The organism is Salimicrobium album, from assembly GCF_900107115.1.
In the GTDB taxonomy this organism is placed as follows: Bacteria; Bacillota; Bacilli; order Bacillales; family Halobacillaceae; genus Salimicrobium; species Salimicrobium album.
The window spans coordinates 114,286-171,133 of the sequence record NZ_FNOS01000004.1 but is presented as its reverse complement, the minus strand read 5'-3'; the positions used below and the strand labels follow the sequence as shown (position 1 = coordinate 171,133).

Genomic DNA, 56,848 nt, shown 5'->3' with positions numbered 1-56,848 from the left:
TACCTTCTATGGCACCTTCGACGAGTGTACTCTTATCCACATCTTCCACGTAACGTTCGTTAATGAGAGTGTAAGCCTTTTCCACCTTTTTTAAATTCGAGGACCCCTGGGCATTCTCTATAAAAGCTTTCTGCTCCTCCTGCGTCATGTCCCCGAAGCTTTTTCCGGATGAAGAGTCCTCTGTGGACGTCGCTGTCTCTTCCGGAGCGAACCACTGCATACCGATATACGTTCCGGCAGCCCCGACGAGCAGCGCGACAACGGCCAGTATAATTATGTGACGATTTTTCCAATTCATAGTGAAGGCACCTTTCTCTGAAGAACTTAAATACTTTCCTAATCTTAACATAGAAAAAGAAACCCGCTCTATTGTTTTTTCACATTCAAAAACCCTGCTCCTCTCATTCAGAGAGAAGCAGGGCTTAATAATAACCGTTATCAGGACTTAAGAGTGGGAGAGTCGATGGTAACGGCGGGAATCATCATGTCTCGTCTTCATTAAAATCGGAGGGAGACCTCACCGGGAGCAGCGGAACTATTTCCCGGGAAATAGAGCGACGTTTATCCGGATCTCGACCGGGGAGTTGTCTCCTGACTCTTTCATGTGCTCACCGGTTTTAATAAAAGACCGGGCATTTTTTTATCATCCGTTGATCTATCATATTGAAGGGGGGAGTGTTCTTCGTTCCATACATAGAGTGGGTATTTATATATACTGCTTCAAGGTCTGTTTTTTGGGCAATGATTCAATCATTTCGTAATCACACGTATATGTTAAGGAGAATTCTGCATCGGATGCAGCTTCACCTCGTAACTGTGCGTATTCAACAAACAGCTATTCGTCACTGATCATCACCACCTTTTTTCGATAACCGGCTGTCTTAGGATGATTCTCCCTTAGACCCATGGCTTTGCGTCCCTTATTTTCATAAGGTTTGCCTTTTCGTTAAAGCAGGATTTATTTAAGGTTTCATTGCCCACGATGGGTAAAGCACTGTTTTAAGAGGAGTTCGACTATTCCTGTCGGGAATGTTATTCACCTCTTACTGTTCATTATAATGAATAAAACAGGTAAGTCAATATATTTATTTAAAAATTCAGATTTATTTTTACAAAAAAACTCCCCGGGTGATCGAACACCCGGGAAGTGGAAACTCTTATTAAAAGTTGACATATTTGCGCGGGTTGACGGCGTTCCGTTTATCCTGACTCCATCGACCTTCGTGCAATTCAAAGTGAAGGTGAGGACCGGTGGACCGTCCTGTGTTCCCCATAAGGCCGAGCTGCTGACCCTGGCTCACCCAGTCCCCCTCTGATACTTCTCTGTTCTGCATATGGGCGTACACTGTCGTATACACCTTCCCATTAATGGAATGCGTAAGCATAACGACATTCCCATAGGAGCCGGACTGGTACGAACGGAAGACCTGGCCGGAAGCGGAGGCTTTAATCGGGATTCCGTTTCCGCCGATGTCTATTCCCGTATGCATGCGACCCCAGCGAGGGCCCATCTCGGAAGTAACCGGACCCGGAGCCGGATTTATAAATCCTCCTGTAGCGGGTGCTGATGCTTCCGGTTCAGGTTCAGGTTCAGGTTCAGGTTCCGGCTCAGGTGCCGGACTTTCTGTTGCTGAGGATGTGGACGTTTCAGGCTTGGATGCTTCTTCCGGAGCGGCGGAAGAGCTGCTGTCTGAAGCACTCGCTGAGCTCACTTCCGGTGTTTCCTCAACCGGTTCTGCTTCTTCCTGTTCAGCGGCTTGTGCTTCAGCTTCAGCTTCAGCTTTTGCCTCTGCTTCGGCTTTAGCTGCTGCCGCTTCTTTTCTCTTCCGTTCCTCTTCTTTCCGTTTTCTTTCTTCTTCACGCTTCTGCTTTTCTATTTCGGCAGCGCGTTTTTCCGCTTCCTGAATAGCGGACTGGATGGAAGCTTCCTGTCTCTCGAGGATCTGCTGTTCTTCCTCAAGATTAAGTTTAGTATTGTGCAGCTCTCCATGTTCTATTTCAAGCTCTTCCATCAGCTTCTCTTTCTCTTTCAACTGACTGTCGAGATCGGCCTTCAGCTGCTTCAGATCCGCTCTCTGCTCTTCGAGTGAAGATTTTTTATCGACCAGTTCCTGTTTCTTATTCTCAAGCATTTTCTTCTCTTCCACGTGGGTATCGAAGATGTTCTTATCCTGGTCCATGATGGTCGTAACAGCGGAAGCACGTTCCAGAAAGTCCCCGAAACTCTGGGAATCAAGCAGCACTTCCAGGTACTTCACGTCTCCGCCGTTCTGCTGAAGTGAACGGAGGCGGTCCGTCAGGATCTCTTCCCTTTTGGCTATACTTTCTTCAAGGTCGGCGATTTCTTTCTTAAGTTCTTCGATCTCTTCTTTCGTTGCCGAGATTTCGTCTTCTTTCTCTCTCAGTTTCGCAAGCGTATCGGAAAGCTTCGAATCTATCTTTTTAATCGCTTCTTCCTCTTTCGCCTGTTTCTTTTCGTTTTCGGAGAGTTCCGTTTCTTTCTGGTTCTTCTCTTCGGATACGTCATTCTGCTTATCGTCGACGTTTTTCTTTTCTTCCTGTAAATTGCTGATCTTATTATTTACGCTGCCGAGATTCGCAAATGCGCTCCCCGGAAGGGCGGTGAATAGTAAAGCTGCAATTAGTGCTGTTATCAACAGCATGGATGGTCCCTTGTTCATTTCCCGTATTCCTCCCTAAGACTGTCTATACTTTCAAGAATTTACGCACGCTCATCACACTTCCCCAAATGCCGATGAACACGCCTATTGCCAGAATAAGTCCCGACAGCTGCCATATGAATGGATTAAAAGGCAGAAGCTGGACGAAATCGAAATTGATCGAATCTCTCAAATGATAATAAAGGTAATAATAACCTCCGGTTACAGCCGCAATCGGGATGATAGAGCCAAGCAGGCCGAGAAGCATCCCTTCAATGAAGAAAGGCCAGCGTATGAACGCATTGGTCGCCCCGACGAGCTTCATGATTCCGATTTCTTTTCTTCTTGCCACTATCGTTATACGTACCGTATTCGAAATAAGGAATATAGCCGTAAAAACGAGACCTATAATGAGCACAAGGCCTATGGTGCGTGCATATTCATTGAAAGTAAAAATTCTCTGCACGACTTCCTCTCCGTAATCCACTTCATCCACGAACTTCAGCTCCCTGACATCGGAGGCGATGGAATCTGCGGCGGAAGGGCTGGAGGGATCAATGACGAACACGTCATTGAGCGGATTCGTCTGATCGAACAGTTCGAACGCTTTCCCCTCATCTCCGAGACTGTCCACGAGCCCTTCAAGCTCTTCGTCTTTGGAGGAGTATTCCACCGAAGCCACCTCATTGATCGCTTCGATATCCTCACCGAGCTGTTCGACCTGGCTTTCATCTGCAGTACGTTCGATAAATACGCGGACTTCAATATCATTTTCGATGGAATTTGCGAACTGGTTCAGGTTCAGCATTACAGCGAGGAACACTCCGACCAGCAACAGCGTCGTCGTGGTCGCTCCTATGGCCGATACCGTCATCCACCCGTTACGGAAAACGCTCTTACGGCCTTCGCGGAGGTGACGGCCTATCGTTCTAATCTTCATAGCCGTAATCCCCCCGACGCTCATCCCGTACGATAACTCCGTCTTCAATAGCAATGACACGTTTACGTACCCGGTTTACCACTTCACGGTTATGGGTAGCCATAAGGATAGTCGTGCCGGTCTGATTTATTTCTTCGAGGATGTGCATAATTTCCCATGAGGTCTCGGGATCCAGATTCCCGGTCGGTTCATCCGCAATCAAAATACGCGGACGGTTGGCAATGGCTCTTGCGATCGATACACGCTGCTGCTCTCCCCCTGAGAGCTCGTCAGGTATGAATCTCGCTTTGTTCTTAAGCCGCACCTGTTCGAGAACGTCCATAACCCGGGTCTTGATCTCCGCCGGCCGCTGTTCGATCACTTCAAGAGCGAAAGCGACATTTTCGTAAACGGTAAGTCTCGGCAGCAGACGGAAGTCCTGATAAACGACTCCGATATTCCGCCGCAGCTTAGGGATCCGTCTTTCCTTCATCGCTGCCAGATCCAGATCGTTGATGTGGATACTCCCTTTCGAAGGTTTCTCCTCCCGGAAAATCAGTTTCGTGAACGTCGATTTCCCCGCGCCACTCGGTCCTACCACGTAAACGAATTCCCCCTGTTGAATCCTCACGTCGAGACCATTCAATGCAGTGACACCGTTAGGGTAAGTCTTGTAAACTCCCTGCATTTCAATCATAAGTTAACCACCTATACTTTTCTTTAAAATCGACTTTCCCGTATTTTTTTCTCTTTTTCTCTCTGCTGAAAGTCTGCACATAGTATATCATTCATTTTATATTATTTAGTTCAACAAATTGTTACATTTATATTTCAATAAAACTACAATTCGTTATCAATAATGAACAGTCGTCCAATCCTTCCCATAAAAAACTCCCCGGTGTAAAAGTCACACCGGGGAGATAAAGGTAAGTATTATTTTTTCTGAGCCAACCAGCCTGCAATCTGTGTAGCAGTTTCTTCGTCTACATCCTGAGCCGGCATGTCGCCTCTTCCGTTCTGTATGATAGTGACGATATCATCCTGGGACATGTCAGCTCCTACACTATCAAGAGCAGGTCCGACACCGCCGCCGAGGTCACCGCCGTGGCAGCTCGCGCAGTTAGCCTGGAACGCTTCTTCAGCAGCTGCAGAATCCACTTCACCGCCGCTGCTTTCACCGGAACTTTCCTGTTCTTCCGTACTTGTATCGCCGGAGTCACCGGAGGATCCTTCATCTCCGCCTCCGCCACAGGCTGCAAGTACGAGCATAGCAGCGAACAGGACCGTCAACAATTTCCACTTCATATAATACCTCCTTAAATTTTCATATATTGTCATTATAACCTATTCAGGAAGTTTTGAAACCCTCGCCGAGAACTTCCGTTGCGTTCATCGTTACAATGAAGGCTCCCGGATCGATTTCCTTAATGGTACGAGTCAGCTTCATGAACTCGTTCTGCTGCACGACGCACATGATGACCGGCCGGTCTTCTTCGGTATATCCGCCGGCTCCTTTCAGCACTGTTACCCCGCGGTCGATATCATTCAGGAGTGCACGTCTCACTTCCATTTCTTTTTTTGAAATGATCATGACGTTTTTCGACGTATTGAAACCGACCTGGACGAGATCGATCGTACGGCTCGTAATGAATAAAGAGATGAGAGCATAGAGACCTTCTTCCACCGAGAAAACGATAGCAGAAGTGAATACGATCGTTCCGTCGAGAATGGCGATACAAATACCGAGCGGCAGCTTCGTGAATTTATGGAGCACCTGTGCTCCAAGATCCACTCCGCCCGTCGACGCCCGCCCGCGGAAGACGATACCGAGGCCGAGACCGATCCCCATTCCGCCGAAAATGGCCCCGAGCAGCGGGTCTTCCGTCGGTGTTACAACGTCACTCGTAATCAGGACGAAAAATGGTAGAATGAGCGTCCCGACGAGAGATTTGATTCCGAAATTTTTCCCGAGGATGAACAGTCCCATCGAGAAAAACAGGATGTTCAACACCCACTGCACAATTCCGGGTTCCCAGCCGAACACATCTTTCGTAATCGTACTGATACCCGCCACACCGCCGGAGGCGATATTGTTCGGAAGCAGGAACAGGTTGAATGCAAGTGCTATGAATAAAGAACCGATAATGACGTAGGAGAATTCTATCGCCAGCCGCATCCGGCGCGGCATCGGTTCTCTCCGATATTTATCCAGTGTAACCACGGAACCCCTCCAATCTTTAACCGTTAAGGAGTATACCAGTACCGCATTTTTCTGTAAATGACAGCAAGATAACGTACTGCTACGTTAAAGGGATCCATACCGGAAGGCAGGTCCCGGGAACAAAAGAAAAGACACAGCGAAAGTGTTCACCGTGTCTTTTATAAGGATGGTGTCACCCGTCCATCCGGGAACGCAGGTAGGCATTGATGAACATGTTCAGCTGTCCGTCCATGACGCCCTGGGTATTCCCGCTTTCGGTATTCGTCCGGTGGTCTTTCACCATATTGTATGGATGGAAGACGTAGGAGCGGATCTGGCTTCCCCATCCGATTTCTTTCTGTTCTCCGCGGATTTCGTCCATCTCCTGCTGCTGCCGTTCAATTTCCAGCTGGTACAGCTTCGACTTCAGCATTTTCATGGCCTGCTCCCGGTTCTTGATCTGGGACCGCTCATTCTGGCACGTCACAATCGTGTTCGTCGGCAGGTGGGTGATACGGACGGCCGAGTCCGTCGTATTGACGTGCTGACCGCCGGCGCCGCTTGCCCGGTACGTATCGATTTTCAGATCTTCGTTCTTCACGTCGATCTCCACTTCATCGTTGAACTCCGGCATCACTTCGCAGGAAGCGAATGACGTGTGGCGGCGTCCGGAAGAATCGAAAGGTGAAATACGTACGAGACGGTGCACCCCTTTTTCCGCTTTCAGATAACCGTAGGCGTTGTGCCCTTTGATCATGAGCGTGACGCTCTTCACACCGGCTTCGTCCCCGGGAAGGTAATCGAGGGTTTCCACCTTGAACCCGCGGGATTCGGCCCAGCGCTTATACATACGAAGAAGCATGCTCGTCCAGTCCTGTGATTCCGTACCGCCCGCACCGGGATGCAGCTCGAGAATCGCATTGTTCTTGTCGTAAGGTTCGCTCAGAAGGATGTCGAGCTCGAATTGATCAAGGTCTTTATGAAGCTGCTCGGTCTCCGTCTCAAGATCCGCACGCAGTTCCTCATCCTCTTCCTCTTTCACCAGTTCATAGGAGACTTCCAGGTTTCCGAGGGTTTCTTCGTAATCCTCCAGTGTGTGCACGAGGCCTTTCAGTCCATTCACTTCCTGGATGACTTCCTGAGCCGTCTCCTGGTCGTTCCAGAAGTCGGGCTCGGTCATCTGCTCTTCAAGTTCGGCGATTCGGGTCTTTCGCTGATCGACGTCAAAGAGACCCCCTGAAGTTCTGTAGTTGCCGGCTCGCTTCGTCCAGCTTGTGCTTAATTTCTGACATTTCCATTTTTCTGATCACTCCTAAATAATGTGTACCTCCCCAAAATCAGGGGATGAATCAGCTGCCGTGGCAGTTTTTATATTTCTTGCCGCTTCCGCACGGACACGGGTCGTTACGTCCGACCGTATCCTGCTTCACGTACGGTTTCGCTTTTTTCTTCTCTTTGGATTCTCCGCCTCCGGAAACGGCGGTGGCTCCTTCGGCAACTTCCTGACGCTGCAGGTTGTTGCGGATCTCCGCTTTCATGACGTAGCGGCTCGACTCTTCATCGATCGCCTGCACCATTTCCTCGAACATGCGGAACCCTTCCATCTGATATTCCTGGAGAGGGTCATTCTGTCCGTAGGCACGCAGGTGGATTCCCTGACGAAGCTGGTCCATCTGGTCGATGTGGTCCATCCATTTCTGATCGACGGTACGAAGCAGAATCACTCTCTCGAACTCACGCATCTGTTCTTCGGTGAGCTCCGTTTCTTTCTCATCGTAACGCTCGAGAATTTTCTTCATGATAAGTTCTTCCATCTCTTCCGGTTCTTTCCCTTTGAGATCGTCTTCCGTGATGTCACCTTCCATCAGCAGATTCGACCGCAAATAGTTGGCGATGGCGTCGATTTCCCAGTTTTCGTCGACTTCATCAGCCGTATGGGACTGCACGGTACGTGCGACCGTACGCTCGATCATCTGCTCCACGATTTCCCGCAGGTTCTCGGCAGTAAGCACTTCAAAACGCTGCTTATAAATAACTTCCCGTTGCTGACGGAGGACGTCGTCGAAAGAAAGGATCGTCTTACGCGCATCGAAGTTGTTACCTTCCACGCGACGCTGGGCAGATTCCACGGCGCGGGAGATCATTTTACTCTCGATCGGCTGAGAATCATCCATGCCGAGACGCTCCATCATGCTGCGGACGTTATCGGAGGCGAACCGGCGCATCAGTTCATCGTCGGTCGAAAGGTAAAACCGTGACATACCGGGGTCTCCCTGACGACCGGAACGGCCACGGAGCTGGTTATCGATCCGTCGCGATTCGTGACGTTCGGTACCAATAACCGCAAGACCGCCGAGATCGACGACGCCTTCGCCGAGTTTGATGTCCGTACCACGGCCGGCCATGTTGGTCGCAATCGTGATAGCACCTTTCTGGCCGGCATTTTCGATGATTTCCGCTTCCCGGAAGTGGTTCTTCGCGTTCAGCACGTTGTGCGGCACGCCCGCTTTCTTCAAGTAACGGGAAATGATTTCACTCGTCTCGACCGCCACGGTACCGACAAGAACAGGCTGCCCTTTTTCGTACCGTTCCTTGATTTCTTCAACGACGGCACGGAACTTCCCGTCGGTCGTTTTATATACAAGATCGGCATGGTCCTCCCTGATAATCGGTTTATTCGTAGGAATCTGGACGACGTGCATATTGTAGATGCTCAGAAACTCTTCGGCTTCCGTCTTCGCCGTACCGGTCATACCGGCAATCTTATCGTACATACGGAAGAAGTTCTGGAACGTGATGGACGCAAGCGTCATACTTTCATTCTGAATCGGCAGTCCTTCCTTCGCTTCGATTGCCTGGTGCAGACCGTCACTGTAGCGGCGGCCCTGCATAAGGCGGCCCGTAAACTGGTCGACGATAACGACTTCCCCGTCCTGTACGACGTAGTCCGCATCGCGGTGCATCGTCTCCTGGGCTTTCAGACCCTGGTTAATGTGGTGGATGAGCGCCACGTTACCAAGATCGAACAGGTTCTCGATTTTGAAATAGCGCTCCGCTTTATCGATTCCGTCTTCGGTCAGCTGAACGTTTTTCGTCTTTTCATCGTACGTGAAGTCTTCATCGATTTTCAGCAGACGTACAAACGCATTGGCTGCGTTGTACATATCCGCCGACTTCTTCGCCGTCCCCGAAATGATAAGAGGCGTACGTGCTTCATCGATAAGGATCGAGTCGACTTCGTCAATGATCGCGAACGGAAGCGGACGCTGTACCATCTGTTCCTTGTACAGCACCATATTATCGCGCAGGTAGTCGAACCCGTACTCGTTGTTCGTTCCGTACGTAATATCCGCATTGTAGGCTTCGCGCTTCTCCTCTTTCGACAGACCGTTCGCGTTTAGCCCCGTAGTCAGTCCAAGGAAGTTGTAAAGCTCTCCCATATCCTCCGAGTCACGGCTCGCCAGATAATCGTTCACAGTGACGATGTGGACGCCCTCGCCGGACAGGGCATTTAAATAGGCAGGCATAGTGGACGCGAGTGTTTTCCCTTCCCCGGTCTTCATCTCGGCAATATTCCCCTCGTGCATGGAAATCGCCCCCATGATCTGTACCGGGAACGGACGCATACCTAATACGCGCTTCGCCCCTTCACGGACGACGGCGTAGGCTTCATTAAGCAGATCATCAAGCGTTTCCCCGTCTTCGTAGCGTTTTTTGAATTCATCTGTTTTCTGACGCAGTTCTTCATCTGTAAGCTTTTCTATTTCCGGTTCCAGGGCTTCAATCTTATCGACAATTTTCTGCAGACGTTTGATTTCACGCTGGTTCCCGTCTCCAAATATTTTTTTCAATGATCCAAGCATGTTGAACGCTCCTCTGTATCATAGCAATATCGTAACTGTATCCATTCTATATGATAACACTAGCCGAACAGGAGTGACAACTAATCACCGCCTCCCGGGGACTCCTTTTTCCTTCTCGTTCAATGACTGCATTTTTCCGTTTACAGAGGCTATCATTTCAATAAGCTGAGCCACCGTCTCCTCCTGCTGCCGGACTCTCACTTCCAGACGTTCGCATTTCCCGCACATGCCACATCGCTCCTTTTCTTTACCTTTTTATAGCACATCCGGCTTACGGATGACAAAGATGGAAGAAAGGCATTCAGGGCGCTTATATGAGGGAGAAAACCGATTTTGCACCTGTGAACTTTTCAATTTTTATGTAAAAAGTGAGTAAAAATTCGCCGTACGTTACAATCGTCATGAGAAAAGCGGACTGCACAGGGATTGTCCTCCCATGCAGCCCGCTATTTTAAATACCGTTATCCGGTGCTCCGTTCTTCATTTCCCCGTATCACTACAAGGGGGGATATCAGGTCTCGATCAGACCGTAGCGGCCGTCACGACGTTTATATACGATGTTCGTTTCATCCGTTTCCGCATTCGTAAATACGTAGAAACTGTGTCCAAGCATATCCATCTGAAGGGCAGCTTCCTCGGAAACCATCGGCTTCAGATCGAACCGTTTCGTACGGACGATCTTCACTTCCTCATCGTCCTCCTCCAGACGATTCTGGGCGTCTCTTTCCATTTCGGCAAATACGTGTTTAGGAGCACCTTCCTGGCGAGCCTTGCGGTTCACTTTCGTTTTATGTTTACGGATTTGACGTTCTAATTTATCTACAACGAGATCGACCGCAGCGTATAGATCCGCGTTATGCTCTTCCGCCCGAAGCAGAAGGTTTTTCATCGGAACTGTCACCTCAATCGTCTGCTCTTTGTTGTAGACACTTAAGTTTACGTGGACCTCAGAAGATGGGGGAGTGTCAAAGTAACGCTCAAGTTTCGTCACCTTTTTCTCCACATAATCTCTAATAGCATCTGTCACTTCTAGGTTTTCTCCACGAATATTAAATTGGAACATATAGAAGTGTCCTCCTTTCATCCTTATATACCTTACATTCTACCATACCCCTGGCGATTCCTGCATAAACTAGCGTGAATTATCTGAAAAATGATAAAAAGGTTGGAGAACTCCTCTTATTTTGAGGTTCCCGGTTTTCACTTAAATAATATTTATCGGTTTCGGGAAGCGATAAAGGAAGGGTTTTCCAGCTCTTCCTTATTATACGTAAGATTCTTATCCGTGTTCGCGACGTGCACCGTACCTCCGGCGATTTCCACTACGGCCTGGCCGGCGGCCGTGTCCCATTCCATCGTCGGTTTAAAGCGCGGGTAGAAGTCGGCCACGCCTTCTGCGACGAGGCACAGTTTCAGCGAACTTCCGGAAGTGAGGGTATTTACGGAACTGTAGTTCTCACTTATGCGGTTGATGAAGTTCTCTTCCTCTTCCGACTGATGGGAGCGGCTTACAATCACGGTAGCCGCGTCGTTGTTCGCTTCTATCGCAGGCAGACGGAGTGCATCGAGACCGTCTTTATAGTTATCGAGGACCGACGTGAATTTATAGGCGCCTTTTTCGGCGTCGGCGACGTACAGATCCTGCAATGCCGGAGCATAGATGACCCCGTACACCGGTTTCCCTTCACGGATGAGGGCAATATTCACAGTGAACTCCCCGTTACGCTTCACGAACTCTTTCGTGCCGTCGAGCGGATCGACGAGCCAGTATTCGTCCCAGTCCTGACGCTTCGAATAGGATACCTGCGCTCCTTCCTCACTGAGGACAGGAATAGACGGGTCGTATTCCTCGAGATGCTTCACAATGACGTCGTGTGCTTTCTCGTCCGCTTTCGTAATCGGGGAGTGATCCTGTTTCTCCTCTACGTCAAAATCCGTTTCATATACGTTCATAATTTCCTGGCCTGCCCGTAAGGCAGCCTGAATTACTTCCTTCATAACCGAAACCTCCATTCTGTATGCTACGGTATCTTGTACCCTTAAACGTTATGTCTCTAACGTAAAAAAATCCCCCAATCAGGAGGAGGCCTCCTTCTTAATCAAGTTATTGTTTCTCACGAATCGCTTATCGATGGATGCTTGCCGCGGGGGGAGGTTTCAGCAGATCTATACACAAAAAAACAACACATCGCGCCCGCAGGGTTCTGAGTGTTGTTCTTCATCTCCGCTCTATTTCCTCGAGTCGAGAAACATGCCGTCCGAACCGGCTACGTTCTGATACGGGTTCGTATACTGATTTTTCGTCGACTTCTGTTTCTTATTGTTCCGCATATCCTCTTTCACGCCGGCGAAAATCATTTCCAGACGCCGGTTGATCGTTTTGTCCCGTTCGAGGACGTCTCTTACGATATGTTTCTCCGTCTCCCCGGGCTCCGGTAGTGTCTGCATCATATTCCCGCGCTTGTCGATCAGCGCTTCGATTTCACCCACCTGTTCGGAGCGGTTCAACGTCTTTCTCTGAACCACTCCTTCGAGATGGCGCGTGATGGCCGAAAATTCTTCCCACGTCGCCACTACACGTTCCCGCCCTTACTGTATTCCGCTTTCCGCGTTTGTATAAGAACTTCCTTCCACGTATCGCGGAACTCCTCGGCCAGACCCTGCACTTCGTCAAGGATTTCCCGGTCATTTTTCGTATTCGCTTCCAGCAGCCGGCGGTTCATGTATTCATACAGCGGCAGAATCTGCTGGCTGATGTCGTACGACGGATCGGTCGTTATAATCAGTTCCTGAACGATACGCTGTGCTTTCTGGATATTCAGGTTCTTCTTCTCTATGTCGTTGTTCTCCATTGCTTTGCCGGATACTTTTATGAACTTGATGCATCCGTTGTACAGTTTCAGTACGAGCTCGCCCTGGGACGCTGTCTCCACTGTGTTGTTTTCGTACGCCTGGATGGACATGTAATTCCCCCTCTGTTAATAGCTGAAATTCTGCATAATGTAGGCCGACTGCTGATTCATCTTCTGAATCGCTTTCTCCATCGCCCCGAACTCTCTCCAGTATCTGTCTTCAATTTGATTCAGCCTGTTTTCAAAATCGCTCATTTCTTCCTTCAGCCCTTTAAGATCTTTCCCGATGGAATACTGGTTCTGCGACTGGAACTGGTTGCCGGCTTTATCGGTAATCTTCTCCATCGTCTGCAGCGTAGAGTCGTAGACGCGTTGAACGATCCCCTTCCTGCCGTAGTCCTCATCCGATGAGGTGAACAGCTTCTCCACCGACTCCGGGTCTTCCTGAATCGCTTTTTTCAGTTCGGCTTCATTTATTTTAAGTTTGCCACCCTCCAGGTAATTGGAGGTGGTCGTAATACCGATGCGCGAAAGCTGCTGGAACTCCGAACTGATCTCGGGATTACTAACAGGCGTATAGAATCCCTGACGCATCTCGCTTAAGGCACTCCGGATCGTCCGGTCATTCCGAAGCAGGCCGCTCTGGGCTTTCTCATCCCACAGCTCTCCCTGTTTATCCGTCATCGCTTCCCGTTCCTCGTCGCTCAGCGGCTTGTAGTCCCGGTAAAACTCTTCACTCACTTTATCGTTCAGAAATTCAATCGTTTCGTTATATTTATCGACGAAGTTCTTAATGTTTTCAAATACGGTTTCCGTATCGTTGCTGACGGATAAATTCACTCCGGACGTTCCCGGGTTGTTCGTCCCCGATGCCCCGAACGTGTCCTTCAGATTGAACGTAACGCCGTTCATGGAAAAATTGTTGGACGACCGCTCCGTCTGCAGGCCGTTCAGCTCCAGCTTCGCGTTATCCCCGCCTGTTTCTTCCACACCTTCGAACAACAGCCCGTTGTTTATAAATGAGCCGGACGTGAAAATTTCCTGATGATCGGCGCTCTGTCCATACCCCGCACTCCCTGACCCCTGGCCGTTGAAGTTACCGGTCTCGGTGCGACTGACACTCATCTGGCCGGTGAAGTCATCAAAAAACATGCGGACGCCGGTGTCGGCATCATTTACGTCTTTGACGAAGTCGTTCACCGAATCGGAGCCTTGAATGAAAAACAGTTCCTCTTTCGGTCTGTCCGACGTATGGGCGCCGAGGGAAGAGGTCGTATAGTTCTCCTGGTACGTGAACGTCACTTCCGCTTTTGCCTCCACTGCCTCATTGAACGTTATTTTCCCGCTTCCGGCATCGAGTTTTCCAAGGACCGCATCTTTCGCTTCGTTCCATATGTCTCCGTTCGCATCGGTCGTATAGGTCGCCGTTCCGGAAGCCCCGCCCACGGTTACCGTCAGACTATCCGGAACAATCGCCTCTTTTTTCAAGGTAAAGGAATCCGTATCGGCTCCTGTGACGGAACTCTCCACCGCCCGATCGGCTACGTAGGACACTTCAAGCCGGGCTTTCGACTCGAGCGGAGTGGCAAAACTCAGTTCTCCGGTGGAAGCGTCCACCATGACCGAATTCTCGTCAAGCTCCGCTTCCGTAGCTACGATATCGAACCGTTTCCCGTCCACTTTCACCATCATCTCGGACAGCGGATTCTGAATCGAAGCTCCTTCTTTCAGGGGAACAGTCGGAGTCGCCGTCGCTTCCCCGATCGAAGTCGAATACTTCTCGACGCTTCCCGTCTGCCACGTCCAGCTGCCACTCGTGGCAAGACTTCCGCTGGCTTCCAGTTCTGCAAATGACTGGGAGGCGCTGATCTGGTCTTTTGCATTGAACAGACTGCCACTGTTTACTTTCGTTGCAGAAGTCGCGAGCTGCGATACGGACTGGAGTGAGTAGCCCGTCTCGGAAGCGGCAGAAGTGGCAGTAATGCTGGCCAGATTCTCATGCGTAGAAGAAGTGGTGCGGGCCCGGTACGCTCCAGATAATTTCATGTTCACCAGTTCTTCACGGAAGCCGAGCAGTTTCGTGTTCACTTCCCGGTAGTCATCCCTTTTCCACTCGAGGGAGGTCTGTTCCTGTTCCATCTTCTTCAGCGGCATGCGCTCCGCTTTCATTAGATCACTGATGATTTTATCGGTATCCATTCCGGAGGCGAGTCCCCCGATTCTCATATCACTCATCATTTCACCTGCTTAGTTTTTAGGATTGGCGATGTCTTTCGTTATGGTATGTATCGGCTTAAAACAGGAAAAGTTAAGAGGAAAGGGGAGGGAGAGAATAATCAAAAAACAGGCTATCAAGAATAAGTTCTCAATAGCCTGCTTAATAAAACTAGAGGTTTAATATTTGTGTTCTAACATGTCAAACGTCATGGCATATACTTGATTTTACTGTTAGTTCAACTAATCGCCCTTTATTGTTTATTTCTCTCGATTATAATTAAAATACAAGTCAATTACTTCTGATTAACGTTAGTAACTCTTCTAAATTCATAACATTTGTAAACTTCCTGTTATTATAGTCTAACGTTAAGTCGTAATATTTTATTATTCCCCTTCTATCCAAATCATTTATGTAATTATTAGTTTCTTGAAGTGATTCACTTTCCTTGCTGGCTATTATTTTTAAAAAAGCACTTACACCATTACCTTGCCAAAGTTCCACTTCAAACCAATGATCTTTACTATCTATTGTTTCATTTAAAATTAATATCATCATATGCACACCCCTTGCACACCCCTCAAAATTAATTTGTAATATAAAAGAGACCCTAGTACAGCTAGAGTCTCTGATAAATGATTCAATATTAACGAAGAAGCTGCAGCACTCCTTGCGGCTGCTGGTTCGCTTTTGCAAGCATAGCCTGAGAGGCTTGAGAAAGGATACTTTGTTTCGTCTGATTCATCATTTCCTTCGCCATGTCCACATCACGGATACGGGATTCCGCCGCAGTCAGGTTCTCAGAAGATGTGTTCAGGTTGTTGATTGAGTGATCCAAACGGTTTTGAGTCGCACCCAGTTTAGAACGTTCTGCAGAAACTCCGTCAATAGCTTTCTGTATAGTTGTAATTGCCTGGGCTGCTCCTTCGTGTGAAGTCACGTCTAGAGCCTGTTCTTGGATTTCGTTATCTGTCCCATTAGTAACACCAAATTTCGTGTCAGCTCCCGTAGTTGTAAGGCCTAGTGCATTAGCTCTCATATCAGAAATTTCTAAAGTAAGACTTTGATTCTCATTAGCTCCAATCTGAAATTGAAGCGCTTCGCCATCTCCATCTTGTCCGCTACTCAAATTTGTTTCAGCTTGACCTGTATTAACAGTTGCAGATCCTTGACCCGAGGCAACACTAACACTCACTAATTTCGAGGCGTCAGCATCTGCATTAATAGCGTTAGCGATCTCATCGTTTGTGGCTGCTGTTACACTACCACCACTGTATGCTAGAGTAACGGTTATCTTATTGTTCGTCACAGATACTCCAAAATCACTGTCAGAAGTAGGCGTTATTATTTCAATACTAGCATCGTTTCCTGCTGCTCCTGGTTCTTTAGCAGTAACTGTGAGGTCACCTAAAGTCGCTGTAGCCTTTACAGCTCCATCTCCCCCACCTTCTACTTTACCGCCATTTAATAATTTTTGAGTATTAAATTCAGTAGTATTACCAATACGGTTGATTTCAGATGTTAACTGATTAACTTCTTTTTGAATTTCTTCACGGTCAGTCGTTGTATTAGTGTCATTTCCAGCTTGTACCGCTAATTCACGCATTCTTTGAAGAATATCTTGTGTTTCATTCAAAGCACCTTCCGCTGTTTGAATTAGCGAATTTGCATCTTGAGCATTTGCTGAAGATTGATCTAATCCACGCACTTGAGCTCTCATTTTCTCGGAGATCACAAGACCTGCTGCATCATCTTTCGCACTGTTAATACGGAGACCTGACGACAGTTTCTCCATGGAATTCTGTTGTGCATTGTTCGCACTGTTCAACTGACGGTGAGTGTTTAAAGCTGCAATGTTGTGATTAATACGCATAATTAGTATCCTCCCTGATTTTAGATTCCACGTCCTTGTGGAATAGTTAAGATGTGTTGCCAAAGGAAAAGCCGGCCGACTTAAGTGTTTGGCTTTACACTTATTATATCGGCCGGCTTTTTCGATTGTTTACTCTTTTTGACTTCTTTTTAACAGATTCATCAAATCATCCGAAGCCGCAGCTGCGGCTCTGTTCTCTTCCTGGATGGCTATGTAAATCTCTTTACGGTGAATGTCCAGATGTGACGGGGCGTCGATGCCGATGCGCACCTGGTTCCCTTCGACGGACACCACTTTGATTTCGATGTCATCCCCGATCGTGATCGACTCGCTTTCTTTCCGGTTAAGGATTAACATGCTCATCCCCCGCTTTCTGATCGGCGATTCCGTGTTTCGTATGATACCAACTGCTGTTTAAAATCAGCTGCTTCGCCTGATTCGTCCGCTTGTTGATGACGACGGGCGCCTGCAGGTTAATCGTCGACTCGCGGAAGGGGTCCCTCACCGTAAGGACGCAGTATAGCTCCACGTCCTCCGGCGTCTCCAGCTGCAGCTCCGCTTTCGAATTTTCGTCTATATCAAACTCGTAGTCTTTAAAAAATAAATACGGGTTCGCTGTGACGAAAGCCGTCTCTTTTTCCCCGACCGCCTGCAGAACCGAGTACATCGGCGCATCCGGCAGCGGTAACAGGATAAATTCGTTGATGTGCCTGAATCCCGGCAGTCCCTGAGAGAAATGCACGATTTCTTTCTCCTCCACTTCCACTTCTCCGAAATATTTCATTGCCACTTTCATAAAATCCTCACCTTTGTTTCTCATATTTTCCAATCAATCGTAACACGCGGGTACTGCGCCAGAGAAATGTCCACACGCCCGGGCTGATAGCTGAATTCAGGAGGTTTCGCAGTTGTGGTTATGACCGGGTCGTTCCGCTTCACGTCAATCTCCGCAGGACGCGCTTCATACGTCACGTTTACCAGGTCATGCACCGGCTTGCTCCCCGGGTTATAAGCGATTTCCCATACGGCGTTCTGTTTCGCATGAGCGGCTATCGGGTTCCCCTGATTCTCTATCCTCATCAGCTCGTCCCCTTCCCGGGCGACGCGACCGAGCCCCTTCATCCAGTCCTGCTGACCGAAGTCCGCAGCCAGATCCGTCCGCTCCGCTGACGAATAGAACTGCAGGTTATGCCAAGCGGTGGTCTGATCAATTGAAAGTTTTCCCGGCCGCTGCCTGATGGTCACGTCCGCCGGCGGCTGCGCGATGCGCTGTTCAGCTTTTGGCTGACGTATAGTCAGCTCCGCGTTATGCGTTCGTACCTCGAGTCTCGCCTGCTGCGTGTTCACTTCCATTCTCGGCATCATCATACCCGTACCCCTCTCTTTTGTTATAAAAAAGAGCGCCTGGCAATTTCAGGTGCTCCTTAACGCAGAAAGTCCATAAGTGTCGGCTGAATGATCCTTGCTCCCGCTCCCATGGCGGCTCTTAGTACGCTTTCTTCCGTTTTCAGGTTCGTAATCACTTTTTCCATTTCGGCATCTTCATTATTGGACAAAACCCGGGTAGCGATGATCTCCTGCGTGCCGAGCCGGTCTTTGACGAGATCTCTTCGGTTCATCCGGGCACCAAGGTCGGCCCGCTCGTCAATGATAGTATTCACGTGCTCGTCGATGCTTTCAAGATAGCTGTTTAACTCTTCCTCATGCGTCCCCGGATTCCTCAGGTCAGCCGAGAGCTGCTGTAACGTATCGAACAGCTGACGTCCATCCTCATCCGTGTTCCCGCCTCCGAACACCTTCGTGCCGTCGACGTTCGCCTGCAGAGGAATGCCTTTTGATACTTCAATCGTGACGGGCGTACTGTTCACCGGCAGTCGTACTTCCCCGGTTTCTCCGGTCGCGGGGTCCGTCGCCTGCCGCGCGTCCATCGGGGCGGTGAGCGTATCGGTTCCATTGAAAAGGTATTTGCCGTTCGCCTGCGTGTTGCCGATATCCCTGAGGTGGCCGGCCAGCTGTTCGATTTCCTTGGCGATACTCTCCCGGCTCTGCTCGCCGTTCGTATCGTTACTGGCCTGCACCGTCAGCTCGCGTACGCGCTGCATAGCTTTCGTCGCTTTATCGAGTGCCGCATCCGAGCTGTCCATCCAGTTGTACACTTCGCCGATGTTGCGCTGGAACTGGCCGATTTTCGTGAGCTCGGAGCGGTAGTTGATGCCCTGCATGGCCACTACCGGGTCATCCGACGGTCGGCTGATCTTTTTGCCGGTAGTCAGCTGATCCTGGTATTTGCCCATACTTTCGTAACTCTTACTCATATTGCGCAGCATGTTACTCGAAAGCATCCCCTGCGTAATTCTCATTCTTCATCCCTACCTTCCGACGACGCCCATCTGGTTAATGACGCGGTCCAGCATTTCATCAATAGCAGTTATATTCCTCGAAGAAGCATTGTAAGCGTGCTGAAACTTGATCATGTTCGTCATTTCTTCATCGAGGGAGACCTGACTGACCGAAAACCGCCGGTTCTGGACGGAATCCCGGAGCGTCTGTATATTGTCGCTCATCCGTCCCGCTTCCTGCGTCTCCACAGCCATTCCGCCGATCATCCCTTCGTAAAAGGTACTGACGGTCGCCCCTTCGCCGAGAAGTCCATCCACCTTGTCCCGGAGGGCAGCGAGGTCCCGGGCATTGTCCCCGTCTCCGACACTTGTCGAATTGGCCGCTGCGATCATTCCGGCGTTCTTCTTAATCACACCGGTTATATCAAGTGCAGAAGCGAGCCCTCTGTACACACCGCCTGTATCCGGGTAGGAGTTTCCGTAGGAGAAGAAATCCGTCGTCGCTGACGGTCCCCCTTCCAGTCCGGCACTCTCCGCGTCGTTATGTTCGGCGTTGAACTGCGTCGCAAACGAGGTGGCCAGCTTATCGAGATCATCAAGCATGGAAGCGTAACTTCCCTCCTGCTCGTTACTCCCTTCGACCGTCCCTTGTAATCCGGCACCTTCCGCTCCCTCACCCGTAACGGTTAGCGCCGCACTGCGGCCGGCCGCTTCCGAGCGGACGAGGAGCCGCTGCTCCCCGTCCTGGATAAGTACTTCCGCTTCGAGACCTTCCTCTTTGCTGATCCGAGCCGCTATTTCTTCCATCGTTTCTTTCCCCGAAGAAGCGATTTCCACCGTCTCTCCCTGGTCGACTTCTCCGTCTTCGTTCACAAAAGATCCGGTAAGGGTAAGCGTTCCTTCAGGGAATGGCGCTCCGCCTGTTTCCTTATTGACAGGGAAAGCGTCCGATACCATAACCGCGCTGCTCTGAGGCGTGGCCGTTACCGTACCCGCAAGATCGGCGAGACCTTTCAGTTTGCCGGGGGAAGGTAATGTATGGAAGTCGAGAGACGCGGTCTCCCCGTCCGAATGCAACACGCGGAGAGAGTCGAAAGCGATTCGGCCGTCCGTTTCCCGGTAGTCCACGGAAAGCGAGCTCGCCGGGGCGCCGCCTGCATCCACGAGCGCCGGCGCTCCATCAAGGGGACGCCCGAGAGCATCGGCAAGACGCACCGTTGCCAGGCCGTCCGCTATGTCTTTGGAGGAGGCGGCACTCTTTTCATACGACACGTCTATACTGACGATCTCCGACAGGTCGTCGATGAGACGGTCGCGCTGATCGTACAGATCGTTAGGAAGCTGACCGTGCGGCTCCACGTTGCCGATCTGCCGGTTGAGCTGATCGATCTGCTGGAGGATAGAGTTGGCATTCTTCACCGTAATGTCCGCTTCCCGTTTCGCGTCCCGCTGCAGCGTCTGTATCGAATTCGACAGGTAGTTGAACGTCTCGGCCACGGCTTTGCCGCGCTCTTTCACGACAGCACGGGCACCGGCGTCCTCCGGGTTCACCGCAAGATCCTGCAGCGACTGCCAGAACCGGTCCATCGTTTTTGCGAGACCCTGGTCCGTCGGTTCGTTCATAACGTCTTCCATTTTGCCGAGTCCGTTTTCAAGAGCGTCGTAATATCCGAGCTTCTTCGCCTCGGACCGGAACTGCTCATCAAGAAAAGCTTCACGTACGCGCTGGACGCTTCCGGCCTGTACGCCGCTTCCCATCTGTCCGGCGAATTCGAGACGGTTCCTGGATCCTGATGGGAAAGCGCCCGTCTGTTCCATATTGACGCGCTGCCGACTGTAGCCGTCGGTGTTGGCGTTCGATATATTATGACCGGTCGTATAAAGCGCGGATTGCTGGGTGAACAGTCCGCGCTTGGCTACTTCCAGTCCATGAAAGGTGGACATCATAGTTATTCCTCTTTTCCTTACGCCTTCGAATCGAAGATGGACCTGTTCGAGTGCGCCGGTTTCTCTTCGCTGCCGTAATTCAGATTCGCGAGTTCGGGCTTAAGAAGGTCGAGTGAGAGATTGATGAACTGCAGCGACTGTTTCGTCAGTTCCCCGTTCAGCCGCTCCTGATGTTTAAGGTCGGCCAGTACGAGGATCATCGCCTCATACTCTTCATTCAGCTGCTCGTGTTCCTCCCCTTCCAGGTGCGTCAGCATATCGCTGATCGTCTGCTGATCTTCCGTCCCCTGCCGGGCGTACCAGTCGTTTACGTGCTCCTGCCGCCCTTTTTCCACTTTCTGAACCGCCTGGATATGCTTCTTCTCCTCAAGGTCCAGCTGCCGGAGCTTCGGCGTATCGTTCGCCTTCAGCGCCTCCGTCTTTTCCTTCGAGACGTAAAGCAGACTTCTGTGCAGCTTTACGAGACGCTTCATGTCGGATATTATCGGTTCGATCATAACGTACGGCTCCTTTATTCTCCTTCAGAGAAGAAATTGATCATTTTTCTGGCAATGACAGAAGGGTCCGCTTTGTACGTACCGTTCTCCACCTGCAGCTTCAGTTCCTCAAGACGTTCCTTACGGGCTTCCGGAAGTTTCCCCGCCTCCTGCATCGACTTGGCGGCATCGGAGATTTCCAGCCTGTCCTGATTCGGCTGCGCCTGCACCTGTTTCTGCTGTTGCGCCTGTTTTTGATACGGGTTCCAATTCGTCTGATTCGTTCCGTTGATTCTCATCCGACTCACCTCTTTTCTGTTCATTCCGTAGCCTTCTTCTTTATTATATCGGCAAAATCATGAGAAAGTTAAGCGGAAATCACCGCTTTTTACGATCTATCGAGTAGTAGGAACTCCGGATGATCTCAGGCTCCTCTTCCCGGTGGTTCCGATTTTCGCGTGCTTTTTCATTTCTGTCGATCTTAGCAAGAGCCTCGTTCAGTTCCTTGCTGCACGAGGCGCACAGCCGTCCCTGCCGGATCGCTCCCCCGCACCGCTCGCACGCGTACGACAGACCGGGGAAGTTCATCGGGTGCAGCCGCCTGTCTTTTACGAACTTACGGATCTGCTTTTCTTCAACTCCTGTGGCCTCCGCGATCACATCGGCGGTCGCTGCTCTGTTTTCCCGCTCACGCAGAAATTTGTAAACGGCGCGGTAGTCCAGCTCTTCGCGGTTGCGGCACGTCTCACAGAACGTATGCGTTCGTTTCATAAAAAGTCCGCCGCATCGCGAACAATTCGCCGGTTCTGCCATATATTCCACTCCCTGTACGTCTTTCTTCTATTATCGTCAGGAATGGAAAAGCGTTAAGCCCCGGACGGAATCGGCTCCGTTTTCTTTCAGTACGGCTGCCGCCTGCTTCATCGTCGTGCCCGTCGTATAGATATCATCGATCAAAAGCAGATTCCCCCGCACTTGCTGTACGGGAAGAAAAGGATTGGCGCCTCTTTCCCGTTCCTGTTTCGATTTCTTCGCCTGTTTTTCGGAGTGGGACCGTTTCAGGTACGGCCGCGGTCTCTTCATCAGAAGTTCGGTGATCGCTTCTGCCTGATTGAAACCCCGTTCTTCGACACGTACATCACTGAGCGGCACCGGCACAGCTTTCCCTCTCACAAAGTAAGGAAGGAAGACGGACATCGAAGCAATCAGCTCATAGTCCCCGCGATATTTGAATCGGGCCATCCACTCTTTCGCAAAATCGTTGTAGAAAAGAAGGGAGGTGTTCGAGAGGAGCGCAGAGTCATGCCGGCAGTCGGGACACGTTTCGCTGTAGCGCGGGTTGCAGCAGCGCGGACACCCTTCCGTGATGACTTCAAAACCGTTCATACACTCCTCGCATAAACGTGACGGCCGACCGGGGAGGAAAGCATTTCGCCAGTCCGTTTTCGGATGAACCGGCTGAAAGCAGTAGACACACTTCATGTATTGTATCCCCTTTTATTCATCTTTTTAATCGCATCCCGTGCTGCTATAACAGCATCGGTCTTCCCTTCCATATAAAAGCGCACGTCTCCGTCCGGGTCATCGGAGCTTCTGCCCGCACGCCCCGCAATCTGTACGAGAGCCGCTTCGTCGAACACGTCATGACCGGCATCGATGACGTACACGTCCACCGACGGAAAAGTCACGCCGCGTTCGAGAATCGTCGTCGTCACAAGTGTGTGGATCTTACAGTTACGGAAGGCGTCGATCACCTCTTCGCGTTCCGGTGTGTCCGAGTGGACGTGAGGAACACAGAGTTCAGCCGCGATTTCCTCGGCCCTTGAAATCGTGGGAGCGAATATAAGCAGCTGACGGTCTCCTGCTTCGATGTGCGGAAGTTTCTTTCGGATGCGGGGAAATAAGTGGAACATGGGTACCGGCAGCGGGTGCCCGTGGTAGCGTACCGGCACGAATACTTTCGGAATATTTTTCTGTTTTCTCCCCGGCGTCGCTGTCAGGTGAATGATAGCGGCATCCGGTTTCGCTGCCTCCCGGGCAGCCCGTTGGAGGGAAGGGTCGTTGTGGTAGGGGAAAGCGTCCACTTCATCGATGAAAAGGACGTCGAAAGCCTGTTTGTAACGATAGAGCTGATGGGTCGTACTTAAAACGACAGGAGTGTAGGTGACCTGAGCGGAGTGGCCGCCATATAAAGCGGCGGCCGGTACGCCGGGGAACGCTTGCCGGAGGCGGGGGTACAGCTCCCGAACGACGTCAGCCCGCGGTGTGGCGATACATACCCGCTCTCCCCGGGCGAGTGCCGCTTCGATGCCGGGGAAGATCATTTCGGTTTTTCCGGCGCCGCAGACGGCGTGGACGAGCAGCTGCCCTCTTCTTATGACAGTATTCTTTATTTCGTCTGCCGCATGCTGCTGGTGACGGGTGAGGGCCCCTTCCCACTTCAGAGTATCCGGAATCGGCAGCTGCACCGAGGAAGGCATTTCGTACAGGACTTCGCAGGACGCAACACGTCCCATCAGGATGCAGTTGCGGCAATAGAGGCACTTCTTCCCGCACGCCGCATGCGGGAAACGCGCAAACTTGTACCGTGCTTTATTACCGCAGCGCTGGCACTGCCTGCGGATAATACCCGGGTGAGCCGGGAGTGTGGACGGATCGATATAATCCGGTAGTTCCTGTTTTAGGAGCCATTGGCCGCTGAACATGTAAATCCCCCTTTGTTTGTACGTAACGGTAGTAAAAAAGCGCCTTCGGGGGAAAGGCGCTGAAACAATCGTTTATGTCGTTTTATAAATACGGTTATTCTTTATACCAGCCGAGGCCGAGAGCTCCTTCTCCGAGGTGGGTGCCGATGACCGGGCCGAAATAACTGACGGACACCGCGACGTTGGGATACTGTTTCTCGATCTCCTCTTTCCACAGCTCCGCTTCCTCCGGACGGTTGGCATGGATGACGGCCGCACGGATTTTCTCTCCGCCGGAAGCATCTTCGTCAAAAAGCGTGAGCGTACGTTTCCGTGCTTTTTTATACGTACGGATCTTTTCGAACGGGACGATCTTCGTATCGACGAAGTGCAGAATCGGTTTCACCTGCAGCATGCTGCCGATGAATGCCTGGGAGCCGTGCAGCCTCCCGCCGCGGGCCAGGTGATTAAGGTCGTCTACGATGAAATACGCACGCATCGTTTCCTTCATCTCTTCCAGGCGGGCTATTATTTTCTCTGCATCCTCCCCGCCCGCTGCGAGTTTTGCCGCTTCAAGCGCATAATATCCCTGCATGAGGCAGCTTATTTCCGAATCGAACAGGTGAAGTTCGATTCCTTCAGCCATCTCCCCTGCCGAACGCATGGACTGGTAAGTCCCGCTGATTCCGCTTGAAAGCGTAATGGCGACGACTTCATCATACTCTTCCTTCAGTTCCTCCAGCTTCTCGAGTATCGTCCCGACGGAAGGCTGGGAGGTTTTCGGCAATTCTTTCGCCTCTTTCACTTTCGAATAGAACTCATCCGCCGTAAGGTCGATTTCCTCACGATACGCTTCTTCTCCGAAAATGACGTTCAGAGGTACCATATGAATATCGGATTCTTCTCTCATTTGTGCTGATATGTAAGCTGTGCTGTCAGTGAGAACCGCAGTTTTCATTGAATCTCCCTTTCCTGAATACCTTACGTTCATTCTACCGTACTTCGGGACGGATTTCAGCTTTAATTCCGACATTCGCGAACTTCTTTTCACATACAAAAAAAGGACGGAACCGGGTCCGCCCTTCTGCTTTTCATAAAAACTCCGGTACATATGCGGCTGTCAGAGATATATGACTATAAAACTTCCACCCAGCCGTTCTTGATGGCGGTAACAACCGCCTGCGTCCGGTCATTTACGTTCATCTTCGTCAATATGTTCGAAACGTGGTTCTTCACTGTCTTCTCACTGATATAAAGGGATTCCGCCACGCCTTTGTTCGAGTTCCCGTCGGCGAGCAGCTGCAGTACCTCACATTCCCTGCGGGTCAGAAGGTGCAGAGGTTTACGGTACTCGACGGCTTTATAGGCGAAATCACTCGTCCCGTCGGAAAGCCGGCGGTACTCTTTCACAAGATTGTGGGTGATTTTCGGGTGGAGGTAAGATCCGCCTCCCGACACGACCCGGATCGCTTCGATCAGAGATTCCGAATCCATCTCCTTAAGCAGGTACCCCTGAGCTCCTGTTTTCAGTGCGTGCGTCACGTAGTTCTCATCGTCATGTATGGAAAGGATGATGACTTTCAGTTCCGGAAAACGCTCCGTCACCTCCGCCGTCGTTTCGATTCCGTTTCTTTTCGGCATATTGATGTCCATCAGTACAACATCCGGCTGATGTTCCGTAATAAGATCGATCGCCACCGTGCCGTCGTCCCCTTCTCCGACCACCTCGAAGTCTTCTTCGAATTCGAGGATACGCCGGACACCTTCCCTGAACAATTTGTGGTCATCAACCAGTAAAATTTTTGTAGACATCTGTTTTCCTCCTGTGCTCTTCGTACTTGGTAATCACTTTTTAAGAATTATATTCCCTTTTTTGAAAATTTTATGCTATATATCTTTCTTTATCGGTAATTTAATCGTTACTTTCGTTCCGGCATCCGGGACAGAGGTGATGTTAAGCTCGCCGTCCAGCATATCGATTCGTTCACTCATACCCATCAGCCCGAAGGAAGTCTGCTTCTTCTCTTCCACGTCGAAACCGCTGCCGTCATCTTCCACGATGATCATAATCGTGCGCCAGGTGAGTTCGACTTTCACGTCCACCCGGCTCGCCCCTGCATGCTTCACCGCATTCTGCAGCGCTTCCTGGATGAGACGGAACATGGCGACTTCATACTGCGGATCGAGTCTCCGCTCTTTGCCGAAAGGCTGGAAACGTATGGCCAGTCCGTGATAATCGGCAGCTGTCGACAAATACTTCCGGAGGGCCGGCAGGATTCCGAGATCATCGAGTGCCATAGGACGGAGGTCATAGATGATGCGGCGCACTTCATAAAGGGACGAGCGCACCATTTTCTTCACGCTGCGCATCTCCAGAATAGCCTCCTCCGGAGAACGCTCCCGGAACGTGCGCTCCACGAGGTCGGACCGGAGCAGGACGTTGGCAAGCATTTGTGCCGGTCCGTCATGTATTTCCCGGGAAAGACGGCGGCGTTCTTCCTCCTGCGCTTCGATGATTCTGAGTCCGAACTCCTGCTTCTGCCTGGCATCCTGCAGCACTTCGCTCACTTCACGGAAATCTTCGTTCAGATAATTGAGGACGACCGATATTTTTCCGGCGAGATTCTCCGCTTTCTCGATCGTTTCCCCCAGGTCCCGGAGCCGACGTTCAATATCATCTCTCCGCTCCCTCAGCTGCTTCTCTTTCTCGCCCGTCACAGTGAGCTCCGTCTGCAGCCGGTGTGTCTCTTCGTACATTTCCCGTATTTCCGCTTCGGAGTAGTCATTGAACTGTTTACTCATCCGGGCGAGCCTCTTCCTTGATCCTTTCACTTTCTCCTCAAGCTTTTCCTCTTCTTCGATGAAGGAGGAAATGCGGGCTTTCAGGTCAACGAGCTCCTCTTCCAGACTTTCATGTTCTTTCCGGGATTTCTCGCTGATGGTGAACACTTCATCTTTACTGATCGAAACGTGATCGACCATTTCCTGTATGATCGAATCCAGAGACTTTTCAGCGGGCGAAACGTCTGTCATTCAAACGACCTCCATCCATGCCTGTTCATATCATTCGTTCTGCCTACGTCCTTCTATGGGGGTGAAAAGTCATTCCTTATCTATTTCCGTCATTTGCTGATATGGCTGTTCCTGTATATAATGAAAACCCAGGAGGCAGACATCGATATGTTAAATACTTATTATACGGTAAATTATGAAGGAGAAAAAGAACTAGTTATCCAGAAGTCCCGTTTTATCGCCCATATACGCAGGTGCGAAACGGAAGAGGAAGCACAGCAGTTCATTTCGGAAATCAAAAAGAAGCATAAGGACGCAACGCACAACTGTTCCGCCTACATGATCGGCGAGCACGACCTCCTCCAGAAAGCGAACGACGATGGAGAGCCGAGTGGTACAGCCGGCGTCCCGATGCTTGAAGTGTTGAAAAAACGGGGATTGAAAGATACGGCGACCGTCGTCACCCGGTATTTCGGAGGGATAAAACTCGGAGCCGGCGGCCTCATCCGCGCATACTCCGGTGCCGTTTCGGAAGCGATCGAGGAAACGGGCATCGTGGAACGCCGGCTGATGAGGGAGATGCACGTCACCATCGACTACTCTCTCCTCGGGAAGATGGAGAACCAGGTGCGACAGTCGGACTATCCTTTGAAAACCATCAACTATATGGAAAAAGCGGAACTCGTACTGTATGCCCCTCATGGAAAAGAGGAAGAATTCCACCAGTGGACAGCGGACGTCACGAACGCCCAGGCCACAGTAGCAGAGGGCGAACTTTCCTACATGGAGTCCGTACTCTCTAATGACGGATCGAAGGAGTAACTATATGAAAACATGGTTGAAACCGACCCTCTGGATCCTCGCGGCAGTCCTGCTGCTGGCCATCGGAGCCGCAGCGGGGTACGGCGCTTACCTGACGGATAAAGTCCGTGAGTCTGCGGAGGATTCCCACGAAGAACTCGGACGCGGCGGCAAGTCGGACAAACGGACCACCGCCGTCACCCCCGGAGAAGACAATCTCTCCGTCCTGTTCGTCGGAGTCGATGCTAGTGCAGCCCGGCTTGAGAAGAACGAGGACCGGAGCAGCCTCTCCGACGCCCTCATTCTCGCGACCTTCAACAACGACGAAAAATCCGTACGACTTCTCAGTATCCCGAGAGACACCTATACCTACATCCCGGAAGTGGACCGCAAAGATAAAATTACCCACGCGCACGCTTACGGCGGAATCGACTCCACGGTGGAAACGGTCGAAGGTCTTCTCGATATCCCGGTCGACTATTACGCCCGGTTCAATTTCAGCGCTTTTATAGAAGTAGTGAACGCCGTCGGCGGAATCAAATACGAAGTTCCTTACGATCTCGAGGAGCAGAACTCCGAAGGAAAGGACGGCGCTATCGAACTTGAGGAAGGAAGACAGCTGCTTAACGGGGAAGAAGCGCTGGCGCTGGCCCGTACGAGAAAGCTCGACAGTGACCTCGCCCGGGGACAGAGACAGATGGAACTGATCAAAGCGATTGCGAGAGAAATGAATTCGTTCAGCTCTTTCAGAAACTACGACAATATCATCGATGCGGTCGGGGAAGACCTGACGACCAACATGACGTTCGATCAGATGATTGCGTTCAAAGACTACTTTCTCAAGGAAGACGGATTCGATTTCAAAACGATGCAGCTGGACGGAGAAGGCGGGTACGCCAGTAACGGTGCGTGGTACTTCATGACGGACGAAGAAAGTCTTGAAAAAACGAAAGACCGGCTGCGCAACCACCTTGAACTCCCGGAGGAACCCGAGGCACAAGAGCCACCCGGCTGATAACGACGTGCCCGCGGTATTCCCATGCCGGTATTCGTGCATAAAAGCCCCCCTGAAAAACGGAGATTATCATCCGGTTTCCAGCGGGGGCTTTTAACAGTTATTCTATTTTTTTGAACGCTGATTTTTGAACAGATTCAAAATCGGCCGATAGTCTTTGCCGATCAACCCGGTGAACTCCACCAGCAGCTCAAGCATCAGAATGAGAAAACCGATAACCAGCAGTGCACCGTACAGCGTCGCCTGCGAAAACACGACGGCAGCCAGGCTGAAAAGCGCACTTATCGTATAGATGACCAGTACCGTTTCCGGATGACTGTAGCCGAGGTTCAGCAGATTATGGTGCAGGTGGGACTTGTCCGGAGCTGACATCGGCCTGTTCTGCAGCTTCCGGCGGACGATGGCGAATACCGTGTCGGATATCGGCACACCGAGTATGATCACCGGAATGACAAACGAAAACAAAGTGACGTTTTTGAACCCGAGCAGGGAAAGTACACTGATCATGAAACCGAGGAACAGCGCTCCCGTATCTCCCATAAATATCTTTGCCGGGTAGAAGTTGTAGATAAGGAATCCGACCGTACTTCCGAGCATCATCAGCCCTGCGAATACGACGAACACGTTCCCCATCGTAATCGCCATCCCGGAAATGGTAAGAAGTGCGATGGACGACACTCCGGCAGCAAGGCCGTCCAGCCCGTCGATGAGATTGATGGCGTTAGTGATGGCGATAATCCAGATCATCGTAATGATCTCACTGAACATACCGAACTCGAGCGTATTATCCGTAAACGGGATATTGACGAACGTTACGACGACGCCCTCTCCGGCATATACGACGACGGCCGCAGCGAGAATCTGCCCTGCCAGCTTCCACTTCGCCGACAGTTCCCGAAGATCGTCCCACACCCCGGTGATGATAATGATCGCAGCTCCGAACAAAACGGGCCAGAAAATAGGGGTCGGAGGCATGAACAGGAAGTATCCGATAATGAAGCTGATAAAGATGGCCAGACCGCCGAGACGCGGCATCAGTACTTTATGGACCTTTCTCGGGTCCGGTTTATCGGTGGCCCCTATATAAACAGCCAGTTTTTTTACCAGCGGTGTCACTATTATCGCCGCGATAAAACAGACTAACAACGCCTGATACTCCATGGAGATCCTCCTCTTTATATCTATCTCTTACATCTTTGATGATATACGTAACAAATTACTTTTTTCACAAACTACAAAGATTATATCACATAGCTGCTTCCGGAAGAAAAGGTTTCTGGAATAATAAACATTTCGCCCCAGTTTCTCACACTGCCCCGGTCCCGTCCGGAAAAGCATTGAGCCCTTCCTTCGATTTAAAAAACATTCAGAAATCACTTTTCATTTGTTTAACTTTGTTTACAATGAGGTATGATGGTTAAATAAACCCGGCTGTGTCTCGCTGGGAAAAGTTTCTAGGAGGATTTTAACCTTATGGGTATAGAAGAAGACAGGAAGAAATTAGAAAGATCACTGAAGCCTCACTGGGTCTGGGCGATTGCATTCGGCTCGGCTATCGGCTGGGGGGCGTTCATCCTGCCGCCGGACTGGATGGGTGATGCCGGACCGCTCGGGGTAATCATAGGTATTCTGCTGGGTGCCATCCTTATGATGGTTATCGGAGTAAGTTACGGATATCTTATTGAAAAGTTCCCGGTTACAGGCGGGGAATTCGCATACGCCTACATAGGATTCGGGAGAAAATTCGCATTTCTCGCCGGCTGGTTTCTTACGCTCGGATATATGTGTATCGTAGCTCTGAACGCCTCGGCTCTGTCACTTCTGGCCAAGTTCCTGTTTCCGGACTTCATGACGATAGGTACTTTGTATACGGTGGCCGGATATGACGTGTCGATTATGCAGATTCTGTTATCGAGTCTTGCCATCATTATTTTCGGTCTTATGAACATACGCGGCGCCAAATTTTCAGGAAACGTGCAATTCATATTCGCTATGGTGCTGATTACGGGGATTGTGCTGCTCGGTCTCGGAGCCGTTTTTACGGACGGGCCTTCGCTATCGAATGCCACACCGGCTTTCAAGCCTGATCAGTCCATGATCGTCTCGATTCTGACCATTCTTGCTCTCGCTCCGTTCGCCTACGTCGGTTTCGACAACATCCCTCAGGCGGCGGAAGAATTCGACTTCAGTCCGAAGAAAGCATTCGCTCTCATTATCTGGTCGCTTCTGGCAGCCGGTCTTGCCTACTCGGCGATGATTCTGATCACCGCCAGCACTATGCCGTGGCAGGAACTTAACAACGTCATCAACGCTCAGAATATCGAGTGGGGTGTCGGTCACGCCATCGAAAGCTATATGGGACGTCTCGGCGTCTTCATCATTGCAGCCGCTGTTTCCATGGGTATTTTCACAGGTCTGAACGGTTTCATGATTTCATCGAGCCGTCTTACTTTCGCCATGGGCCGGGCCCGCATTTTACCGAATGTATTCCGCAAGCTGCACCCGAAATATAACACCCCTTATGTCGGTGTCGCTTTCACTATGCTTATCTGCCTGATTGCTCCGTGGTTCGGCCGTGAAGCACTGCTGTGGGTAGTGGATATGTCCTCGACAGGTGTCGCGATCGCCTACTTTTTCTGTACGGCTACCGCTTATAAATATTTCGCCTGGTCGGAAAGCGGCAAAAAGAAAAATCCGAAAGCTCTCGTATCTCCGGTAAGGAAGGTCTTTTCCCTGCTCGGACTGATCAGCTCCATCGGCTTTCTTGTACTGCTTCTGTTCCCACCGATGCCTTCGTCGCTCGGCCGGGAATCTTATATAGCTCTCGGAGTATGGATTCTGCTTGGTATCGTCTTCTACTTTGCCAATCAGAAACGTTATAACGATATAGCTGAGAAAGATATGAATTATCTCATTCTGGAAAAAGAAGAAGTGTAATAGAAAAAGGTTCTGTTCCTGTCTCGACGGGAGCAGAACCTTTTTCTATTATTCCAATCCGGCCACCCGGACTATTTGATCCTTTTCAACGACAGCTGACTTCTGTTGTGGACCGCCCACGTCCGGCTTCCGTATTTTAAACTGTAGCCTTCGCGGTTGAAGCGGTGCACGTGTTTCACTATCGTCTCTCTGGCGGCACGGTGATACGTAAAAAAAACTACGACGGGATGACCCAGGGAGTCACGGAAAAATAGAGGATTGAGGCTTCTTGCGATATCACCGAAAGGCCAGAGATCGAAGCTCCGGAGCACTTCGACATAGGACTCGTCTATCACTGAATTGCTCTCCATGCCCGGATGAGTATTCAGCAGATGATAGCATATCGCCGCCTGAAGGTAGGAAAGCGGCGAATAGTCTCCGGCTACTTTCTTCATGATATCTGCACCAGTACTCCCCGCTCCCTTTACCACCCGGAGTTGGGAAAACGATGTGACGACCGGAGTTATATCTCTTAATGGAGGCCCTGATCCGGGACGGGCGGGAGCAATATGTGTAACAATATTCGACTGGACCGCGCTTCTTTTGAAAAAAGTTTTTCCGCCCATCGGCATCTCCTTTCACTCACAGGTTTCAAGGAACCTCTTCACTTCTTCAAGAGTTAAACCGAGATCTTTGGCTTCCTGCAGCAGCTCTATCCAATCCCGTGCCACCTTCTCCATGGATCGCAGGCCTCCCTGTTATTTAGCTTCTTCGTCCGAAGAATTACCGGTGCGCGAAATTAAATCTTCCAAAGGTACATGAAGAGATTTGGACAGCTTGCTCATCACGATATAGGAAGGGTTCTTCTGCACGCCGCGTTCAATATTACTGATATATGATTTCGAAACCCCGGAACGTTTGGCCAGTTCACTCACTGAAAGCCCTCTGCCGAGTCTGAGCACGCGAATCCTTTCCCCGATAGTCGTCACATATTCCATCCTCCATTCAATTTGTTCTTTATAACGAATTTATATTTTCAGTATATGCTCTCGGAAGGAAAATAGAAAGAGCCGAATCCCGTCGTTTCCGTTATTTTTCAAACGTTTTACTCATTATTTCTCTTTTTTGCGTTCATTTATAAACTTTTACATTATAAACTACTTTCATTCTTTTAAAAGAACAAAAACACAAAAAGAGACACCCTGCTGGTTCAGAGTGCCTCCCGGAGATTGTATGCATACAGGCCATCGCTATTCTTCCACTTTCCCCTCATATTCCGATAATCTGTTCGTCAGTTCCACAAAAGCCGCCTCTTCCCCTTCGTCTATTGCGCGGTCGATGAGCCGGAGAATGTTCTCCCTTTCCAGCTCCTGTAGAACTTCCTGTACTGCCGCTGCCGGAATCGTCGTACGCTTTTCGTAAAAGGAATGGATGATTCCGTAAAGTTCGCTCCGGAATTCCTTCATATGCATCAGATCGATGACCGTGACGTGAAGGACTTCTTTGCCGCTTTCGAAAGTGAAGACGTCGAAAAGGTTGTGCACTTTATTCAGATCCTTGTTGAGGAAAATTTCACAGGACTCCGAGGGGATAAACTGATACGTTTCTTCATCGACATTCAGAGTGACATAGGAATGATCGAATATAATCCGAAGAAACGGCCCGTCTTCAATAATCGCATAAGGCTGTAAATGTTCAAGTTGCATCATTACTCCCACCCCATTCATTCTGAATTTTCTGTATATTACCTCATTTTACCTTAAAATCCAGATGAATGAAAGCGTTTTAATTTACTGCATGCCATTTTTCGGAAACTTCCGCCCGCAATGCTTCAAGCAGTTCCTCACTTTCCTCCCGGTCCCGGGACTTCACGCCGTAGTAGCATTTGAGTTTCGGCTCCGTGCCGGAAGGACGAAGGCAGAACCAGCTGTCCTCTTCAAGAATAAACTTCACGACGTTCGATTTCGGGAGATGGATCGTTTCTTTCGTACCATCCGCAAAAATACGTTCGGACGACTGGTAGTCTTCGGTGGCCAGAACCTCGAGACCTCCCGCCTTTTTAAGCTCCGTTTCCCGGAAACTGTCGACGATTCTCGCAATTTTTTCCGTACCGGCGCGACCTTCGAGTTTGAGGGAGTCCATTCCTTCTATATAATAGCCGTGTTCTTTATAAAGCTCCTCGAGCGCTTCGAGAAGGGTGTATCCTTTCTTTTTCCAGTGAGCCGCCATCTCAGCTCCCATCAGGGAAGCCTGGACGGCATCCTTGTCCCTGACGAAGCTGCTGACGAGATACCCGTAACTTTCTTCATAACCGAATGCGAACGTCGCTTCTCCCGAGGCCTCAAATTCACGGATTTTTTCACCGATGAATTTGAAACCCGTAAGTGTATCGAGGGTCCTGGCTCCGTATTTCGAAGCGATAGCTCTTCCCATTTCGGAGGTTACGATCGTTTTGATCATGATCTTATTATCCGGAAGCTCTTCGTTCTGTGAAAGAATGTAGTCGAGCATAAGAGCGCCCGTCTGATTTCCGTTCAGCACACGGTAATCTCCGTCCTCTCCCGGCACGGCCAGCCCCACACGATCCGCGTCCGGGTCCGTAGCTATGAGCAGCTCCGCTCCTGTCTTTTGGCCCTTTTCCATGGCGAGAGTAAAAGCCTGGGTTTCTTCCGGGTTCGGGGAGGCCACCGTCGAAAATTCAGGGTCCGGCTCCGCCTGAGCCTCCACGAGACTGACGTTCGTAAATCCGGCCCGCTTCAGGCTGTCCGTAACGAGAGGATGCGCAGTACCGTGCAGCGGTGTGAAAATGATCGACATATCTTTATCTATATCATCCGACAGACGGATGCCCTGCACAGCTTCCAGGTAAGCTTCATCCACATCCGTATCCACCCACGCGAGAAGACCTTTTTCTTCGAGCGTTCCCGCTTCTTCCGTGTCCACTTCCAGTTCGTTCTCGACCTTCTGAACGAGTGTAATCATCTTCTCCGCCTCGGCCGGTGGCAGCTGTCCCCCGTCTTCGTTGTATACTTTGAACCCGTTATACTCCGGAGGATTGTGACTCGCAGTAATGACAACACCTGCATCCGCTCCCAGATGACGGACGGCAAAAGACAGTTCGGGAGTGGGTCTGAGCGAGGAGAAGACGTAGGCTTTCACACCTTCAGCTCCGGCCACCCGTGCTGTTTCCACCGCAAACGTTTCGGAGAGGTATCTGGAATCATAGGCGATGACGATACTGTCACCTTTTTTATTCTTTACGTATTCTGCCAGCCCTTTCGCCGCTTTCCGGACCGTATAAACGTTCATCCGGTTCGTGCCGGGACCGAGTTTCCCTCTCATCCCTCCGGTACCGAACTCCAGCTCTTTGTAGAATGCATCTTCCAGCTCGGCTTCATCGAGAAGTTCCAGCTGTTCTTTCAGCGATCCATCTATATTTTCTTCCTCTTTCCATCTGTTCAGTTCCTTCTTCCAGTCCATTGTATCAACCTCCTGATTTTTCTTTGTTGGAATGGGATACGATAAGCTTTCCCGTTCCTTCCAGTGTAAAAGAATCGACCGTGGCCGGGATGATGAAGTGGTCTCCCTTTCGTACCGGGTACGACTCTCCTTCGGTCCGCACTATCATATCTCCGTCCAGAAGACTGAGCAGCAGATAGGAAGGGTTCACGATCTCTTCGGTGGAGCCGTGCACGTCCCAGTGTTCTACGGAAAAATACTGTTCACTGATCAAATGCTCCCGTTTCATCCCTTTCACTATACTCTCCGTCCGTTCCGTGACGGGGTCTTCGTGCGGAATCTTTGCAACTTCGATGGACTTCTCCAGGTGCAAATCCCGCTTCTCCCCGTTTCCGTCTGTCCGGTCGTAGTCGTAGACGCGGTACGTGATATCCGAGTTCTGCTGTGTTTCGAGGATTCTCACCCCTGCCCCAATGGCATGGATCGTGCCGCTCGGTACATAGAAAAAATCACCCGCCTGTACGTTCACGTACCGGAGCAATTCTTCCCACTCCCCGTTCTCTATCCTTTGCCTAAACTCCTCTTCGGTATCCGCATGGTGGCCGAAAACGATCTGAGCACCTTCCTCGGCATCGATGACGTACCAACATTCCGTCTTTCCGTAAGTTTTTTTCTCTTTTTCTTTAGCGTATGTATCGTCCGGGTGCACCTGGACGGACAGCTTATCATTGGCATCGAGAATTTTTGTAAGAAGCGGAAACTCTTCTCCCTCTTCTCCGGCGAACAGTTCCCTGTGATTCTCCCACGCCTGTTTAAGCGTAGTGCCCGCGAGCGGACCGTTCCTGATTTCGTTTGTCCCGTTCTCATGCCCTGAAATCGCCCAGCATTCCCCGATTTTTTCGGATGGAAGAGCATACCCGTACATATCTTTGAGCTTTGTCCCTCCCCATATTCTTTCCTTGAAAAGAGGGGCAATCATTATCGGCTCTTTATACATCTGATCCCACCTTTATTTTCCTCCATTATAACAAAAAAAGCCGGCATCCGCCGGCTAATTTCATCTCTTCTGTAAAGAAGCATCTAACATTTCCAGGTAGTGCGTATGTATTTTCGACATCAGTGTGTTCATTTCAATACCGGGGTTTTCCGTATATTCCTGTTCGGCTATTTTCTTCGCTTCACTGAAAAACACTTCGTAATGCCCCTGAACACCAAGCCTGTAAATCAATACGTCAATAGAGACGGCGCAAGTATCGATAAATTCACGCAAGTTCATCCACTTCAACTCCTGTATATAATTGCGGAGCGGTATAAACGGAGCCAGGGAGTGTGTGTAAAATGAATTACCATTTTTACCGTCCTGTAACAATTATATAGGTAATTATGCCTTTTACAATCTTTTTTTCGTATTATTCATATTTTTCTAAACTAAGAAAGCGTTTTCCGCGCAAATATTTAGATTACTTATCTTGTAGCCCCCTTTCTATTCATGTACAATGTCCATTATATAAACATTAATGTATTCCAGAAGTGGACAGGGAGTGATGATATGAAAGATACAATCAGGGTAGGCCTGTTGGGCCTCGGCACCGTCGGCACAGGTGTCATCGAAATTTTACACACCAATAAGGAAAGTATTAAACATAAAACGGGATGTGAAGTGAAAGTCACCAGGGCTCTCGTCCACGATATCCATAAAACCAGAGACCTTCCGGGCGAAGCCGTTCAGCTCACAACGGACTACGAAGATATAACGAAAGATCCTGAAATCGATGTGATAGTGGAAGTTATGGGAGGCGTGGAACATACGCTGAACGTACTTCTCGAGGCGATTGAAAATAAAAAACATATCGTCTCCGCCAACAAAGATCTCGTTGCGGAACACGGGGAAATCCTTTTTGATGCGGCCGTCCGTAACGGAACGGACCTTTATTACGAAGCGAGCGTAGCCGGCGGTATTCCGATTATCCGCTCCATCGTCGACGGCCTCTCCTCAGACAACATCCGGAAAATGATGGGAATCGTCAACGGAACGACGAACTATATTCTGACAAAAATGAGTCAGGACGGTTCCGACTTTGATGACGTACTGAAGGAAGCACAGGAACTCGGCTTCGCCGAAGCGGATCCGACAGCGGATGTGGATGGTCTGGATGCGGCGAGAAAGATGACGATTCTTTCCATACTCGGATTCTCCATGCCGACGAGACTGAGCGACGTCAAGCTGAAAGGCATACGCGGTATGTCCACATCGGACATCGCTTACGCAGACAAACTCGGATACACGATCAAACTGATCGGAATCGCAGAACACGATGAGAAAGGTATCACGCTCAGCGTCGAGCCTTCCCTGCTTCCGAAGGCCCATCCGCTCTCTTCGGTGAATGACGAGTATAACGCCGTGTACGTCTACGGAGATGCCGTCGGCGAAACGATGTTTTACGGTCCCGGCGCAGGTAAAGGACCTACAGCTACAGCTATCGTTTCCGATCTGATCGCCGTCGTGAAGAATATCCGGCTCGGCACCAATGGAAACAATTACGTCCACCCGCAGCACGATCGGCTCCTGAAACCGAAAGCGAAAACGTACTCGAAGAAATATATACGGCTGCACGTCCTCGATCAGCCGGGTATTCTGCTGGAAATCACCCGGATTTTTGCCGACAAAGATATTTCTTTCGACCAGATTATCCAGCAGCCTTCCGATTCCCGGGAAGAGCGCGAACTGATGATGATCACCCATTCCGTGAACGAAGAAGCTTTTGAAAAAGCGATGGAAGCACTGGAACAGGCCGCTTCCGTCCGTTCCGTCGACAGTGTATTTCGCGTGGAAGGAGGAGACGACTGATGTGGCATGGCTTACTTCACCATTACAGAGATTCGCTGCCGGTGACAGACGCTACACCGGCACTTACATTAAATGAAGGGGACACTCCTTTCATCCGGCTTGAGAATCTCTCCCGGGATCTTGATATTGATGCTTACGTAAAAGTGGAAGGCGCCAACCCTACCGGTTCTTTCAAAGACCGGGGTATGGTAATGGCGATGGCTAAAGCGATCGAAGATGGTTCCGAGGCCGTCATCTGCGCCTCCACCGGGAACACGTCCGCTTCTGCTGCAGCTTTTGCGGCCCGGGCGAATCTGCGCTGTATCGTCGTAATACCGGACGGAAAAATAGCGGAAGGGAAACTCGCCCAGGCTGTCATGTACGGGGCGGAGATTTTCTCCATCAGAGGTAATTTCGATCAGGCGCTGGAAATCGTAAAAGAAGTGGCTAAAGAAGACGGCATTACACTCGTCAACTCCCTGAATCCGAACCGGATCGAAGGGCAGAAGACGGCCGCTTTCGAAGTGTGTGATGCACTTGGAAAAGCTCCGGATTACCTGTCCATCCCTGTAGGAAACGCCGGAAACATTACAGCATACTGGCGCGGTTTCAAGCAGTATAATGAAAAACATGCAACCGGCCTTCCGAAGATGTTCGGATTTGAAGCAAGCGGTGCTGCCGCGATTACGGATGACCGCATTTATGAACAGCCGGAAACAGTGGCGACCGCCATCCGGATCGGAAACCCCGCCAGCTGGGGACCTGCAAATACCGTCGTTGAAGAATCGGACGGGGAGATCGACAAAGTGACGGATGAAGAAATATTGCAGGCTTATCACATGCTTGCCCAGAAAGAAGGAATCTTTGCGGAACCCGCTTCCTGTGCCTCTCTGGCAGGCACAATCAAAAAGCTGGAACAGGGAAGGATAAATAAAGGTTCCACTGTCGTCCACGTGTTAACCGGTAACGGGCTGAAAGATCCTAATACAGCGATTGATACTAGCGAACTGAAGCCGAAAGTCATCGAAAATGACCTGCAGGCGTTCAGGGAAGCTTTGAAAGGAGGACATCATGAATAATTTCACTATAACAGTACCGGCTACTTCCGCGAACCTCGGCCCCGGTTTTGATTCTGTCGGTATCGCTCTCACGAAGTATGCCTCCTTCCACTGTGAACCGTCTGATGCCTGGCACTTCATCGTACCGGAAGCGGACCGGCCATTCATACCGGCGGGTACAGATAACCTTGTGTATCAGGCGGCCAGTTTCACAGCCCGGGAATATGGACAGAAAGAACTCACCCCGTGCGTCGTCACCTCTTCGAACGAGGTACCGGTCTCCCGCGGACTCGGTAGTTCCTCTACGGCGGTCGTCGCAGGCATTGAACTCGCCAATCAGCTGCTCGGTCTGGACTTAAGCGAGCAGGAGAAAGTCGTAGTAGCTTGTAAAATCGAAGGGCATCCCGATAACGTTGCCCCTGCCATCTGCGGTGGTATCGTTATCGCCCACTATGACTACGACGTCCCGAAATATGTGAAACTGACGAACGGCGTTAAATCCCTGCAGTGGCTGACCGTCGTTCCTGATTTTCATCTGAAAACGGAAGAAGCGAGAGATCTTCTCCCGAAACACTTTTCGTATAAAGAAGCGGTATATGCAAGCAGTACCGGCAACGTTCTCGTTGCGGCCCTTGCTCAGCACGACTGGAAACTTGCCGGGGAGATGATGGAGAAGGACCGTTTTCACCAGGTGTACCGCAGCCCCCTTCTTCCTGACTTCGCGCCGGTTTCAAAAGCTTTGAAAACCGCCGGAAGTGCCGGAACTTATGTGAGCGGGGCCGGACCTACGATGATCGGTCTGTTCGAGGAACTGGAAGAGAAAGAGGTGGAAGAATTGAGATCCGTGTTTCCTCATCTTCATTTTGAGTCGTTGCGGACAGATACAGAGGGAGTACGGGTGGAAGTGCATGCCCATCAGGAAGTTTCCGAGGCTTGACCAGCCCGGGGGCTTCTTTTTTTGTTATTTTTCATCCATGAGTAAAGGGAAATGTTTCAACTTACGTCTGGCATGCCTCCCCCAGTTCTTCACTGCATCCCGGCTCACATTTTCTTTAACGGCGATTTGGGCTACCGCTTTGTCTTCTATGATGAACTGAGTGACCCATTTCCATTCGTTCTCTGTCAGCATCCCCCTGATACCTTTCCACAGTTCTTCATCGAACATTTCGCGGGGGACGTATTCGGTTTCCGGCCTTCCGGTCATGTGGCGATAGTGCTCTTCCTTTTCGGCATGCCGCTGTCTCTGTCTGATCTGATCGATGAGGGCGTTCTTTATTTTCCAGTTCACATATGTAGAAAAATCGCTTCTTCCGGCAACGTATGTCGTACAGGCATTCCACAAAGCGATCAGACCTTCCTGATAGAAATCTCCTTCGTCGTCTCTGATGCCGAGGTGATGAATGAAATAATGGATTCTTTTTTCATGATCTTGTACAATTTTTTCGAATGATTCCGGTGACACGTGATCACATCCTTATTCTTTACTTACTTTATAATCGTGGTAAGAATGCGTTTTGGTGTCATTATTTTTTACAAAAATTGAATTTTCTCCTGTAATTTTCAAATTTCTCTTCTTTTTCCTTCCGCAAACGGAGATAATAGGTAAGAAAGGAGTGAACTATGAATATAAAACCGTTCCCCGACTATTACCCGATGATCATGGATGTCCTCCACCTCCTCCGCGTCCCGCCGCCGTATGAAGATGAACGGCAGGATGCCTACTTCGTTTACCACAGATGCGCCGGTAACTATAACCCTTCCCGGTCGAAATTCTCCACTTACTACTACCAGGAATTGAAATTCCACTACCAGTCCGCTCTCCGCAAATCGAAACGACGCAAAGAGATTCTGACGGCGACACCTCCACGGCTCCCCTCCGTCCACATCGACCACTATTTCATCCATCCCGGTTTCAATGACAGAGAAGAAAAGATTTTCACCTACTCCATGGAAGGCTACACAACGGAAGATATCGCTTCGCTGCTGGCCATCTCCAAATCCACTGTTCTCCGCGAACGAAAAAAACTTCGTCAAAAACTATCCTCTTATGTTTCACTCTCCACCGATTAAGGGAAACTAATACTATTAACATCGAAGGAGAAAAGCATATGCAATCAAAACGCGATTTAGTATCCATCGTCAATTTGTGGTTCGATGGAACGCGCACCGAATTCACACATGCTTTCATAGAAAGATTCGCCTACGAATGGGTGATTGAAATCGTCAATCCTCAACCTATCCCTCTTATTGAAGACAAAGATTATTTAATGACGCTTTCTTTCGAACAGGAAGACGGTCTGACTTTTTCGTCGATAAATATAGAAGCTTATGATATTATGCAGGGAGAGGAATTCACGGTCTATCGCTTTTATATGTATCCGTTATAGAAGGGGAAGGATTGTCTTGTATTATTTAGGTTTCGCACTGTTTTTTCTCATTTACTTTCTGGTCGGCATGTTTACCGACCTTTTGAAACTTACGACTGTAGGCGGGATTATAGCCATCGCTTTCATACTTTTGAACGTCTATCTTTATGTAAAAGAGAAAAAGAAAAATCCGGAAGAATGATTTCCGGGCACTGGAAGTCTGCAGAGGAGCACAAATCCTCTGCAGTTTTTTATTTCCCGGGAAAAGGCGGGCGCGGCGGTACAGGAATAAGAAAAGTCCCGTCTGACGCTGGCATCGGACGGGACTCCTTCACTATTCAGCTTTTTCCTTCACCCATACTTCTCCGTTTTCATATTTAAGCTGTTCCGGATAGCGGAGATCGGTCACTTCTTCCACCGTCTGTTGAGTCGGCGGTTTCGTCGACAGGGATACTATGATATTCGTAAGGAAGCCGGCAGCAGCTCCGAAAATACCTGCACCTGTGTCGATGATGCCGAGCAGGGTGATTCCTCCGAATTTAGCGAGGAAAATGTACGTGAGCGTCACCGTCAGACCTACGAGAAGCCCGGCAACAACTCCGGGGCCGTTCGCCCGCCGCCACCATACTCCGAGAACGAGGGCCGGGAAAAAGGTTCCCGAGGCAAGTGCAAAAGCCCAGGCTACGATTTGGGTAATAGCTCCCGGCGGATTCAGAGCAATCAGTCCCGCTACTACTGTCGCTATTACGATGGACCAGCGTCCTACTGCCAGTCTCTTTCTATCTGTCGCTTTCGGGTTAATGGAACGATAGTAAATATCGTGGGAGAGTGCGGCCGATATCGTAATCATCAGTCCGCCGGCCGTCGACAGTGCCGCAGCCATAGCTCCGGCTGCCATCAGCCCGATTACGAATATGCCGAGGTTCGCAATTTCCGGAGTTGCCATCACGACGATGTCTCCGCTGATGACAAGCTCGGACCACTGAAGCGTGCCATCCCCGCTCGTATCGGCCACCGACAGCTGTCCTGTATCGACCCAGGACTGCGTCCATGCAGGAAGATTATCGATTTGTGAACCGGCTACCTGGGTCATGAGAATGAACCGGGAAAAGGCAGCGTAGGCAGGTGCGGACAGGTAAAGAAGTCCGATGAACACGAGCGCCCACGCACCGCTCCACCTGGCCGCTTTCATAGTGGCTACCGTAAAGAACCGTGTGATTACGTGTGGGAGACCCGCTGTGCCGGCCATAAGTGTAAACATGAGAGCGATGAACTGCCATTTCGTCCCTTCCGTGAAAGGTACGAGATATTCGGTGATACCGAGTTCCTGATCCAGTGTGGTAAACTCCGAAACGACTTCCCCGTAGGAAATCCATGGAAGCGGATTGTTAGTCAGCTGGAGCGCCATAAATACGACCGGTATGACGTAGGCGGCAATCAGAACGACGTACTGGGCCACCTGCGTCCACGTAATTCCTTTCATCCCTCCTAAGGCGGAATAAAAAGCGATAAGGACCACACCGACGAGTGTACCGACAGCCGTGTTCACTTCCAGAAGCCTTCCGATTACTACACCGGAGCCTGCGAGCTGTCCGACGGAGTATGTGAAACTTATTATAATCGTAGCTGCTGCTGCAATCAGCCGTGCAGTATCATTCTTGTATCGGTCCCCGATAAATTCCGGCACCGTATATCTTCCGTATTTCCGGAGCTGAGGAGCGAGAAGAAACGTAAGCAGCAGGTACCCTCCCGTCCATCCCATTATGTACGCCAGACCATCGTAGCCGAGCAGCATGACGGTACCCGCCATACCTATAAACGACGCCGCACTCATCCAGTCGGCTCCGATAGCCATCCCGTTGAACACCGGGGGCACCCCGCGGTCCGCCACATAAAAATCCGACGTCTTCTTTGCTGTGTTGAATACTGCAATGCCTATGTATAATGCAAATGTTGCCAGTATTAGTGTAAGTGATACTAAAAATTGAGTTTCCATACCTTCCCTCCCTTATTTATTGACCGCTTTTCCGCTTTCGTTTTCCTCTTCTTTATCCAGATCCAGCAGGCCGAATTTCCTGTCTACGAAATCGCTTACAATTGCATTCACAAAAAGCAGGAATATAAACGTCAAAACGGCACCCTGAGCCCCCATATAATAGTGAAGCGGCATGTTCAGGAAAGTAATGGACGATAAAGGTTCTGCGAATAGCACCACTCCGTAGGAGACACAGAAACCTATAATAAGATAAATGACGATCAGTGTAGTCCGCGTACGAAAATAAGCGTCGGCCGTCTTCTTGTCTATCTTCTTCAAATAACTTCCCTCCCTTTTAATCTCTCAGATCGAAAATGAATGAGACCGTTTCCCAGAATGGGAGCGGAACCATAGCGATTTTGATCAGCACGAATCCCGCTAAAGCGACAAAAGGAAAAGTAAGATAAAGCGCCTTCCCTTTTTTAAGACCGAGTACTACGCTTACGATCGTAAGCAGCACAAACCCCGCAACTAATACCATGACCCGCCTCCTTATGTAATTTTAATAAAACAGAAATTTCTAAATTCATTAAACATTCCAACTATTATTTAACTAGACGTTCACATAAATGTCAATATTTTAACAAAAAAAGTGACTCCCGGCTATGCCGGAAGTCACTCTCCATCTCTTTTACTTACCGATATCCACGATCCGTCCTTCAGTCTCGGGAGAAACGCTGCTCCCCTGACTCTGCAGATACTGTGTGAACACGTCGTAATCCACGAAGCCTGGCTCACTTACCCTTTGATCGTTGTATACAGTTTCAAACATACCGTAACCGTCTCCTCCCTTAATCGTGAAGAGGTTACTTGCGACGTAGTACATTTCACTGTCCTGAAGAGGAACATAGGTGCCGTCATCCTGAAGTACTTCAGCTTTGACTACACGCTCTCCGACAGGTTTAGTACTGTCATACTCAAACTTCATCCCTGACACCTGCAGGAACTGCCCTCCCGGATTCGGGGCGGTCGATACGCTGTGTTCGAGTGCAGCCCTGAATTCGTCTCCCTGGATATTCATAATTCCAAGGGAGTTACCGAAAGGCATCACCGTCAGCACTTCTCCGAGCGTAATCGGCCCTTCATCGATGGAGGCGCGGATGCCTCCTCCGTTGGATACGGCAATCTGCGTTTCGGGATTGATCTGTTTCGCTTTCCACAGCATACCGTCAGAGATCAGATTTCCGAGATTCGTTTCCTTCGTACGTACGTCTTCCCGGACGCCGTTCAACGGTACTTCGGCAGTGACGCCGATCTCTTCCTTCTGGATCGCTTCAATCTGCTCAGTATACGGTTTCAGTTCTTCGGCAAATTCTTCGTCTTCTTCAAGACCCTCAAGAGGTACGAGTTCTCCCTCATAGCCGGTGATGACTCCTTTTTTGTTGAACTCAACTTCAAGAGTACCGAGGTTATTGTTATACTCTCCTGCCTGAACGATGACAGTAGGCTCTTTATCTTCCACAATACGGGGCTCGGTGATTTCCGTATGCGTATGTCCTCCTACAATTACGTCGATTCCGTCCACTTCTTCGGCAAGAATCAGATCGTTATCATATTTCGCCGTGTCGTCCAGACCGAGGTGAGTGAGGGCGATTATTTTGTTCACGCCTCTGTCTTCGAAAGCTTCCACCATAGCTTCCGCTTCTTCAATATAGTTGGAGAAAGTAATGTCTTTTGGACTTGAAATATCTTTCGTTTCTTCTGTCGTCAGACCGAAAATGCCTACTTTTTCGCCCTTAACTTCTTTCGTGATGCCGCTGTAGATTTCCCCGTCCTCAGCTTCGGCCGTTACCGTTCCCGTCTCATCCACTTCATCGAAAAGCGGGTCAGCCGAGAAATCCACGTTGGAAGCTACAAATGGAAAGTCTGCCCCTTCGATGAATTCCTGAAGAGCTTTATGTCCATTTTCACCGTCACCTAAATCAAACTCATGGTTACCGAAACTCATGGCGTCATACTCAAGCATATTCATGAACTTCAGATCGGCCTGCCCCAGGAATTCCTGGAAATACAGCGTTCCGGAGAAAATATCTCCTCCGCTTAAGAGCAGAGCCTCCGGATATTTTTCTCTGTAGTTGTCCACTGCAGTTTTCGTTATTGCAATGTTACCTATATGACCGTGCGTGTCGTTCGTATGCATCAGCTCAAGGTCCAGCTTTTTATTTTTGTGTTTCCCGTTCCCTTTACCCGGATGATCTTCACCCTTGTCTTTCCCTTTGCCCGGATGTTCATCAAATACCGGGTGTTCTTTATCTTTATCTTTTCCTTTTCCTTTGCCCGGATGTTCATCGAATACAGGATGGTCTTTGTCTTTTCCGTGCCCGTTCCCTTTGCCGGGATGACTATTTTCCTGTTCGATCTCGAAGGAGGCCAGCACAGGATCATGGTCACTCGCTCGGCCGTCTTCCACACCGAAGTTCGAGTTTACATTAATGGTTTCTATTTCGGAGTCGTCATATAAATCATCTGTAGCAAGTATATGATCGAGCACCTGAGAGTTCCCCTGATAGTTGTACGTGTAGCGATCTTCAGGGTCCACGTCTTCGATGAGGTTGTTCAATACATCCCCCTCAAGTTCCTCCAGTGGATTGGAGAATTCGAAGTCGTTCAGATCCCCCATGACCACAACGTTTGCATCGTCCATTTCCGCTTCGGCCTTCTCCGTGAACTCACGGATCACAGCAGCCTGCTTCATTCGCTGTTCCTCACTTCCAAGCTCATACGGATGTTCCGAACCGAACGGCGCTCCATCTCCTCCTTTGGAGTTGAAGTGGTTGGTTACAACGATCACTTTTTCGCCGTTGAATTCGAATTCTGCAGCCACCGGCTTCCGTGATTCGTTCCACGCTTCGTTCTGCGGAGCGATACGTGCAGGGTTATGGGAAAGCCCGTCTTCTGTAACCTCCACCGCTGTTGTTGCGTCTCCGGAAGGTTTCTCCGTCATCGATACGCGATCCGGATTATAGATGACTCCCACGCGGATGTTACCACCGGGAATACCTCCGTCCTGACCATCTTCAGGAACGACTTCCGCATAGTTATAAGTCGGGCCGCCCGCTTCTTCTATGGCAGCTATCAACGTCTCATAGCTTTCGCTGCCGTCCACCGTACCGTCGTCTTCATTGCCACTGTTGTCCTGCACTTCGACAAGCCCGACGATATCGGGTGCGTTCATGTTTTCCACCATCTGTTCAGCGATTCTTGCCGTTTTCTCAGGACTCGTTTCCGGAGAGAAGTTTTCCATGTTGTACGTAGCTACTGACAATTCGGACTCCGAACCTTTGATCGTACCGAATTCCTCTTCGGCTCCTCCGTCAGCCAGAGCAGGAAATTCTCCGGCAGGACGTATTTTGTAATTACTGTAATCGTAATTCACAACGCCTGTAATCGGGCCTTGGAAATAATCTCCGGTTTTAGCCTGAATTCCTTTTCCGTCTACATCGATCAGCATTCTTTCAGGGTTGATGTCTTCTTCGGTAAGACGTAGTCCGTCCACATCCGTAAACGCCTGATCTTCACTCGTTTCCACGTACACCGGAAGTTCATCATACTTCACAGGTCCGGTGACAGTGGCGTCCGGAAGTTCAATAAGCATTCCTTCCAGACTTTCATAGAAATCAAGACCGTCCGTCTTCGGATCAAAAGAAGTCATTCCGTCATCTTCCACCGTCTCCGTAGGCTGCTTACGATCCTCCCCGATCACTGTCGTATCCGGAAGTTCGGAACCGGACGCCTCCTTCGCGATTGTTCCGGCAGAAATCTGGGTCGTAAGAAGATCGTTGGCATCACTGTAGCCGTCTTCTCTCCACTCTGTAACTTTACCGTCAACCTTCAGTTCGTCTCCGACTTCCACACTGTGGCCGGATTTATAAACATAGATACCTTCCGAAGTGCTTATATCGTCATCCGGATTCATGGACTGCATATAGAAACCGTTGGAACCATCAAGTTTTGTAACAACACCCGTTACTCCTTTGACTGCGGCCCCTTCATATGGGGATGTGTGACCGGCCCCCTGCAAATCATGAATCTCCACGTCGTCGGCTGCCGGCAGGACGCTGTAGGTGAATGTTTTCTCATCACTTACGGTACCGTCCTCTTTCACTACGACCGCTTTCAACGTCGTATCTTCATTTATCACGACAGGCTTCGTGTACAGGGTACTGTCAGATCCTGCAGCTGAACCGTCAGTGGTGTAGCGTATTTCCGAATTTTCGGAAGCCGTGTACAGCTCCACTTCTTTGCCTTCCACAATGTCACCCGAAGTTTCAGAAGCCTGGACCGCAAAAACTTCGGTGACGACATCCCGTTTATTTCTCGGTACTATTCTGTACTCTCCGTAACTGTAGTCGACTACGCCGGTAAGCTGTTCATATGTATCACCTACCTGGAGAAGTCCCTGTTCTTTCGGAGTGGAATAAAGAGTACCTTCGTTATCCGTCAGCGTGTAATCCCCTTCACTGCTTACGCTTTCAACAGTGACGTTTTCCGCCTGGACGAGTTCCCCTTCCACATCTTCGTTCATATCGGAGCTGCTGACGGTTTGAGCATCAGGCACCCCGGGAGTTCCGGTTTCTTCAAGCATGGACGTCGTCGTTTCGATCTGTGCCATGCCGTAATAATCTGCAAGTGTTCCCTGTGCTTCCACACTCGTGCCGAGCTCAACGTTCAGGGAAGGGCCGCGCAGGATTACGCCTCCTGTTCCATCCTGGACGTACAGATTCGTCTGTCCTCCTGCCGTGAATGAAGCAGTGACCGTACCTTCAATACGTACCGTCTCTCCTTCGGAAGCTGCTCTCGCATCAGCGACACTGATTTTTTCGACAGCCTCTTCCTGCTTCACTTCGTAGCTTCCGAGATGTTCAAACGTATCTTTACTGAAAGCATTCCATTCGCCGGATGCGTTGAACGCATCATCAGGAACAGTATCCCCGGCAGTCACACTTTCCTTTCTGACGAGAGTCACGTCCTTACCGAACTCCGCATCCGTTCCCGTCTGCCCGATTGAATCGACGACACTTCCGCTCTTCTTCAGAACTACCGGGTCATTTCCGTTAAAATTCGTTACTCCGCCGTTTGTCGTATCCGCTTCAGCCAGCACTTCCTCTCCGGCACTCGTATGCGCGATGACGTGTACATCTCCGGATGAAAGCGTACCTTCCAGTTTCAATTCACTCGAAGCACTTGAACTTCCGTTCGAATAAAGCTCTACTGTGTAATCAGAGAGGTCGATCGGTCCCCCTGTCCCGTTATAAATTTCGAGAGCCTTGTTGTAACTGCTCCCTTCCACATATTCAGAAAACAATAAGTCCGATGTCTCTTCAGCATTAACCTTCCCCACGCTTGCGTAGGGGGATAAAACCATAGCTGCTGCTCCAATTCCGAGAGCCAACCTTTTTACATAATTCAAATGCGTCTCCTCCTTGTGAAAAATGTAAACGCATTCTTATTATAAAGGATGTCCTGTAATATTGTGTATACTTTTTGATAAATAATTGTAAACTGATTATTTGTAATCGTACAACTGAATGAACTGATCAATTGTAAAATTTATTCCATGTTTGTGGTCCGATAATACCATCAACCTGAATGTTGTTTTTCTGTTGAAATGTAACTGCCGCTTTCTCCGTAAGAGGTCCGAAAATGCCGTCTGCCGCAGTTCCGAGTTCTAGCTGAACCTGTTTTACTCTCCGGCCCCGGCTTCCCCTCCGGATCAGAAATCCCGGGTAATCGAAAGGCCCCCGTCCTGAAGCCAGATCCTTCCACGTCATCCCGTGCGTCCATTCCAGGTGAGGATAGTCCTTGAAGGTTCTCCAATTTCCACCCCACGTAAAGCCCAGGTCTTTTGATATAGATGCCACTCTCCTCCAGCTTTCATCCACCCTCCAAATTGCCTGTTGTCCGCTTTTGTCTACCAGACAGAAATCGATAGCAAGTCCGTAATTATGGATGCTCTGCCCGGGCCTTGCGTGTGTGACGATACTTCCCCGGCTCCCGTAATTCCGCCCGTCCCACCTATACCAGGAACGTCCCTGACCATACAATTCCGCCTGTCTCCGGTACGAACGGTGGCCTTCTGTTATTTGAGCACAAATACCCTCATCGTACGCAGCGGCTATGATTTTCTTTCCAAAGACGGCAATCCGATGATCGACATTGCCCATGTTCCTCACACTCCGTCTTACCAGCTCATTTTTACTGACTATCATACATCATTCCCCCTTTTGTCCTTACAATCGAAACGGACTTCCCTTCCGTGTAATCAGATTAATGGATTTTTTTAATCCGGCATCTTAAAATGAAAGATATCATGCAATTAATTGAGGTGGATAATATGAAAATAGAAATATGGTCCGATTTCGTGTGTCCTTTCTGTTACATCGGAAAGCGTCGCCTGGAAGAGGCTTTAGAATCGCTTCCGGATGATGCCGAAGTGGATATACAATACAAAAGTTTTGAGCTGGACCCGGATGCGAAAACGGAGACGACACCGGTGATGCACGAAAAACTGGCAAAAAAATATAATCAGTCGCTTGAACAGACGAAAGAAATGACTTCTTCCATGGAAGAGCAGGCGAAAGCAGTCGGTCTCGATTTCCGGTTCGATCAGATGATTCCTGCTAATACGTTCGAAGCTCATCGTATAGCCAAATTCGCTGAAGAGCAGGGAAAAAGTCATGCAGTAACCGAACGTTTTCTGAGTGCCGCTCTTACAGAAGGGAAAAATATCGGGGATTCCGAGACCGTGTACAACCTGGCCGTGGAGGCAGGACTTCCTGCCGGAGAAGTGGAACAGATTCTGAACGGGGATGACTATGAAGAAAGTGTCCGTGAGGAAGAACGTGAAGCCTATCAGCTTGGTGTCCAGGGCGTTCCTTTCTTCGTCATCAATCGTAAATATGCGGTATCCGGAGCTCAGCCGAAAGAAACGTTCGAAGATGCACTGAAACAGGTGTGGGAGGAAGAACGCGGCACTCCCGCCTTTACCAGCCTCAATTCAAAGCAGGGCAGCACCTGCAGTGAAGACGGTTGTGACTGATTTTATTCATAAATAAAAGGCGAGCGTCTCCCCCAAGACGCTCGCCTTTTCCTTTCCCTCATACCTTTTACTCCTCAGTATCCATATGCGCTTTCTCCTGACACCGGATTATTCGTTCTTTCCGCTTATTTCCAGATAAAAATAATAGCAGTCCTGACAAAGGATAGTGCCGTCACGGACCCCGTCCTTTACAAAAAACATATAATCTTCGAGTTCTTCCGTATTACAGTGATGACATGATCTTGTAAGTGTATACCACTGCTCCTGCTCGATATGCAAGTGCTTCCCCCCTCCTCTCACTATGTATCCTACTTCTTCCTGTAATGTGTGGCAAAAGACCATAACAGCGAGGTCCCGGTGTATCACGTGTACAAATTTCAAAAACAGGGGAGGTATATTTCATTTATCGATTGTTTATACGTACGGGATTGCCCGATTCAAACGTTTTTCAAAAAAATTCCCCCGGCATAAATGCCGGAGGATGATTATCTCGTCGGATTTGTCACAGGGGCGGTGTAGTTCTGTGTCGTACCGGCACTGACCAGTACGTATACTATGAAAGAAAACAGTACAGGAAGAACGACACTATGGACTCCGAGCGGCTGGTTGAAGAACTGATCGACAATTACATAGGACAGAATCCCTGTCAGCATCGAAGAGATTGCGCCGTACTTGTTCCCTTTCTGCCAGTACAGACCAAGTACCACCGGCCAGATGAAAGTGGCTTCAAGCCCCCCGAAAGCGAACAGGTTCAGCCAGATGAGAAGATCCGGCGGCTGAAGGGCCATGAGAAACACGAATATGCCGAGCACTCCCGTCACCCCGAAACTCATCCCTTTCACCCGGCGCTCGCTCGCATCCGGTTTCAGATACGTTACATATATATCTTTAACGAATGCGGAACTTACAAGAAGCAGCAGGGAATCGACGGTGGACATAATAGCGGCCATCGGAGCGGCGAGGACGAGGCCAGCCACCCAGCCCGGCAGCACTTCAAGAGCGATAAGAGGCATAACTTTATCCCCTACTTCGATACCCGGAAGGATGGGACGCGCGAATACACCGATCAGGTGCATATTGAGCATCACGAAACCGACCACGACGGTACCGATGATGATAGCTCTGTGCATCGCTTTGGAGGTTTTGTAGGACATGGCCCGGAGCGTCACCTGAGGAAGCCCGACGACCGCCACCCCTACCAGAATCCAGAAAGAGGATACATAGGCTGGTGTAAGAGTGAGGTCTGCCCCGAACGGTGTAATCAGGTTCGGGTTTTCCCGGGTCAGTCCCTGCATAATTTCCTCGACGCCTCCTCCTGCAATCACGGTGGCTATCAGCAGGATGAGCGTACCGACAAACATCACACTCCCCTGCACAGCGTCTGTCAGAGCGACAGCGCGGAAGCCTCCGATAATGACATAAATAAGGACGGAGGCAGCAAAAATAAACAGGGCCGATGTGTAAGGGATACCCGTCACCGTCTCGATGAGTCTTGCTCCGCCTACCCACTGGGCTGCCATTGCAGAGAATAGAAAAATAATGATACTGACTGCGGCGAGCAGGGCTACCACGTGGCTCTGATACCGCGTCCGTAAATAATCGGTGAGAGTTACGGCTTTATACTCCCTCGCCTTAATCGCAAACTTCTTCCCGAGTACCATAAGTACGAAGTACCCGGTCACGACCTGAGTCATCGCAAGCAGTACCCAGGCGAGGCCCTCGGTGTAAGCTACCCCCGGGCCACCTATGAAACTGCTCGCACTTCCGTATGTAGCCATCATTGTCATGGCAAGGATAAAACCGCCCAGTTCCCGTCCTCCTAAAAAATACTCCTGCATGAAATCCTTTTTAGAGAGACGGATGGACCGGTTCGCCCAGAATCCGATAATAAAAATAAGTATAATAAATAGAAGTAATGGTATGATTACCGCCCAGTTCATTCTGTATCCTCATCCTTCGCTTCAAGAGGTACGTCCGTGAAATATACGTTCACTACAAAGATGACCAGCACCGACATAAGGATAAAACCGCCTACACAGCTCATGAAAAACCAGGCGGGAAGACCGAATATGTAACTGTATTCCTCCGGAGGCTTACTGCCGAGGCCATACGCAAAACCGAACCACCATAGAAAATTGATGAGTGCCAGACCTACGCCGATCAGAGCCTCCCGGTTAGCCACCTTGAATCTTTCGTCGTGCTTTTCCACCAGTACCCCTCCCCGATTTTTGTTATAACACTACTCATTATGCAACATTTTCTGATAAATGAGAAGTGAATTATCGTGGAGAAAAATGGTATACAAAAAGCCCCTCATCTATGGCAATGCACCCCGGAAGTTAGATTTTTTATTCTAACTTCCGGGAGTCAGTATCTATGAGCGGCTTTCGTATTTCCGTTTGAATGTTTCATACTGTTCATCGGAGAAAAGAACGAACCGGACGATCTGCAGGCTGCCCGGACGCGGGAAGTAGGATTCGACGACTTCGAGTGCCGTATCGATACCAGCTTCCAGAGGGTAGCCAAAAGCACCGGTCGAAATCAGCGGAAAAGCGACACTGGTTATATTATGTTCCCGTGCCCTCTCCAGTGATTCTCCGTAACAGCTTCCAAGAAGCTCCTCCGCCGGCTCATCCGTTCCGTATACCGGACCGAGCGTATGGATCACGAAATCGTTCGGAAGGCCGAATCCTTCCGTGACGACGGCTTCTCCCGGCTGCAGGAGGGGTGCATACCGCTCTCCGGCCTTTTGAAGCCCGGGTCCCGCTTTTTTGTGAAGAGCTCCCGCGACGCCGCCCCCTGACCGCAGTTCTTTATTCGCCGCGTTCACTACTGCTTCCATGTCGGACTGGTCCGCTATGTCTCCTTTAACGACCTCTATCTTCATCGAAACATCCCTCCTGAACAATCGGTGACAGGACCTTCACTGAAATTTTCTCACACCCGGCTTCCCATGGCCAGATAAAGTGCCCCTTTTACTCCCGCTTCATCAGTCAGACCGGGGGATACGATGTATTTGTCGATAGTATCTTCGCTCAGGTACGGGGAGCTTACGTACCCGTTCAAAAGTTCCAGTACCATCGTTCGGATCATCGGAAACAGCTGTTTCTGTTTCATGACTCCCCCGCCCAAAATGATTCTCTCAGGAGAGACGATGTATATATAGTTGACGAGAGCCTGGGCGAGATAATAAGCTTCCATCTCCCATACCTCTTTCCGGTCCACCAGCTCTTCTGCGGGGCGGCCCCACCTTTTTTCGATATGAGGTCCTGCAGCCATACCTTCCAGGCAGTCTCCGTGATACGGACAGCCTCCTGCATAATCATCATCCGAATGACGGCGCACGGGTATGTGTCCCATTTCCGGGTGAGATAATCCTCTCAGCGTCTCACCCTTTATATAGGCTCCGGCTCCGATTCCTGTACCTACCGTAATGTAGAGACAGGAGTCCACGTCTTTAGCGGCCCCCCACTTAGCTTCCGACATCGCTGCCACATTTACGTCCGTATCAATGATGACCGGAATGAGGAGGTGGTTCTGCAGCTCTTTGCCGAGCGGATAATCCACCCACTCCGTCTTCGGCGTTTTCTGCAACTGGCCGTAGAAGGCACTGTCCGCGTTCACATCAATAGGTCCGAAACTCCCGACTCCGAGCCTTTCAATATCTTTCCCTCTGAAAAAATCGATGACTGCGGGCATAGTGATGGAAGGATGTTCTGTAGGAATTACCTTTTTTTCCAGAATCTCTCCCTCTTCGTTACCTACTGCCAGTACGAATTTTGTTCCTCCGGCTTCAATTGCTCCGAGATTCATACAGTTTTACCTCCTGTCTGTCTGCGAAGTTCCCATACAGTAAGGGAAAGATCCCCATTTATTATACCGGAAGTTTCTTCTTTTTCCGGGAATATCCTCGAGGAGAATACAGTCTCTCCTCCGTTTATAAAAATTTCAATTGAAGAGTGATCGACGAATAACCGGATTTCCGTAAGAGGGGAGTCGAGCACTGTCGCTCTCCACTCTTCCCCCGAACCGTCCATCGCAGGTCTCGTCAATATCGCTTTTCCTTTGCTGCAACGAAGAGATATATAACGGAACAGTTCTATGTCCACGTCTCCGTCTATATCCTGAAGCAGAATCTCGCTGCTCGCAGGAATCTTCCCTTCCCATTTTTCCTGTGACTCCTCAACTACTTTCCGCATGCGCAGTTCTTCCATTTCCACGAGAGGTTTCTGGACGATCGTATCTCCCTTCTGCGAAAGTTCCCGGGGCAGCGTCATCTGGTGAATCCAGTGATAGTCGTGGGTAGGGAAGTATTCCTCTCCGCCATCCGGCATGCCCATCCAGCCGATTATTATTCTGCGTCCGGCATCATCCTCCATCGTCTGCGGAGCATAGAACTCGAAGCCGTGGTCCAGCTCCCGGAAGTCCTCCGTGCGGAACCCGTCTTCAAAATCCCCGATGATGTAGCCGGACTGATACATGTTTCTGTAGTCCATACCCTGCTCCTCCAGCCCCTGCGGAGAAAATAACAGCACATCTCCTTCGAGCCGGAAAAAGTCCGGGCATTCCCACATATACCCGAGTCCGGATGCGAGTATCCCTTTGTACTGCCACGACTCAAGATCCGGGGAGTCGTAGAGGACGACACACCCTTCCTTATCCTCGGTCTGAGCTCCTATTACCATATACCAGCTGTGGCCTGTTTTCCATACTTTCGGATCGCGGAAGTGAGGGGTGAAACCTTTCGGAAGTTCAATACTTACCCCAAGCTTTTCGAACGTGACGCCGTCCGGAGAACGGACTTTACACTGATAACTCTCCCGTTCGCCCTCCCCGTTTTTGACATTGCCCGTATAAAACAGGATGAGCTCCCCGTCTTTTTCGACAGCACTCCCCGAATAGCATCCGGATCTGTCATACCACCGGTCCGGTGCAAGCGCAGGGCCGTGAAATTCCCAGTCCACCAGGTTTCCGGAAGTAAGATGCGCCCAGAACTTGGCCCCGTGCCCGGTATGAAAAGGCATCCACTGATAGAATAGATGATACGTCCCGTTCCAGTGGATGAAGCCATTCGGATCGTTAAGCAGACCGACCGGTGGCGCTATATGGTAGGCAGGGTAGTAAGGGGCCTGCTTCACCGTATTGCCCCACCTGGCTATCTCTTCAGTTGCTTCATTTTTCATTACAGTCTCCGTCATGAATTCTCCCCCGTTCCTTAAAATCTTATCACAAGAAAGAAAGCCGGAGGTACCCGGCTTTCCTCTTACATATTCTCTTCCATTTTCTCATCGAAACCGAACAAATAAGTGAGGACGAAGGCTACGATGATACCGACCAGGTTCACTACGATGTACCAGATAATCTGTTCGTTCAGATACAGCAGCGCCCCGGGTATAACGGTGATTGCCATTCCGGTGGCTTTAAGGCCGAGAATCGAAGCCAGGAATCCGCCGGCACCTCCTCCAATCAATCCCATAATGAACGGCTTACCGTAGCGGAGGTTTACACCGAAAATCGCCGGTTCGGTAATTCCGAGAAAAGCGGAAAGGGTGGACGGGTAAGCAAGAGCTTTCATCTTAGCTTTCTTCGTTTTCATACCAACAGCAAGCGCTGCGCCACCCTGTGCGGCGATAGCAGCTGTTACGATAGGGTTGAACGGGTTGTATCCGAGATTTTCAAGCAGCTGTATTTCAAGGAAGTTGAATATGTGATGCACCCCGGTTATGACTATGATCTGGTTAAAGAAACCGATGATCAGTCCGCTCAGACCGAACGGCAGTTCAAGCAGTGTTCTCGTCCCGTCAAAAATCCAGCCTTCTACTATATGAAGGATTGGACCCAGGGCAAACAGGGACAGCGTAATCATAATGAGCAGTACCAGAAAAGGAGTTACGATTAAATCGAGCGCTTCCGGGACGCGTTTCCGGAAAAACTTCTCCACTTTCGCACCCACAATCCCTGCGAAAAAAGCGGGCAGGACAGAACCCTGATACCCGATTACGGGAATAAAGCCTAAAAACTGCAGAGGTTCAGCCGTACCGCCGGCCACTTCCCACGCGTTCGGAAGCGACGGGGAGACGAGCATCAGTCCGAGCACCAGCCCGAGCACCGGCGTCCCTCCGAATACCCGGAACGTCGACCATGCGACAAGTGCAGGCAGAAATACGAAAGCAGTATCCGTCAGTACCTGAGTGAACAAAATAAAGTTTTCCGAGATATCTTCCGGGGCCATACCGAAAAGAGTGAGTATCTGCTCCTGTGTTACCAGACCCCGGACTCCCATGAAGAGTCC

60 protein-coding genes and 1 riboswitch (2 of these 61 running past the window's edge) are annotated in these 56,848 nt (G+C 50.0%); of the genes, 10 read left to right on the top strand and 50 right to left on the bottom strand.

The window, feature by feature from the left end; translation table 11 throughout:
* From BLU03_RS08815 to BLU03_RS08680, 29 genes are all read right to left on the bottom strand, one after another.
* On the bottom strand, positions 1–298 hold the start of the coding sequence (locus BLU03_RS08815) for a S41 family peptidase (protein WP_076570864.1). 1,199 nt of this gene lie to the left of the window's left edge; 298 of the gene's 1,497 nt are visible here — the first part of the coding sequence; its start codon is at positions 296–298; the stop codon falls past the left edge of the window.
* A 566-nt stretch (positions 299–864) separates the two neighbouring features.
* Positions 865–950: riboswitch (cyclic di-GMP riboswitch) on the bottom strand.
* Between the two features lie 210 nt (positions 951–1,160).
* Entirely contained in the window at positions 1,161–2,681 is a 1,521-nt protein-coding gene (locus tag BLU03_RS13820) for a murein hydrolase activator EnvC family protein (protein ID WP_093107266.1), read from the bottom strand.
* Between the two features lie 25 nt (positions 2,682–2,706).
* Positions 2,707–3,600 carry a permease-like cell division protein FtsX gene (ftsX, locus tag BLU03_RS08805; RefSeq protein ID WP_093107264.1) on the bottom strand — a complete coding sequence of 298 codons (894 nt, stop codon included), beginning with the start codon at positions 3,598–3,600 and terminating at the stop codon, positions 2,707–2,709.
* Positions 3,590–4,276 (bottom strand): cell division ATP-binding protein FtsE, encoded by a 687-nt coding sequence (gene ftsE, locus BLU03_RS08800; protein ID WP_008587046.1) that lies wholly within the window; start codon positions 4,274–4,276, stop codon positions 3,590–3,592. Before ftsE ends, ftsX begins: the two co-directional genes overlap by 11 nt.
* A 236-nt stretch (positions 4,277–4,512) precedes the next feature.
* Positions 4,513–4,884, bottom strand: coding sequence for a cytochrome c551 (cccB, locus tag BLU03_RS08795; protein WP_093107262.1), 372 nt, complete (start codon positions 4,882–4,884; stop codon positions 4,513–4,515).
* Positions 4,885–4,927: 43 nt separating this feature from the next.
* Positions 4,928–5,767, bottom strand: a complete 840-nt coding sequence (locus tag BLU03_RS08790) for a YitT family protein (RefSeq protein ID WP_093107438.1) — start codon at positions 5,765–5,767, stop codon at positions 4,928–4,930.
* 205 nt (positions 5,768–5,972) lie between these two features.
* Positions 5,973–7,077, bottom strand: a protein-coding gene (prfB, locus tag BLU03_RS08785; protein WP_176765453.1) for a peptide chain release factor 2 whose coding sequence is annotated in 2 segments (ribosomal slippage) — positions 5,973–7,004 and positions 7,006–7,077 — 1,104 coding nt in all. Because the reading frame shifts where the segments join, the coding sequence is not laid out codon by codon here.
* Between the two features lie 51 nt (positions 7,078–7,128).
* The gene (secA, locus tag BLU03_RS08780; RefSeq protein WP_093107258.1) at positions 7,129–9,642 is read right to left on the bottom strand and encodes a preprotein translocase subunit SecA; all 2,514 of its coding nucleotides are present in this window, start codon (positions 9,640–9,642) and stop codon (positions 7,129–7,131) included.
* Between the two features lie 84 nt (positions 9,643–9,726).
* Positions 9,727–9,870 carry a hypothetical protein gene (locus BLU03_RS13690; RefSeq protein WP_176765452.1) on the bottom strand — a complete coding sequence of 48 codons (144 nt, stop codon included), beginning with the start codon at positions 9,868–9,870 and terminating at the stop codon, positions 9,727–9,729.
* A gap of 283 nt (positions 9,871–10,153) precedes the next feature.
* The gene (gene hpf / locus BLU03_RS08775) at positions 10,154–10,705 is read right to left on the bottom strand and encodes a ribosome hibernation-promoting factor, HPF/YfiA family (RefSeq protein ID WP_093107256.1); all 552 of its coding nucleotides are present in this window, start codon (positions 10,703–10,705) and stop codon (positions 10,154–10,156) included.
* 152 nt (positions 10,706–10,857) lie between these two features.
* The gene (cysQ, locus tag BLU03_RS08770; protein ID WP_093107254.1) at positions 10,858–11,640 is read right to left on the bottom strand and encodes a 3'(2'),5'-bisphosphate nucleotidase CysQ; all 783 of its coding nucleotides are present in this window, start codon (positions 11,638–11,640) and stop codon (positions 10,858–10,860) included.
* A gap of 231 nt (positions 11,641–11,871) precedes the next feature.
* Positions 11,872–12,216, bottom strand: a complete 345-nt coding sequence (locus tag BLU03_RS08765) for a hypothetical protein (protein ID WP_093107252.1) — start codon at positions 12,214–12,216, stop codon at positions 11,872–11,874.
* Complete coding sequence (fliS, locus tag BLU03_RS08760) at positions 12,216–12,605, bottom strand: flagellar export chaperone FliS (RefSeq protein ID WP_093107250.1); 390 nt, start codon at positions 12,603–12,605, stop codon at positions 12,216–12,218. The genes BLU03_RS08765 and fliS overlap by 1 nt, the downstream gene beginning before the upstream one ends.
* Before the next feature lie 15 nt (positions 12,606–12,620).
* Positions 12,621–14,729: a flagellar filament capping protein FliD gene (fliD, locus tag BLU03_RS08755; RefSeq protein WP_176765450.1), complete on the bottom strand. Its 2,109-nt coding sequence runs from the start codon at positions 14,727–14,729 to the stop codon at positions 12,621–12,623.
* Between the two features lie 271 nt (positions 14,730–15,000).
* The gene (locus BLU03_RS08750; protein ID WP_093107246.1) at positions 15,001–15,267 is read right to left on the bottom strand and encodes a hypothetical protein; all 267 of its coding nucleotides are present in this window, start codon (positions 15,265–15,267) and stop codon (positions 15,001–15,003) included.
* A gap of 88 nt (positions 15,268–15,355) precedes the next feature.
* Positions 15,356–16,582 (bottom strand): flagellin N-terminal helical domain-containing protein, encoded by a 1,227-nt coding sequence (locus BLU03_RS08745; RefSeq protein ID WP_093107244.1) that lies wholly within the window; start codon positions 16,580–16,582, stop codon positions 15,356–15,358.
* 129 nt (positions 16,583–16,711) lie between these two features.
* Positions 16,712–16,939, bottom strand: a complete 228-nt coding sequence (gene csrA / locus BLU03_RS08740; protein ID WP_093107242.1) for a carbon storage regulator CsrA — start codon at positions 16,937–16,939, stop codon at positions 16,712–16,714.
* Complete coding sequence (fliW, locus tag BLU03_RS08735; protein WP_093107240.1) at positions 16,926–17,378, bottom strand: flagellar assembly protein FliW; 453 nt, start codon at positions 17,376–17,378, stop codon at positions 16,926–16,928. Before fliW ends, csrA begins: the two co-directional genes overlap by 14 nt.
* Before the next feature lie 20 nt (positions 17,379–17,398).
* A complete protein-coding gene (locus BLU03_RS08730; protein WP_093107238.1) occupies positions 17,399–17,950 on the bottom strand; it encodes a DUF6470 family protein in 552 nt (183 codons plus the stop codon).
* Positions 17,951–18,006: 56 nt separating this feature from the next.
* A complete protein-coding gene (flgL, locus tag BLU03_RS08725; RefSeq protein ID WP_093107236.1) occupies positions 18,007–18,942 on the bottom strand; it encodes a flagellar hook-associated protein FlgL in 936 nt (311 codons plus the stop codon).
* Between the two features lie 9 nt (positions 18,943–18,951).
* On the bottom strand, positions 18,952–20,868 hold the full coding sequence (gene flgK, locus BLU03_RS08720) for a flagellar hook-associated protein FlgK (protein ID WP_093107234.1): 1,917 nt from the start codon (positions 20,866–20,868) through the stop codon (positions 18,952–18,954).
* Positions 20,869–20,885: 17 nt separating this feature from the next.
* Positions 20,886–21,365 carry a flagellar protein FlgN gene (locus BLU03_RS08715; protein WP_093107232.1) on the bottom strand — a complete coding sequence of 160 codons (480 nt, stop codon included), beginning with the start codon at positions 21,363–21,365 and terminating at the stop codon, positions 20,886–20,888.
* A gap of 14 nt (positions 21,366–21,379) precedes the next feature.
* A complete protein-coding gene (gene flgM, locus BLU03_RS08710; RefSeq protein WP_008587011.1) occupies positions 21,380–21,667 on the bottom strand; it encodes a flagellar biosynthesis anti-sigma factor FlgM in 288 nt (95 codons plus the stop codon).
* Between the two features lie 55 nt (positions 21,668–21,722).
* A complete protein-coding gene (locus tag BLU03_RS08705) occupies positions 21,723–22,157 on the bottom strand; it encodes a TIGR03826 family flagellar region protein (protein WP_008587009.1) in 435 nt (144 codons plus the stop codon).
* Positions 22,158–22,193: 36 nt separating this feature from the next.
* The gene (locus BLU03_RS08700) at positions 22,194–22,730 is read right to left on the bottom strand and encodes a ComF family protein (RefSeq protein WP_176765449.1); all 537 of its coding nucleotides are present in this window, start codon (positions 22,728–22,730) and stop codon (positions 22,194–22,196) included.
* A gap of 92 nt (positions 22,731–22,822) precedes the next feature.
* The gene (locus tag BLU03_RS08695) at positions 22,823–24,049 is read right to left on the bottom strand and encodes a DEAD/DEAH box helicase (RefSeq protein ID WP_093107228.1); all 1,227 of its coding nucleotides are present in this window, start codon (positions 24,047–24,049) and stop codon (positions 22,823–22,825) included.
* Positions 24,050–24,143: 94 nt separating this feature from the next.
* Positions 24,144–24,986 (bottom strand): DegV family protein, encoded by an 843-nt coding sequence (locus tag BLU03_RS08690; protein WP_093107436.1) that lies wholly within the window; start codon positions 24,984–24,986, stop codon positions 24,144–24,146.
* A gap of 176 nt (positions 24,987–25,162) precedes the next feature.
* Complete coding sequence (locus BLU03_RS08685) at positions 25,163–25,840, bottom strand: response regulator (protein ID WP_008587000.1); 678 nt, start codon at positions 25,838–25,840, stop codon at positions 25,163–25,165.
* Between the two features lie 75 nt (positions 25,841–25,915).
* Complete coding sequence (locus BLU03_RS08680; RefSeq protein ID WP_093107226.1) at positions 25,916–27,061, bottom strand: sensor histidine kinase; 1,146 nt, start codon at positions 27,059–27,061, stop codon at positions 25,916–25,918.
* Between the two features lie 147 nt (positions 27,062–27,208).
* Between BLU03_RS08680 and BLU03_RS08675 the strand changes: the two genes are divergently transcribed.
* Together BLU03_RS08675 and BLU03_RS08670 are read left to right on the top strand one after the other, a co-directional pair.
* A complete protein-coding gene (locus BLU03_RS08675; RefSeq protein WP_093107224.1) occupies positions 27,209–27,862 on the top strand; it encodes a YigZ family protein in 654 nt (217 codons plus the stop codon).
* A 4-nt stretch (positions 27,863–27,866) separates the two neighbouring features.
* Positions 27,867–28,856, top strand: coding sequence for an LCP family protein (locus BLU03_RS08670; RefSeq protein ID WP_008586994.1), 990 nt, complete (start codon positions 27,867–27,869; stop codon positions 28,854–28,856).
* Between the two features lie 105 nt (positions 28,857–28,961).
* On the opposite strand, the gene BLU03_RS08665 is transcribed toward BLU03_RS08670, so the two are convergent.
* The gene (locus BLU03_RS08665; protein WP_076570820.1) at positions 28,962–30,017 is read right to left on the bottom strand and encodes a glycosyltransferase family 4 protein; all 1,056 of its coding nucleotides are present in this window, start codon (positions 30,015–30,017) and stop codon (positions 28,962–28,964) included.
* Between the two features lie 312 nt (positions 30,018–30,329).
* Here BLU03_RS08665 and BLU03_RS08660 point away from each other — a divergent pair, with 312 nt between their 5' ends.
* Positions 30,330–31,793, top strand: a complete 1,464-nt coding sequence (locus BLU03_RS08660; protein ID WP_093107222.1) for an APC family permease — start codon at positions 30,330–30,332, stop codon at positions 31,791–31,793.
* Positions 31,794–31,864: 71 nt separating this feature from the next.
* Here BLU03_RS08660 and BLU03_RS08655 read toward each other — a convergent pair whose 3' ends face one another.
* The 7 genes from BLU03_RS08655 to BLU03_RS08625 form a co-directional block, all read right to left on the bottom strand.
* Positions 31,865–32,398, bottom strand: coding sequence for a hypothetical protein (locus tag BLU03_RS08655; protein WP_093107220.1), 534 nt, complete (start codon positions 32,396–32,398; stop codon positions 31,865–31,867).
* Positions 32,399–32,410: 12 nt separating this feature from the next.
* Positions 32,411–32,512, bottom strand: a complete 102-nt coding sequence (gene sinI / locus BLU03_RS08650; RefSeq protein WP_076570813.1) for a DNA-binding anti-repressor SinI — start codon at positions 32,510–32,512, stop codon at positions 32,411–32,413.
* An 18-nt stretch (positions 32,513–32,530) separates the two neighbouring features.
* Complete coding sequence (locus BLU03_RS08645; RefSeq protein WP_234972589.1) at positions 32,531–32,770, bottom strand: helix-turn-helix domain-containing protein; 240 nt, start codon at positions 32,768–32,770, stop codon at positions 32,531–32,533.
* Between the two features lie 252 nt (positions 32,771–33,022).
* Positions 33,023–33,478, bottom strand: coding sequence for an IDEAL domain-containing protein (locus BLU03_RS08640; RefSeq protein ID WP_176765448.1), 456 nt, complete (start codon positions 33,476–33,478; stop codon positions 33,023–33,025).
* A gap of 79 nt (positions 33,479–33,557) precedes the next feature.
* On the bottom strand, positions 33,558–35,252 hold the full coding sequence (locus BLU03_RS08635) for a phospho-sugar mutase (protein ID WP_093107216.1): 1,695 nt from the start codon (positions 35,250–35,252) through the stop codon (positions 33,558–33,560).
* 4 nt (positions 35,253–35,256) lie between these two features.
* A complete protein-coding gene (gene manA / locus BLU03_RS08630) occupies positions 35,257–36,228 on the bottom strand; it encodes a mannose-6-phosphate isomerase, class I (RefSeq protein WP_093107214.1) in 972 nt (323 codons plus the stop codon).
* Positions 36,229–36,288: 60 nt separating this feature from the next.
* Positions 36,289–36,507 carry a hypothetical protein gene (locus BLU03_RS08625; RefSeq protein ID WP_008586975.1) on the bottom strand — a complete coding sequence of 73 codons (219 nt, stop codon included), beginning with the start codon at positions 36,505–36,507 and terminating at the stop codon, positions 36,289–36,291.
* Positions 36,508–36,780: 273 nt separating this feature from the next.
* Between BLU03_RS08625 and BLU03_RS08620 the strand changes: the two genes are divergently transcribed.
* The 3 genes from BLU03_RS08620 to thrB are packed head-to-tail and all read left to right on the top strand — an operon-like array spanning position 36,781 to position 40,053.
* Positions 36,781–38,079, top strand: coding sequence for a homoserine dehydrogenase (locus BLU03_RS08620; protein ID WP_093107212.1), 1,299 nt, complete (start codon positions 36,781–36,783; stop codon positions 38,077–38,079).
* Positions 38,079–39,137 (top strand): threonine synthase, encoded by a 1,059-nt coding sequence (gene thrC, locus BLU03_RS08615; protein WP_076570802.1) that lies wholly within the window; start codon positions 38,079–38,081, stop codon positions 39,135–39,137. Before BLU03_RS08620 ends, thrC begins: the two co-directional genes overlap by 1 nt.
* Entirely contained in the window at positions 39,130–40,053 is a 924-nt protein-coding gene (gene thrB, locus BLU03_RS08610) for a homoserine kinase (RefSeq protein WP_093107210.1), read from the top strand. Before thrC ends, thrB begins: the two co-directional genes overlap by 8 nt.
* Before the next feature lie 24 nt (positions 40,054–40,077).
* On the opposite strand, the gene BLU03_RS08605 is transcribed toward thrB, so the two are convergent.
* Positions 40,078–40,578, bottom strand: coding sequence for a sigma-70 family RNA polymerase sigma factor (locus tag BLU03_RS08605; RefSeq protein ID WP_076570796.1), 501 nt, complete (start codon positions 40,576–40,578; stop codon positions 40,078–40,080).
* A gap of 158 nt (positions 40,579–40,736) precedes the next feature.
* Between BLU03_RS08605 and BLU03_RS08600 the strand changes: the two genes are divergently transcribed.
* The 3 genes from BLU03_RS08600 to BLU03_RS13685 are packed head-to-tail and all read left to right on the top strand — an operon-like array spanning position 40,737 to position 41,684.
* On the top strand, positions 40,737–41,186 hold the full coding sequence (locus tag BLU03_RS08600; protein WP_093107208.1) for a helix-turn-helix transcriptional regulator: 450 nt from the start codon (positions 40,737–40,739) through the stop codon (positions 41,184–41,186).
* A gap of 38 nt (positions 41,187–41,224) precedes the next feature.
* Positions 41,225–41,503 carry a hypothetical protein gene (locus BLU03_RS08595; protein WP_093107206.1) on the top strand — a complete coding sequence of 93 codons (279 nt, stop codon included), beginning with the start codon at positions 41,225–41,227 and terminating at the stop codon, positions 41,501–41,503.
* A gap of 16 nt (positions 41,504–41,519) precedes the next feature.
* Positions 41,520–41,684: a hypothetical protein gene (locus tag BLU03_RS13685; protein ID WP_176765447.1), complete on the top strand. Its 165-nt coding sequence runs from the start codon at positions 41,520–41,522 to the stop codon at positions 41,682–41,684.
* A 132-nt stretch (positions 41,685–41,816) separates the two neighbouring features.
* Here BLU03_RS13685 and BLU03_RS08590 read toward each other — a convergent pair whose 3' ends face one another.
* The 5 genes from BLU03_RS08590 to BLU03_RS08570 form a co-directional block, all read right to left on the bottom strand.
* Positions 41,817–43,478, bottom strand: coding sequence for a sodium:solute symporter family protein (locus BLU03_RS08590; protein WP_076570788.1), 1,662 nt, complete (start codon positions 43,476–43,478; stop codon positions 41,817–41,819).
* Between the two features lie 12 nt (positions 43,479–43,490).
* Positions 43,491–43,796, bottom strand: coding sequence for a DUF4212 domain-containing protein (locus BLU03_RS08585; protein ID WP_008586960.1), 306 nt, complete (start codon positions 43,794–43,796; stop codon positions 43,491–43,493).
* 16 nt (positions 43,797–43,812) lie between these two features.
* Positions 43,813–43,998 (bottom strand): hypothetical protein, encoded by a 186-nt coding sequence (locus tag BLU03_RS08580; RefSeq protein ID WP_008586958.1) that lies wholly within the window; start codon positions 43,996–43,998, stop codon positions 43,813–43,815.
* Between the two features lie 150 nt (positions 43,999–44,148).
* Entirely contained in the window at positions 44,149–48,927 is a 4,779-nt protein-coding gene (locus BLU03_RS08575) for a 5'-nucleotidase C-terminal domain-containing protein (protein ID WP_093107204.1), read from the bottom strand.
* Positions 48,928–49,054: 127 nt separating this feature from the next.
* Positions 49,055–49,726 carry a M15 family metallopeptidase gene (locus BLU03_RS08570; RefSeq protein WP_008586955.1) on the bottom strand — a complete coding sequence of 224 codons (672 nt, stop codon included), beginning with the start codon at positions 49,724–49,726 and terminating at the stop codon, positions 49,055–49,057.
* A 125-nt stretch (positions 49,727–49,851) separates the two neighbouring features.
* Here BLU03_RS08570 and BLU03_RS08565 point away from each other — a divergent pair, with 125 nt between their 5' ends.
* Positions 49,852–50,556: a DsbA family oxidoreductase gene (locus tag BLU03_RS08565; protein WP_008586953.1), complete on the top strand. Its 705-nt coding sequence runs from the start codon at positions 49,852–49,854 to the stop codon at positions 50,554–50,556.
* A gap of 108 nt (positions 50,557–50,664) precedes the next feature.
* On the opposite strand, the gene BLU03_RS13680 is transcribed toward BLU03_RS08565, so the two are convergent.
* The 7 genes from BLU03_RS13680 to BLU03_RS08535 form a co-directional block, all read right to left on the bottom strand.
* Entirely contained in the window at positions 50,665–50,835 is a 171-nt protein-coding gene (locus BLU03_RS13680) for a hypothetical protein (protein ID WP_156330832.1), read from the bottom strand.
* A 206-nt stretch (positions 50,836–51,041) separates the two neighbouring features.
* A complete protein-coding gene (gene panF, locus BLU03_RS08560; protein WP_093107202.1) occupies positions 51,042–52,496 on the bottom strand; it encodes a sodium/pantothenate symporter in 1,455 nt (484 codons plus the stop codon).
* Positions 52,493–52,765: a YhdT family protein gene (locus BLU03_RS08555; RefSeq protein WP_076570778.1), complete on the bottom strand. Its 273-nt coding sequence runs from the start codon at positions 52,763–52,765 to the stop codon at positions 52,493–52,495. Before BLU03_RS08555 ends, panF begins: the two co-directional genes overlap by 4 nt.
* Positions 52,766–52,930: 165 nt before the next feature.
* Positions 52,931–53,443: a macro domain-containing protein gene (locus tag BLU03_RS08550; RefSeq protein WP_093107200.1), complete on the bottom strand. Its 513-nt coding sequence runs from the start codon at positions 53,441–53,443 to the stop codon at positions 52,931–52,933.
* Positions 53,444–53,493: 50 nt separating this feature from the next.
* The gene (locus tag BLU03_RS08545) at positions 53,494–54,369 is read right to left on the bottom strand and encodes an ROK family protein (protein ID WP_093107198.1); all 876 of its coding nucleotides are present in this window, start codon (positions 54,367–54,369) and stop codon (positions 53,494–53,496) included.
* On the bottom strand, positions 54,366–55,754 hold the full coding sequence (locus BLU03_RS08540) for a glycoside hydrolase family 32 protein (protein ID WP_093107196.1): 1,389 nt from the start codon (positions 55,752–55,754) through the stop codon (positions 54,366–54,368). The genes BLU03_RS08545 and BLU03_RS08540 overlap by 4 nt, the downstream gene beginning before the upstream one ends.
* 65 nt (positions 55,755–55,819) lie before the next feature.
* On the bottom strand, positions 55,820–56,848 hold the 3' portion of the coding sequence (locus BLU03_RS08535; RefSeq protein ID WP_093107194.1) for a sucrose-specific PTS transporter subunit IIBC. 369 nt of this gene lie beyond the right edge of the window; the window shows 1,029 of its 1,398 coding nt (coding positions 370–1,398); the start codon falls outside the window, past its right edge; its stop codon occupies positions 55,820–55,822.

Excerpts from the sequence above, each read along its gene's own strand:
- BLU03_RS13820 (WP_093107266.1), bottom strand. The coding sequence starts at position 2,681 with ATGAACAAGGGACCATCCATGCTGTTGATAACAGCACTAATTGCAGCT.
- ftsX (WP_093107264.1), bottom strand. The coding sequence starts at position 3,600 with ATGAAGATTAGAACGATAGGCCGTCACCTCCGCGAAGGCCGTAAGAGC.
- ftsE (WP_008587046.1), bottom strand. The coding sequence starts at position 4,276 with ATGATTGAAATGCAGGGAGTTTACAAGACTTACCCTAACGGTGTCACT.
- cccB (WP_093107262.1), bottom strand. The coding sequence starts at position 4,884 with ATGAAGTGGAAATTGTTGACGGTCCTGTTCGCTGCTATGCTCGTACTT.
- BLU03_RS08790 (WP_093107438.1), bottom strand. The coding sequence starts at position 5,767 with ATGCCGCGCCGGATGCGGCTGGCGATAGAATTCTCCTACGTCATTATC.
- secA (WP_093107258.1), bottom strand. The coding sequence starts at position 9,642 with ATGCTTGGATCATTGAAAAAAATATTTGGAGACGGGAACCAGCGTGAA.
- BLU03_RS13690 (WP_176765452.1), bottom strand. The coding sequence starts at position 9,870 with ATGTGCGGGAAATGCGAACGTCTGGAAGTGAGAGTCCGGCAGCAGGAG.
- hpf (WP_093107256.1), bottom strand. The coding sequence starts at position 10,705 with ATGTTCCAATTTAATATTCGTGGAGAAAACCTAGAAGTGACAGATGCT.
- cysQ (WP_093107254.1), bottom strand. The coding sequence starts at position 11,640 with ATGAAGGAAGTAATTCAGGCTGCCTTACGGGCAGGCCAGGAAATTATG.
- fliS (WP_093107250.1), bottom strand. The coding sequence starts at position 12,605 with ATGTCCATCCAGGCGTACGAAAACAACACAGTGGAGACAGCGTCCCAG.
- fliD (WP_176765450.1), bottom strand. The coding sequence starts at position 14,729 with ATGAGTGATATGAGAATCGGGGGACTCGCCTCCGGAATGGATACCGAT.
- BLU03_RS08750 (WP_093107246.1), bottom strand. The coding sequence starts at position 15,267 with ATGATGATATTAATTTTAAATGAAACAATAGATAGTAAAGATCATTGG.
- BLU03_RS08745 (WP_093107244.1), bottom strand. The coding sequence starts at position 16,582 with ATGCGTATTAATCACAACATTGCAGCTTTAAACACTCACCGTCAGTTG.
- csrA (WP_093107242.1), bottom strand. The coding sequence starts at position 16,939 with ATGTTAATCCTTAACCGGAAAGAAAGCGAGTCGATCACGATCGGGGAT.
- fliW (WP_093107240.1), bottom strand. The coding sequence starts at position 17,378 with ATGAAAGTGGCAATGAAATATTTCGGAGAAGTGGAAGTGGAGGAGAAA.
- BLU03_RS08730 (WP_093107238.1), bottom strand. The coding sequence starts at position 17,950 with ATGATGATGCCGAGAATGGAAGTGAACACGCAGCAGGCGAGACTCGAG.
- flgL (WP_093107236.1), bottom strand. The coding sequence starts at position 18,942 with ATGAGAATTACGCAGGGGATGCTTTCGAGTAACATGCTGCGCAATATG.
- flgK (WP_093107234.1), bottom strand. The coding sequence starts at position 20,868 with ATGATGTCCACCTTTCATGGACTGGAAGTAGCCAAGCGCGGACTGTTC.
- BLU03_RS08715 (WP_093107232.1), bottom strand. The coding sequence starts at position 21,365 with ATGATCGAACCGATAATATCCGACATGAAGCGTCTCGTAAAGCTGCAC.
- flgM (WP_008587011.1), bottom strand. The coding sequence starts at position 21,667 with ATGAACAGAAAAGAGGTGAGTCGGATGAGAATCAACGGAACGAATCAG.
- BLU03_RS08705 (WP_008587009.1), bottom strand. The coding sequence starts at position 22,157 with ATGGCAGAACCGGCGAATTGTTCGCGATGCGGCGGACTTTTTATGAAA.
- BLU03_RS08700 (WP_176765449.1), bottom strand. The coding sequence starts at position 22,730 with ATGAACGGTTTTGAAGTCATCACGGAAGGGTGTCCGCGCTGCTGCAAC.
- BLU03_RS08695 (WP_093107228.1), bottom strand. The coding sequence starts at position 24,049 with ATGTTCAGCGGCCAATGGCTCCTAAAACAGGAACTACCGGATTATATC.
- BLU03_RS08690 (WP_093107436.1), bottom strand. The coding sequence starts at position 24,986 with ATGAAAACTGCGGTTCTCACTGACAGCACAGCTTACATATCAGCACAA.
- BLU03_RS08685 (WP_008587000.1), bottom strand. The coding sequence starts at position 25,840 with ATGTCTACAAAAATTTTACTGGTTGATGACCACAAATTGTTCAGGGAA.
- BLU03_RS08680 (WP_093107226.1), bottom strand. The coding sequence starts at position 27,061 with ATGACAGACGTTTCGCCCGCTGAAAAGTCTCTGGATTCGATCATACAG.
- BLU03_RS08675 (WP_093107224.1), top strand. The coding sequence starts at position 27,209 with ATGTTAAATACTTATTATACGGTAAATTATGAAGGAGAAAAAGAACTA.
- BLU03_RS08670 (WP_008586994.1), top strand. The coding sequence starts at position 27,867 with ATGAAAACATGGTTGAAACCGACCCTCTGGATCCTCGCGGCAGTCCTG.
- BLU03_RS08665 (WP_076570820.1), bottom strand. The coding sequence starts at position 30,017 with ATGGAGTATCAGGCGTTGTTAGTCTGTTTTATCGCGGCGATAATAGTG.
- BLU03_RS08660 (WP_093107222.1), top strand. The coding sequence starts at position 30,330 with ATGGGTATAGAAGAAGACAGGAAGAAATTAGAAAGATCACTGAAGCCT.
- BLU03_RS08655 (WP_093107220.1), bottom strand. The coding sequence starts at position 32,398 with ATGGGCGGAAAAACTTTTTTCAAAAGAAGCGCGGTCCAGTCGAATATT.
- sinI (WP_076570813.1), bottom strand. The coding sequence starts at position 32,512 with ATGGAGAAGGTGGCACGGGATTGGATAGAGCTGCTGCAGGAAGCCAAA.
- BLU03_RS08645 (WP_234972589.1), bottom strand. The coding sequence starts at position 32,770 with ATGGAATATGTGACGACTATCGGGGAAAGGATTCGCGTGCTCAGACTC.
- BLU03_RS08640 (WP_176765448.1), bottom strand. The coding sequence starts at position 33,478 with ATGCAACTTGAACATTTACAGCCTTATGCGATTATTGAAGACGGGCCG.
- BLU03_RS08635 (WP_093107216.1), bottom strand. The coding sequence starts at position 35,252 with ATGGACTGGAAGAAGGAACTGAACAGATGGAAAGAGGAAGAAAATATA.
- manA (WP_093107214.1), bottom strand. The coding sequence starts at position 36,228 with ATGTATAAAGAGCCGATAATGATTGCCCCTCTTTTCAAGGAAAGAATA.
- BLU03_RS08625 (WP_008586975.1), bottom strand. The coding sequence starts at position 36,507 with ATGAACTTGCGTGAATTTATCGATACTTGCGCCGTCTCTATTGACGTA.
- BLU03_RS08620 (WP_093107212.1), top strand. The coding sequence starts at position 36,781 with ATGAAAGATACAATCAGGGTAGGCCTGTTGGGCCTCGGCACCGTCGGC.
- thrC (WP_076570802.1), top strand. The coding sequence starts at position 38,079 with ATGTGGCATGGCTTACTTCACCATTACAGAGATTCGCTGCCGGTGACA.
- thrB (WP_093107210.1), top strand. The coding sequence starts at position 39,130 with ATGAATAATTTCACTATAACAGTACCGGCTACTTCCGCGAACCTCGGC.
- BLU03_RS08600 (WP_093107208.1), top strand. The coding sequence starts at position 40,737 with ATGAATATAAAACCGTTCCCCGACTATTACCCGATGATCATGGATGTC.
- BLU03_RS08595 (WP_093107206.1), top strand. The coding sequence starts at position 41,225 with ATGCAATCAAAACGCGATTTAGTATCCATCGTCAATTTGTGGTTCGAT.
- BLU03_RS08590 (WP_076570788.1), bottom strand. The coding sequence starts at position 43,478 with ATGGAAACTCAATTTTTAGTATCACTTACACTAATACTGGCAACATTT.
- BLU03_RS08580 (WP_008586958.1), bottom strand. The coding sequence starts at position 43,998 with ATGGTATTAGTTGCGGGGTTTGTGCTGCTTACGATCGTAAGCGTAGTA.
- BLU03_RS08570 (WP_008586955.1), bottom strand. The coding sequence starts at position 49,726 with ATGATAGTCAGTAAAAATGAGCTGGTAAGACGGAGTGTGAGGAACATG.
- BLU03_RS08565 (WP_008586953.1), top strand. The coding sequence starts at position 49,852 with ATGAAAATAGAAATATGGTCCGATTTCGTGTGTCCTTTCTGTTACATC.
- panF (WP_093107202.1), bottom strand. The coding sequence starts at position 52,496 with ATGAACTGGGCGGTAATCATACCATTACTTCTATTTATTATACTTATT.
- BLU03_RS08550 (WP_093107200.1), bottom strand. The coding sequence starts at position 53,443 with ATGAAGATAGAGGTCGTTAAAGGAGACATAGCGGACCAGTCCGACATG.
- BLU03_RS08545 (WP_093107198.1), bottom strand. The coding sequence starts at position 54,369 with ATGAATCTCGGAGCAATTGAAGCCGGAGGAACAAAATTCGTACTGGCA.
- BLU03_RS08540 (WP_093107196.1), bottom strand. The coding sequence starts at position 55,754 with ATGACGGAGACTGTAATGAAAAATGAAGCAACTGAAGAGATAGCCAGG.